A 56,299-nucleotide genomic window follows, 5' to 3' on the forward strand; every position below is an offset into this window, starting at 1 on the left:
CCTCCGGGTGCAGCGAGCCCGCGATCTCGTCACGGAACAGCGTCCGCCCGAGGGCGTGGAGCTCGTCCTCGCTGCGGCCCTTCCAGGTCGCGAGCGTGATGGAGAGGAACTCCTTGAAGTCGTCGTCGGTGCGGATCCCGCGCATGCCCGACAGCACGGTGCGCACCATCTCGACCGGCCCGACGTCGAACTCGCGCAGCCGTTTGCGGTAGAAGGCCCCCGCGGAGTAGCCGTCGATGACGGTGCCGTCGTAGTCGAAGTACGCGACCGTCCCCGGTCCCGGCTCCGCCTCCCGGATGGCCCGGAGCCGGTCCCGGGTGTCCCCGGCCGGCGTCCCGTCAGCTGGCGACACCCGTATCCCCTTCCGCACGCTGTTTCGCCCCGGAGGGCGGGACCACCGGCGACGCCGGGGCCGCCTCGGGCTCCGTCGTCCCGCCGGAGCCGAGGACCACCTCGAGGCGGGCGCGCTGCAACTCGCCCAGCCGTCCCAGATCCTGGATCACCGCGGTGACCTCCGTCAGCCAGGCGGCGCGCCGCTCCCCCAGTGACGCGCCGGCCGCGCCGGACTCCGGCTCGCCGAGCAGGTCGCGGTTGCCGGCCTGGCGCACGGCGGTGGCGTACAGCTCGCGCGACACCGAGTCGGCGCGGTCGAGCCGCTGCTGCAGCAGCATCTGACGGCCGACGCCGAGGCAGTCCTCCAGGAACTCCTTCTCCTCGGCCATCGGCTCCTCGCCCAGCGCGACCAGCCGGTCGGCGACGACGAGCTGGGCGTCGAGGAACGACCGCAGCACGCCCGGCGCGACCAGCAGCGGAGCCTGGCGGAGCACACCGCGCACGTCGGCCGGGTCGGCCGCCCGGGTCCGCCATTCCGGGTCGACCAGGTCCAGCTCGCCGATGATCTCGGCGCGGAACTCACGGCGGGTGGAGAAGAAGAACTCGAACTTCAGCAGGTCCCGCAGCCGGGCCAGCTCGCGCCACGCGACCTCGACGATGTCCTCGTCGGGGGCGGCGTCGCCGACACGCAGCAGCGCGATCTCCAGCATGGCCCGGTTGAGCAGGTGGTGCAGCGCGCCGTTGCGGTAGAACGCGGCGACGTGGTGACGGCCGGTGCTGACGGCGAAGACCGGCTCGGTGCCGCCGTCGTAGACGGTGACGACCCCGGCCTCGGCGAGCCGGTCGAGGGTCATCCGCAGGCCGTGCCGGGTCCGCAGCTCGGCGATCGGCACCGGGATGCCGCGGGCCTCCAGGTAGTCCGCCAGCGGCGCGACGACCTCCCGAACCTGCTGCAGGGTCAGCGCCCGGTCCTGCGCCCAGAGCAGCGCGAACGTCGCGAGCGAGGTCGCCGTCGCCGGGGTGACGCGGTTGATGCCCGCACACACCCGGAAGGCGACCTTCTCCAGCTGGGCCCGGCCGGGGCCGGCGTCGTCGAGCGCACGGCGCAGCGCGAACGGCTCGGCGAAGCGCACCCGGGCGGTGCCGATGTGGCGGCGCTGGTCGCGGAAGTAGCCGTAGAGCCAGCCCAGTCCCTCGGCCTTCTTCTGCCCACCGCGCTGCTCGGCGGCCATCGCGCCGACCTCGTGCAGCTGGTCGTAGACGATGGACACGGGGACGAGCACCGCGTCGAGCTCGGGGCGTTCCTCCAGCGCGGACACCAGGTAGCGCAGCAGCCCGATGCGGGGCTTGCGCAGCTTGCCGGTGCGGCTGCGGCCGCCCTCGATGTACCACTCCAGGTTGAAACGCTTGGCGAGCAGATGCCCCAGGTATTCCTGGATCGCGGCCTTGTAGACGGTGTCCCCGCCGAAGGTGCGGCGGATGAACACGATCCCGGCGCGGCGTCCGAGCGACCCCATCGGCCAGAACGACAGGTTGTTGCCGCCCAGGACGTGGTTGCGCGGGAAGTTGCGGTCGTGCAGCACCTCGGCGAACAGCAGGGGGTCGGCGTAGGAGCGGTGGCTGGGCAGGAACACCAGCGCGTGCTCCTTGTTCAGCTCGCGCAGCCGTTCCAGCCCGGACTCGTCGACCTGCACGTCCCAGGCCTTGGCGTGCATCGGCCCCATCATCGCCCGGAAGAGGTCGATGGCGGGCGGGCTCTGCACGGCGGCCATCTCGTGCAGACAGGACTCCAGGCGCTGCTCGACCTCGGTGGCGGGGCTGCCGGTCTGGTGCGCGAGCCGCTCGACCAGGGCCGGGAACCGGGCCGAGGAGGTGATCTGCTCGACCATCCGGCGCGGCACCTTGTAGCGGTCGCCGAGGATGCGCCGCTCCGCGCGGTCGCAGGCCAGCACGGCCTGGCGGGCGACGAACCGGGTGAAGCCGTTACTGCCCGGCCGCCCGCTCTCCTGGGCGACGAACCGCGACACCAGGTCGGCGACGGTCGCCGGCTCCCCCACCACGACGCGCGCCGCATCCGGGCGGTGCCGGGCCATCGACGGGTGCAGCGGCGACCATGCCATCCGCATCACCGCCGACGTCGCGAGCCCGGTGAGCTTGCGGACCGGGCCGCCGTCCTCGGGCTCGGGGGTCACCCAGGCCACGCGGGCCGGGACGATCACCGTGTCGTCGCCGTGCAGGGCCTCCCCCAGTGCGGACGGGACCTCGCCGTTCGGCCCGATCCCGACGACCGCCGAGCCCGGGTGCTGCTCCTCGGCCCAGCGCCGCAGGATGCCGCGTTCGGTGTGCGACCGGGCCTGGGTCACCACGACCTGGCGTCCGCCGCCGGTGAGGTCGTCGGTCGTCATGGAGCCCCCCGTCGGCATGCCCCGCCGCGGTGCGGCGCCTGCGGGGGTCAACCTAGTTACCCGCCGGTTGGGCAACAACCCGACGCGGCGGTCGCCCGCCAACTCACACGATCTTGTCCGCCTCGGCGAGCACCCCCCGCAGGATCTGCTCCATCTCGTCGAACTCGCGCTGTCCCGCGATCAGCGGCGGCGCCAGCTGGATCACGACGTCGCCGCGGTCGTCGGGGCGGCAGTACAGGCCCGCCTCGAACAGCGCCCCGGGGAGGAACCCGCGCACCAGCCGCTCCCGCTCCTGCGGACCGAAGGTCTCCCTGGTGTCGCGGTCCCGCACGAGCTCGATCGCCCAGAAGTAGCCGTCGCCGCGGACGTCGCCGACGATCGGCAGGTCACGGAGCCGGTCGAGGGTCGCGCCGAACGCGTCGGCGTGGGACAGGACGTTGCCGTAGAGGTCCTCGCGCTCCATGAGGTCGAGGTTCGCGAGCGCGACGGCGGCCGAGACCGGATGCCCGCCCCAGGTGTAGCCGTGCGGGAACGTGACGCCGGGGGCGAGGAACGGCTCGATCACCTTCTCCGAGGCGATCATCGCGCCCAGCGGCCCGTAGCCCGAGGTCATGCCCTTCGCGCAGGTGATGATGTCCGGGGTGAACCCGAACTTCGCGCTGGCGAACGGGACGCCGTGGCGGCCGAAGCCGGTGATCACCTCGTCGGCGACGAGCAGCACGTCGTGCCGGTCGCAGATCTCGCGGACCCGGGCGAAGTACGACGGCGGCGCGGTCAGGCAGCCGCCGGAGTTCTGCACCGGCTCGAGCACGACCGCGGCGACGGTGTCCGCGCCCTCGAACGCGATGGCCTCCTCGATCCGGTCGGCGGCCCAGCGGCCCAGGGCCTCGGCGTCGCCGTCGAACTCGGGGTGGCGGTAGAGGTTGGTGTTGGGTACGCGGAACCCGCCGGGCGCCAGCGGCTCGAAGTCCTTCTTCATCGCGGGCAGCCCGGTCACGGCCATCGCCCCGTGGGTGGTGCCGTGGTACGCCGTCGCCCGGGAGATCACCTTGTGCTTGAGCGGGCGGCCGCGGAGCTTGAAGTACTGCTTGGCCACCTTCCAGGCGCTCTCGACGGCCTCGCCGCCGCCGGAGGTGAAGAAGACCCGGTTCAGGTCGCCGGGGGCGAGATGGGCCAGGCGCTCGGCGAGCTCGGCCGCGGGCGGGGTCGTGTAGCCCCAGACCGGGAAGAACGCCAGCTCCGACGCCTGCTTCGCGGCGACCTCGGCCAGCTCACGCCGCCCGTGCCCGGCCTGCACGACGAACAGGCCGGCGAGGCCGTCGAGGATGCGGCGGCCGCGGTCGTCCCACAGGTGCACGCCGTCGCCGCGGGTGATGACGGGGATCGGGGCGGCGCCGTCCCGGCCGTGCATCCGGGCGAAGTGCATCCAGAGATGCCGCCCGGCGGCGTCGGCGTGCGGCGAGAGGGCGGGCGCGTCCGGGGTGGCTCCGGCCTCGGTCCGGGTCGTGTTCTCGACGGCGGTCACGTGGGGCTCCCTCGGTAGCGGCGCGGTACGTCTCCGATCGTCGGCGCCGCGGCGGCCCCGGTCAGGGATACGATCCGTATCGTCCTCGACCGCTGGGCGGACGGAGTGGATCCCGGTGCACCCGACCATCGCCGACGTGCTGGCCCGTCCGGAGGTCCGGGCGGGGGCACCCGCCGTCCGGGCCGGGCGGGCGGCGCTGGGCACCCCGGTGCGCTGGGTGCACGTCAGCGAGGTCGCCGACCCGGCCGGGACGCTGCCGCCGGGGGTGCTGGTGCTCTCGGTCGGGGTGCCGGTGGCCGACCCCACCACCGTCCCCGCCCGCTACGTCGACGCGCTGCGGGCCGCCGGGGCGGTCGGGCTGGTCGTGGAGATCGGCCGGCAGCTGCCGTCGCTGCCCGCCGGGCTGGTGCAGGCCGCCCGGGCGGCCGGGTTCCCGCTGGTGGAGCTGCGGCGCACGGTGCGCTTCGCCGAGATCGTCGCGGGTGTGCTGGGGCAGGTCGTCGCCCGCCGCGACGACGACCCGGGGCCGCCGGGCGTCGAGGCCGCGTTCCGCTCGCTCGCCCTGCACCGGGTGCCGCCGGGGCGCGTGGTCGGCGAGCTGGCCCGCCGGATCGACGCGCCCGTGGTGTGCGAGGACCTCGCGCACCGGGTGCTGCTCACCGCGGGCGGGCCGGACCTGCGGGACTGGGCGGCGCGCTCGCGGCTGGCCGGGCCCGCCGGGCCGGAGGGCTGGGCGACCGCTCCGGTCGGGCGGCCCGGCGCGCGGTGGGGGCGGCTGACGGTGCCGTCGCGGCCGACGCCGGGCACCGCCGAGCGGGTGCGCGCACTGCTCGACGCCGCCGCGGACGCGGTGTCGCTGCTCGACCCGTCGCCCGAGGGCCTGCTGCGGTCCGCCCGCGACGCGCTGGTGGCCGACCTGGCCGTCGCGGTGCCGTCCGACGCCGGACGGCTGGCGGTGCGGGCCCGCGCCGCCGGGCTGGACACCGCGGGTCCGCTGTCGGTGGTGGCGCTGCGCCCGGCCGGAGACGACGACCCCGGGCGGGCCGTCGACCCGGAGCAGGCCGTGGACGCGGCGCTCGCCGTCGTCGCACCGGGGGCGACGGTGGCCTCGCCCGCACCCGGGGAGCTGGTCGTGCTCGTGCCCGGCGACGGCCGCCCGCTGCTCGCCGCGCTACCCGCCACGGTGGCCGCGGCGACGGCCGGGCCCGGCCCGTTCGCCGCCGTGGCGGACCTGCTGCGCCGGGCCCGCGAGGACGCGGCCGCGCACGCCGCGACCGGCGGCCGCGGCCCCGTCCGGGTGCCCGCGCTGCGCGGGCTGGTGCACCGCCTCGGCGACGACCCGGCCCTGCTCGGCTTCGCGGCGGACGTGCTCGGCCCGGTGACGGCGCTGCCCGTCGCCGCACGCGCCGACGCCCGGGACACGCTGTGGGCCCTGGTCGGGGCGGGCGGGGTCGTCGCCGACGTCGCCCGCAGGCTCGGGGTGGGCCGCCCCGCCGCCTACGCCCGGCTGCGCCGCCTCTCCGGCCTGCTGGGCCTCGACCTCACCGATCCCGAGGTGCGGACCGCGCTGCACATGGCCCTGTTGGTCGACGCCCGTGCCGCCCGCTGAGCCCGCCGCTCAGGGCCGGTCGGCCCACAGCAGCGTCGCCGAGCCGAGGGTGTCGGTGACCGTGTCGTGCAGCGGCCGCCCGTAGCCCGCGGCGACCTCGCGGACCGGGCGGGCGGTGACCGTCCAGCCGTGGCGGCGCAGCCAGTCGTCGCAGGACTCGGCCCGGGGCTCGGCGAAGAACAGCTCGCGGACTTCGGTGGTGTGCAGCATCTCCTGGGCCGCCTCGCGGAACGACGGATCGTCCGCGATCCGCTCCACCTGGTCGCCGAAGTGCTCGACGGCGATCCGGCTGCCCGGCACCGACAGCGCGTGCACCCGCTCGAAGAGGAGTTGCTCGGCGTCGGCGGGCAGGTAGGGCAGCAGGCCTTCGGCCAGCCAGGCGGTCGGCCGGTCCGGGGCGAAGCCGGCCGCGGTGAGCGCGGCGGGCCAGTCGTGGCGCAGGTCGACCGGCACGGTGACCCGGCGCGCGGTCGGCGTGATCCCCGCTTCGGCGACGACCCCGTCCTTGAAGTCCAGCACCTTCTGCTGGTCGACCTCGAACACCGTGGTCCCGCCGGGCCACGGCAGGCGCAGGGCCCGCGCGTCGAGGCCCGCGGCGAGCAGCACGACCTGGGTCGTCCCTGCGCCGGTCAGGGCCTCGTCGAAGAACCGGGAGCGCACGCCCTGGTAGCCGGCCTGCACGACCCACGGGTCGGCGGCGTCGCCCGGGTCCCGCGGCACCGCCGACAGCGTCCCGGCCGCGTCGACGAACCGCTGGGCGTACGGGTCGTCGACCAGCCGGTCGGCGCGGCGGGTCTCCAGCGCCCGCCCCGCGGCGACGGCCAGGGCGGTGGCGCCCACGCTGCTGGTGATGTCCCACTGATCGTCGGCTGTGCGCATGACGATCACGCTAGGAGCAGACGGTTAGCGTTGCTCACCAGTCACGCGGATGATCACTCGCACGGCGCAGGCGGTACCGGACACCGGGTCCCATACCGACCCTGCGTGTGTGAGCCGTAACACCGCGTGGATCGGGGGCGAGGGGGGCCACATGGACCTCCGCCGGGTCACCGGCTACCTCGCGCTCACCCTGCTCGCGCTGTACTGGCTGTGGGTGCTCACGCGCACCGCCCCGGTGCTGCGACGCGGCTGCCGCGACCGGCCACTGCGCCTGCGGCTGACGCTGCTCCGGACGGCCGCGCTCGGCTGGACCGCACTGTTCGTCGCGACCGTGCACTTCTGGGCGACGTCGTGGTGGCACGTGGTCGTGGCGCTGCCGGCTGCGCTCGCGGGCGGGGCCGGGCTGCAGGGGGTGTACCGCCGCCTGGTCGCCCCGCCCCGGCACCGCGTCGCGCTGTCCCGGCGGGTCCGCCGCACCGGGCACTTCCCGGTCATCCGCCGGCCCGGGGTACCCGGGCCGCACCGGCATGCGGCCGTCGAGGCCGCACCGCGCGCGGTCCGGGACCTCCGCGACCTGGCGTGGCCACCGGGTCAGCCCGCGGCGCCGACCGGCGTGCGGTCCTCGGGGTCGTCCTCCTCGGCGGACTCGGCGGCCGGCGCACCGACCAGCTCGCCGTAGACGACGGTCAGGGCCTCGGCGATCCGCGCCCGGTCGAACCGCGACACCGCACGGTCCCGGCCCGCGATCCCGAACCCGGCGCGCAGGGCGTCGTCGCCGAGCACGCCGCGCAGCGCGACCGCCAGCTCGGCGGGCCGGGCCGGGCGGACCAGCACCCCGGTCACCCCCTCGACGACTACGTCGCGCAGCCCGCCCACGCTCGTCGCCACGACCGCCCGCGCGCAGGCCATCGCCTGCAGGACCGGCCCGACCCCGACGTCGCGCTCCGGTGCGGCGACCACGACGTCGGCCGAGCGCAGCAGCCGCGGCATCAGGCCGCCCTCGACCGGCCCGAGGAACCGGACGCGCCCGGCGACGCCGGCCTCGCGGGCGATGCCGAACAGGCGCGCGCGGTCGGGGTCCGGGTCCGCCGCGCCGCCGGCGACGAGCAGCTCGGCGGTGCGGATCCGGGACAGCGCACGGATCACCGTGTCCATCCCGGCGCCGTCGGCCAGCGAGCCGACCGCGAGCAACCGCGGCCGGTCATCCCGGCGCAGCGCCGGCCCGTCGGGGGCGAACACGTCGGTGTCGACGGCGGCGGGCACCGTCCGCAGCACCGCCCGCGGCACCCCGCGGCGCAGCAGGGCGGTGTGCTGCTCCTCGCTGGAGGCCAGCACGCGGGCGGCCCCCTGCGACGACCCGGTACGGGCCGCGGGGATCGCGGCCGGGCCCTGGCAGTCGGCCGGATAGACCTGCACGACCGGCACCCCGGTCGCGACGGCGGCGGCCCCGGCGCGCGGTCCGATGGCGTGCACCACCTGGGGCGGGTCGTCGGACCACGCCGCGGCCAGTGCGGTGTCCTGCCCGGGTTCCCACGGCTGCACGCGCAGCGTGCCGCCGTCGGCCGGGGCGGTCAGGTCGGGGTCGTCGGGGACGTCGGTGAACACCCGGACCGTGTGACCGGCGGCGGCCAGCGAGGCGGCGGTGATCCCCGCGCCGCACGTTCGCGGGACCTCGGGGGTACGGATGACGGCGATGCGCAAGCGGAGCCTCCACGTCGTGCTCGCGGCTGCGGGCACGCGCAGTTGGCTCTACGCGTCGGACCCGTGACCGTACCCGCTCCGGTCCGCCCCCGGGTGGGCGACCGCCGGAGTGTGCGGGGCGGGCACATCGGGTAATCGGGTCGCGTCGGGCGGGCCGGCCCGGCAGGACGTGGAGGGGGCGGGTCCGTGACCGCACAGTCCTGGATCCTCAGGGTGGAGCCCGACGCGGCCGCGTGCCGCACGGCCCGGCACGAGCTGACGCGGTTCCTGACCCCGTTGGTGGACGACGTGACCGTCGGCGACGCGACGCTGGTGCTGCACGAACTGGTGGCGAACGGTGTCGACCACGCGCACACCCCGATGCTGGTGACCGCACGGGTGCGCGACGGCGCGGTACGGCTGCGCGTGCGCGACGGTTCGGTCGTGCGCGGACGCGAGCAGCCCTACGACCCCACCGCGACCCGCGGACGCGGGCTGCAGATCGTCGGCCGGCTCTCGCAGCGCTGGGGGGTGCGCCGGCACCACGGCGGCAAGACGACCTGGGCCGACGTCGGGCCGGTCGGCGCCCGCCCGGCCCCGGACCTGCACCTGGTGCGCCCGGCCTCCTGACCACCCGCCCGTCCGGCGGGCCGGAGCCACCGGGCCGGGCCGGTGCGGGCGGTCCCGGCCGGGGACCGGGTGGCCGGACCCGGTTCACCGGGGTGGGCTCACCGCGACGGGCCGGTGCGGGCCCCGCCGCGGACGGTCAGGCCGGCGTGGAGAGCCGGGTGCCCTCGTGGCGCGGCGCCAGCCCGAGACGCTCGACCAGCTCGGTCGTCGCCGTCGACCGGTTGAGACAGTAGAAGTGGATCCCGGGGACCCCCTCGGCGAGCAGCCGCTCGCACAGCTCGCCGGTGACCTCCATGCCCGCGGCGCGGAACGCCGCCGTATCACCGGAGTAGGGCGCGAGCCGCTCGACGAGCGCCGCCGGCAGCGGCGAGCCCGACAGCTCGGGCCCCTTGTGGAAGGTCTTCTCCGAGGTCAGCGGCATGATGCCGGGGATGATCGGCTGGTCGAACCCGGCGGCGGCGACCCGGTCGCGCAGCCTCAGGAAACCGTCGGGCTCCAGGAACAGCTGGGTCACGGCGAACTCCGCGCCCGCCCGGAACTTCCCGACGAGCCGCTCGGTGTCGGTCTCGAGCTCGGCCGAGCGCGGGTGGCCGTAGGGGAACGCGGCGACGCCCACGCAGAACGGGCCGGACCGCTTGATCAGCGCGACGAGCTGGTCGGCGTACTCGAGCCCGTCGGGGTGGGCGACCCACTCGCCGAGCGGGTCGCCGGGCGGGTCCCCGCGCAGCGCCATGATGTTGCGGACGCCCGCGGCGGCCAGCGACCCGATCACGTGGCGCAGCTCGTCGGTCGAGTGCGAGACGGCGGTCAGGTGCGCCATCGAGCAGAGCGTGGTGTCGGTGGCGATCCGCTCGACCGTGCGCACGGTGCGGTCGCGGCTGGAGCCGCCCGCGCCGTAGGTCACCGACACGTAGGCGGGGTCGAGCACCTCGAGGCGGCGGATGGCGCGCCACAGCTCCGCCTCGCCCCGGTCGTCCTTGGGCGGGAAGAACTCCACCGCGAAGAAGGGGCGGTCGACGTTGATCCGTTCGGTCACCGTGGATGCGGAGCTCGTCGTCACCCCGACGACCTTACGGTGCGCACCGCCGGTCGGTCGTCCACCGACCGGCGCGCACCGCCCGCGCCCCGCCATGACGTGCACCACGGCGGCGTCGACGGGCCGGGTCCCGGGTGCACCGATAGCCTGGTCGTCGTGGCCGACCCCGTCTCCCCCGTGTCCGCACCGTCCGGTCCGTCCGGATCCCCGGGCCTGTCCACGGCAGGTCCGGCGCCGCTCGACGACGCGCTGCCCCAGCACGTGGAACGGGTGCTGGCCGGGTACCTGGACCGCCGCCGCACCGAGGTGCTGGGCATCGACCCGGTCGTCGCGGCGGCCGCCGACGCGCTGGCCGGGTTCGTCCTGGGCGGTGGGAAGCGGCTGCGGCCCACCTTCGCCTGGTGGGGCTGGCGCGGCGCGGGCGGTGACCCGGCCGACCCGCACGCGCAGGGCGTGCTGAGCGCGATCGCCTCGCTGGAGCTGATCCAGGCGTGCGCGCTGGTCCACGACGACCTGATGGACGCCTCCTCGACCCGGCGCGGCCGGCCCACGGTGCACGTCGAGTTCGCCCGGATGCACGCGGCGAACGGCTGGTCGGGCCCGCCGGCCCGGTTCGGCGCCGCCGTCGCGATCCTCGTCGGGGACCTGGCCCAGGTGTGGGCCGACGACATGTTCCACGCCGCCGCGCTCCCCGAGGGCGCCCACACCCGCGCCGCCGAGCCGTGGCGGGCGATGCGCACCGAGGTGCTGTCCGGCCAGTACCTCGACGTGCTGGCCCAGGCCTCCGGGGACACCGCCGAGTCGACCGCACTGACCATCGACCGGTTCAAGACCGCCGCCTACACCGTGGAGCGGCCGCTGCACCTGGGCGCGGCGATCGCCGGGGCCGACCCGCGGGTCGTCGCGGCCTACCGGCGCTACGGAGCCGACATCGGCGTCGCCTTCCAGCTGCGCGACGACCTGCTGGGCGTGTTCGGCGACCCGCGGGTCACCGGCAAGCCCGCCGGGGACGACCTGCGTGAGGGCAAGCGGACCCTGCTGGTCGCCGCGGCCCTGCAGCGCGCCGAGCAGCGCGGGGACCGGGCCGCCGCCGACGTCGTCCTCTCCGCGCTCGGTGACCCCGACCTGGACGCCGCGAGCCTGGACCGGGCCCGCTCCGCGCTGTCGGAGCTGGGCGCGGTGCAGTCGGTGGAGCAGCGGATCGCCGCGCTCACCGGCGCCGCGCTCGACGCGCTCGACTCCGCACCGGTCGCCGAACCGGGCCGCTCCAACCTGTTCGAGCTGGCCGAGCGCGCGACCCGGCGGGCCTGGTGAGCGGGGTGCGGCGGATCGAGGGGCACACCGACCACGTCGTCGTCGTGGGGGCGGGGCTGGCCGGGCTGTCGACGGCGTTGCACCTGCTGGGCGCGGGCCGCCGCGTCACGCTCGTCGAGCGGGAGGGCTTCCCCGGCGGCCGCGCCGGGCGGCTCGACGTGACCGACGACCACGGCACCTACGCCCTGGACACCGGGCCGACCGTGCTGACCATGCCGGAGCTGCTGGACTCCGCCTTCGCCGCCGTCGGCGAGACGACCGCGGACCGGCTCGACCTCGTACGGCTCGACCCGGCGTACCGGGCCGAGTTCGCCGACGGCTCGGCCATCGCGGTGCACACCGACGCCGCCGCCATGGAGCACGAGATCCGCGAGCAGTGCGGCCCGGACTCCGCGGCCGGGTACCGGCGGCTGCGCCGCTGGCTCACCGACCTCTACCGCGCCGAGATGGACAACTTCATCGGCGCGAACATGGACTCGCCGCTGTCGCTGCTCGGCCCCGACCTTGCCCGGCTCGCCGTACTCGGCGGCTTCGGGCGGCTCGGGAAGCGGATCGACCGCTTCCTGCCCGACGAGCGGCTGCGCCGGGTGTTCTCCTTCCAGGCGCTCTACGCCGGTGTCTCCCCGCGCGACGCGCTCGGCGCCTACGGCGTGATCGCCTACATGGACACCGTCGCGGGCGTCTACTTCCCGCGCGGCGGCATGCGGATGATGGGCACCGCGCTGGCCGGCGCCGCCGCCGACGCGGGAGCGGAGATCCACTACGGCCGCACCGTGACCGGCCTGGACCGTTCCGGGGACCGGGTCACCGCGGTGCGGCACACCGGTCCCGACGGCGCCGACGAGTCGCTGACCCCGTGCGACGCGGTCGTGCTCACCCCGGAGCTCCCCGCGGCCTACGCCCTGCTCGGCGGGGCCCCGCGGCGCCCGGTCGGGCTGCGCTGGTCGCCCAGCGCCGTCGTCGTGCACGCCGGGATGCCCGCGCCCGCCCCCGGCACCGCGCAGCACCACCACACGATCTCCTTCGGCGGCTCCTGGGCGGGCACCTTCCGCGAGATCATCGACGAGGGACGGCTGATGTCCGACCCGTCGCTGCTGGTCACCCGGCCCGGGCTGACCGACCCGTCGCTGCAGCCCGGCGGACGCGAGGTCATGAGCGTGCTCGCCCCGTGCCCGAACACCGCGGTCGCGCCCGGCATCGACTGGGACCGGGTCGGCCCGGCGTACGCCGAGGAGCTGTTCGGCGTGCTCGCCGACCGCGGGCTGGTGGACCCCTCCGCGCAGCCGAGCTGGACCCGGATGTGGACCCCGCAGGACTGGGCGGCCGCCGGGATGGCCGCGGGCACGCCGTTCTCGGCGTCGCACACGCTGGCCCAGACCGGCCCGTTCCGGCCGCGCAACCTGGTCCGCGGGACGGCGAACGCGGTGCTCGCCGGGTGCGGCACGACCCCGGGCGTCGGGATCCCCCCGGTCCTGATCTCCGGGCGGCTGGCGGCCGAGCGGATCACCGGTCCGCGCCCGGCCGAGCACGCCGGGCGCGGGGCCGCCGCGCGCACGGGGCACTGACACGGGGCACTGAGGGCGGGTGCCGGGGGGCGTGGAATCATGCTTCCCGACGACGCCCGACCAGCACACACGGACACGATGACGGCTCAGCCCTCGCCCCCGCTCCCCCGCCCGGCGGCACCCGAACCGGTGACGCCGGACCCCGGCACGGGCGCGGTCGTGCCCCCGCCACCCGCACCGCGGCCCGCGGGCCCCGGCCTGGTCGAGCGGCTCGGCTCGCCGCCGCGGGGCGTCCTGCTGCTGGGGCTGGCCGGGACCGTGCTGATGTTCCTCGGCTCGTTCGGCGGCGGCGGGATCCCGATGCGGGACCCGGTGATCGGCAACTCGGCGCTGTCGTTCTGGCGCTACGGCCACGGCGCGATGCTCGCGACGATCGTGATCTACGTCGGCCTGGTGCTGATGGTGTGGGCGTGGGTGCGGCTGGGCCGCGCCGTGCTCGCCCGTCGCGCCGGTGGCCGCGCGGTGCTGACGACGGCGGCGGTGTGGATGCTGCCGATGCTCGTCACGGCGCCGCTGTTCACCCGCGACCCCTACAGCTACCTCGCCCAGGGCGCGCTGCCGCTGGCCGGGTACGACCCGTACGTCGTCGGGCCGGACACCATGGGCGGGATCTTCACCGACAACGTCCACTTCTTCTGGCAGGACACCCCCGCCCCCTACGGGCCCCTGTTCATCCTGCTCGCGCAGGGCGTGGTCCTGCTGGCCGGCCAGAACGTGCTGCTCGGCGTCGTGCTGATGCGGCTGACCCTGGTCACCGGGCTGCTGCTGCTCGTGGCGGTGCTGCCCGCGCTGACCCGGCGCCTCGGCGGGCGCCCGGCGGTCGCGCTGTGGCTGGCCGTGGCGAACCCGGTGATGGTCGTGCACATGGTCGGCGGGGTGCACAACGACCTGCTGGTCGTCGGCCTGCTGCCGCTGGCGGCGCTGCTGGCGCTGCGGCAGCGGTTCGTGTGGGCGATCGTCGTCGCGTCGCTGGCGATGGCGGTGAAGGCCTCGGCCGGGATCGTGCTGCCGTTCCTGGTGCTGGTGTGGGCCGCGACGCTGTCCGGCGGGTTCTGGTCGCGGCTGGTCCGGGCCGGGGTGCCGTCGGTGGCCGTGTTCGGCGTCGTGTTCGGCGGCGCCACCTGGCTCACCGGTCTCGGGCTGGGCTGGCTGCCCGCACTCAGCGCCCCGTCGATGATCGTGAACTGGCTGTCGGTACCGACCGCGTTCGGTCAGGCGACCGCGAGCGTGGCCGGGATGTTCGCCGGTGAGGTGAACACCCAGGCGTTCGTCGACACGTTCCGGTTCCTCGGCGCGCTGGTGATGGGCCTGCTGATCGCCCTGCTGTGGTGGCGCGGCCGCGACGACCCGCGGGCCGCGGTGCGCAACGCCGCGATCGCCCTCGCGCTGGCCGCCGTGCTCTCCCCCACCACGCTGCCGTGGTACCTGAGCTGGGGGTTCTGCCTGCTCGCGATGACCCCGTGGAGCGCGCGCGGGCTGCAGTGGGTGGTCGTCGGCTCGATCTGGCTGATGATCGTGTACTTCCCCGACGGCGAGACCGCGCTCTACGTGCCCCACTACCTGCTGGCGTGTGCCCTGGCCGGTGCCCTGGCCGCGGTGTCGCTGCTCCGCCCGGACCCGCTGGGGTTGCGCCGGGGCGCCCCGCAGGCACCGTCGACCGCGCCCACCACCGATGCGGGCGTCCGCGGCTGAGCGGGCCGGGCGCGTCGAGCTCGACGCCGCCGGCCTGACCGACCCGCAGCTGCGCGCCGCCTACGCGGCCTGCCGCGCGCTGCACGCCGAGCACGGGCGCACCTACTTCCTGGCGACCCGGCTGCTGCCCCCGGCACGACGGGTCGACATCCACGCCCTCTACGGCTTCGCCCGCTTCGCCGACGAGATCGTCGACGACCCCGACGGCGCGGGCGGCGGGGACCCGCACACCCGGCTCGACGCGCTCGACGCCGAGCTGGCGGCCGCACTGGCGGGCGCCCCGCCGCCCGGCAGCAGGCCCGAGGTGCTCGCCGTCGCCGAGACCGCGCGCCGCCACGACCTCGACGCGTCGCTGTTCCGGGACTTCATGGTCTCGATGCGGATGGACCTCACCGTCTCCGACTACGCCACCGACGACGAGCTGGCCGTCTACGTGCACGGCTCGGCCGCCGTGATCGGGCTGCAGACGCTGCCGGTGCTCGGGACGGTCGTCCCGCGGGCGGAGGCCGAGCCGCACGCCGCGCTGCTGGGCGTGGCGTTCCAGATCACGAACTTCCTGCGCGACGTCGGCGAGGACCTCGACCGCGGCCGGGTGTACCTGCCCGCCGACGAGCTCGCCGCGTTCGGCGTCGACCGGGAGCTGCTGACCTGGAGCCGGCGCACCGGGCGCCCTGACCCGCGGATCCGCCGCGCCCTGGCCCACCTGGTCGCCCGGACCCGGGCCACCTACCGGCGGGCCGACCCGGGGATCCCGATGCTGGAGCCGGTGTCGCGGGCCTGCGTCGGCGCCGCCCGGGTGCTGTACGCGGAGATCCTCGACGAGATCGCCGACGCCGGCTACGACGTGCTGACCCACCGGGTCGCGGTGCCGAACCGGCGCCGGGCCGCCGTCGCGCTGCCCCGGCTCGGCCGGGCGCTGGCCGCCCGCGGTACCCAGCTGGCGCGCGAACGCGCCGGGCGCCCGTCCCGCGGGTGAGCCGGGCCGGGGAGAACCTCAGAAGGCCATGGCCTGGGCGCGGCGCTTGATCTCCTTGTGCCGGCCCGCGCGCAGCGCGGTGATCGGGGCACCGGAGAGCGACTCCTCCTCGGTGAACAGCCAGCTCAGGATGGCGTCGTCGTCGTAGCCGCCGTCGCGGAGGACGACGATCGTGCCCGGCAGCCCGCGCACGACACCGTCGTCGTCGAGCAGCGCGGTCGGGACGACGACGTCGTGCCCGTTCTTGAACGACAGGAGCTGCCCGTCGCGGACGAGCTGGTGCACCCGGGAGACGGGGATCGACAGGCGGTCGGCCACCTCGGCGACGCTCAGCGTCTCCTCGGTGACAGCGGCGGGGAGGGACTCGTTCACAGCCGGACACTGTCCCACACCGCCCCGGGCGGCGCCGACTCCCACCGGACCGGCCGACGCGGTGTGGTCCTACGCCGACCACCTGCACGGCCGACCCGATCCCCACCGGTAACCTGACCCGCGATGAGCTCACCGTCCGGTCCGGTCGATCCCGGCGCCCCGGGTGGGGCCGGGCGGCTCGCCGCCGACGGCCCCGGCGAGGTGCTGCTCGACGGTCGCTACCGGGTCGGCCCGGTACTGGCCCGGGGCGGCATGTCGACGGTGCACCACGGCACCGACACCCGTCTCGAACGCGCCGTCGCGATCAAGGTGATGGACCCGCGGATGGCCGGGGACCACGCCTTCCGCACCCGGTTCGACCGGGAGGCGCGGCTGGCGGCCCGGATCGACCACCCGTGCGTCGTCGCCGTCTACGACCGGGGCACCGTCCCCGCGGGGCCCCTGGGCGAGGCCAGCCTGTTCGTCGTCATGGAGCTGGTCGACGGCGGCACCCTGCGCGACGTGCTGCGCGCCCGCGGTGCGCTGGGGCTCCCGGCCGCGGTCCGGGTGCTCGAACCGGTCCTCGCCGGGCTGGCCCGCGCGCACCGGCTCGGCATGGTGCACCGCGACGTGAAGCCGGAGAACGTGCTGATCTCCTCCGGCGGCGAGGTGAAGGTGGCCGACTTCGGCCTGCTCACCGCGGCCGCCGAGGCCGGGGTCAGCCACGCCGGGATGATCCTCGGGACCATGGCCTACCTCTCCCCCGAGCAGGTCGTGTCCGGTCGCGCCGACGGCCGCAGCGACGTCTACGCGGCCGGTGTCGTGCTCTACGAGATGCTGACCGGGCAGCCGCCCTACACCGCCGACAACCCGCTGTCGGTGGCCTACCGCCACGTGAACGAGGACGTGCCGCCGCCGTCGGCGCTGGTCCCGGGGCTGCCGCCGGCCGTGGACGCGCTCGTCGCCCGGGCCACCTCGCGGGACCCCGAGCAGCGCCCGGTCGACGCGGAGCACTTCCGGCGCGAGCTGTTGGACATGGCCGACCGGCTGGGCCTGCCCCGGACCGCGACGCCGCGTCCGCCCGGCCCGCCCCCGCCCGACGACGGCCCCACCCTCCCTGCAGGCCCCCTGCGCCACCGGCCGCTCGATGCCGCAGCGCCGGGCCCCGGCGGCACCCGGGTGCAGACCCGGGCCCGCGGCGCGCACGGCACCGCCGTCACCCCCGCCGGGCAGCCGGAGCCGATGACCCGCGAGGAGCTGGCCGGGCGCCGCCGTCGCGGCCGCCGGGTGTTCGCGCTGTGGATGGTGCTGCTCCTGCTGCTGGCCGCGCTCGCCGGGACGGGAGCCTGGTGGCTCGGGTCGGGCCGCTGGACCACGATGCCCGCGGTCACCGGTCTGGACCGCGAGCGGGCGACCGCGCTCGTCGCCGAGTCCGACCTGACGCCCACGGTCACCGAACGGGCCGACGACGACGTGGCGCCCGACCTCGTCGCGCAGGTGGACCCGGCCCCGGAGACCCGGGTGCTGCGCGGGACCACGGTCACCCTGGTGGTGTCGACCGGCCGTCCCGCGGTGCCCGACGTGCCCGCGGGCAGCGCCGTGGACACCGCGGAGGACGCCGTGCGCCGCGCCGGGCTGACCCCGGTGCGCTCGACGAGCGCCGAGGAGTTCAGCACCGAGGTCCCCGCCGGTGCGGTGATCCGCACCGACCCGCCCGCCGGGACCCGGCTCGCCGGTGGTGCCGCGGTCACCCTGGTGACCAGCCGGGGCGCCGAGCCGGCACCGCCGCCCCCGGCGCCGACCGCCGAGCCCGCGGCGCCCACCTCCGTGCCGTTCGTGATCGGCATGCGGGCCGACGAGGCGGAGGCGCTGCTGCGTCAGGACGGCTTCGAGGTCGACATCGAGCGCAGCTTCCCCTTCGGTCGCCGCGACGGCCGCGTCGTCGGTCAGGACCCGGGGTCGGGCGGCGACGCCGAGCCCGGCGACACGATCACCCTGACCGTGCTCTGAGCCCGCGTCGCGGGTGGGAGCCGGCGCCCCGGCCGGATGGCGGCCCGGCCGGGACACCGGCGTTCGAGGGGCCCTACAGCCCGAAGCGGGTGCGCTCGGCGTCGCCGATCGCGGGCAGCTGCGCCCCGGCGACGGTGACCGCGAGGGCACCGGCGCGCACGGCGTAGCGCGCGGCGTCCGGCAGGTCGTCCCCCGCGGCGAGCCGCACGGCGACGGCCGCCAGGAAGGCGTCGCCCGACCCGGTGGTGTCCACCACGTCCGCCCGCATCGCATCCACTGTGGACACCGTAGCCGCTCCCGCGTCGTGCACCTCGCAGCCCGCGGCCCCGCGTGTCACGACCGACCGGGGCACCGGGTGCTCCCCCAGCAGCGCAGCCTCGTGCTCGTTGACCACGAGCACGTCGGTGGCGGCGAGCAGCTCGGCGGGCACCGGGGCGTAGGGCGAGAGGTTCAGCACCACCGTGGTCCCGGCGGCCCGGGCGGCCCGGGCGGCGGCCAGCACCGTCGGGACACCGATCTCCAGGCACAGGGTCAGCACCGCGACGTCGTCGAAGGAGGGCAGGTCCCCCGGCTCCAGGGTGGCGTTGGCGCCGGGCGAGACGACGATCGTGTTGTCGCCCGCGGCGTCGACGGTGATGACCGCGGTGCCGGTGGCCGTGCCGGTCCGCACCGTGACCCCGTCGACGTCGGCACCGGCGGCGGCGACGGCGTCGCGGACGGTCCGGCCGTGGTCGTCGTCGCCGACCGCGCCGACCATCCCCACGCCGACGCCCGCGGCGGCCCCGAGCCGGGCGGCGGCGACGGCCTGGTTGGCGCCCTTGCCGCCGGGGCCCACGGTCAGGTCCGACCCGGCCACGGTCTCCCCCGGCCCCGGGAAGCGCTCGGTGCGCACCACCAGGTCGGCGTTGAGCGAGCCGACGACCAGCACCCGGCTCATCGGGCGTCCACCACGTCGTGCGCGGCGCCGGTCTCGGCGGCGGCCGGGCGCGGGATGAGCAGCGACAGCGCGAACGCGCCCGCGGTGCACGCGGCCCCGACCAGCATGCCCGCGGTGTAGCCGCCGACCCCGGTCTGCCCGGCCCCGCCGACGGCGACCTGCACCGCGGGCAGCACCACGAAGCTGATCCCGGCGCCGAGGTTGAACGCGCCGGCGTTGAGCCCGGGCAGCATGCCGGGCCGGTCGGCGGGCGAGAGCAGCACGCCCAGGCCGTTGAGCATGATGTTGGCGATGCCGGCGTAGGTGACGCCGAGCAGCAGCGTCGCGACGACCAGCACCGCGAACGAGTGCACGCCCACGACCGCCAGCAGCACGGTGGCGACGACGCTCCCGGCCAGCCCGACCCGCAGGACGGTGCGGTAGCCGAGCACCGGGGCCAGGCGACCGGCGAACGGCCCGACCAGCCAGCCGATCAGCGCGTAGGGGGCGAGCAGGGCGAGCGCGGTGAGGTCCGCTCCGAGCCCGAACCCGGCCGCCGGGTTCTGCGCGATCGACGCGACCAGGCCGTTTACCACGGCGAACACGCCGGTCATGGTCAGCAGCGTGGTGCCGAGGGTGGCCCAGGTGGCGCGCCGGCGCAGGTCCTCGGGCGCGACGAGCGGCTGGGCGGTGCGGCCCTGCAGCCGCCAGAACACCACCGCGGCGACGACGGCGAGCAGCGCGTACCCGGCGACCCGGCCCCAGCGCGCGTCGGACAGCGCGGCGGCCTCGTCGAAGGCCAGCAGCAGCGCGCCGACCGCGACGACCAGCGGGACGACCCCGCGCCAGTCCATCCGGGTGCCCTGCGAGGGGCGGGACTCCACGCCCCACACGGCGACGAGCACCAGCGCGACGACGGTGACCGCGGCGATGACCCAGAAGATCGAGCGGAAGCCGTGGTGGGTGGCCAGCCAGCCGCCGAGCAGCGCGTCGAGACCGGCCACGCCGCCGTTCACGGCGGTGATCAGGCCGAGCACGATGCCGTAGCGGCGCGGGTCGGCGATCTCGCTGCGCAGCATGAGCAGGCAGATCGGAACGACCGGCCCGGTGATGCCCTGCAGGGCCCGGCCGGCGAACAGCATCGGCACGCTGACGGCGAGGGCGGCGACGACGCTGCCGACCAGCATGACCGCGAGCATCACCAGCAGCACCCGCCGGCGCCCCGCGATGTCGGACAGCCGCGGCAGGAACAGCGAGAACATCGCCGCGAGGGTGAAGAACATGGTCTGGGACAGGCCGACGGTGGCGTCGTCGGTGCCCAGCTCGCGAGCCATGGTGACCAGCGCGGGGCTGAGCATCGAGGCGTTGAGCTGGAACGCCACGCAGGCGGCCAGCACCGCCACGACGAGCGTGACGACCGGGCGGCGGTCGGGGGTGGTCATGCGATCTGCTCCGTTGCAGCGACGGTGGTGGCCGGGAGGGCGGGGTCGCCGATGGCGCGCAGGGCGTCCACGACGAGCCCCCAGAAGCGGGCGTGGTCGAACTCGAGCGCGGCGTGCGTGCGGCATCCCTGCGGGGCCGGGCCGCGCCGGTCGGCGACCGTCATCCCGGTGGTGTGCCGGCCCGCGGTCTCGACGACGATCGGCATCGGGAACGCCCGCACGATCGTCGGGTCGATGACGTGGGCGACGGCGCACGGGTCGTGCACCGGCGGGGCCTCGAAGCCCTGGACGTCGCGGTAGGTGGCGGCGAAGAAGTCCAGCAGCTCGTCGACGAAGCGCGCCGGGCCGGTGCCGACGGCGCGGATCGCGCGGCGCACCTCGGGACCGGCCAGCGCCTGGTGGGTCAGGTCGAGCCCGACCATGACCACCTCCCAGCCCGCCTCGAACACGATCGCGGCGGCCTCGGGGTCGATGGCGATGTTGAACTCGGCCACCGGGGTCCGGTTGCCGACGGCGACGCCGCCGCCCATCAGCACCACCCGCTTGACCCGGTCGACGATCTCGGGGGCGCGCCGGGCGGCGAGTGCGATGTTGGTCAGCCCGCCGGTGGGGACGAGGGTGACGGTGCCCGGCTCGTGGGCCAGCACGGTCTCCACGATGAGGTCCACGGCGTGGGTGTCCACCGCGGCGAACGCCGGCGCGGGCAGCTCCGGGCCGTCCAGGCCGGTCTCGCCGTGGATGTCGGCGGCGACGGCGATCTCCCGCAGCAGCGGGCGGTCGGCACCGGCCGCGAACGGCACGCCGGTGATCCCGGCCAGGGTCGCGACCGAGAGCGCGTTGCGGGTCACCTTGTCCAGCGTCTGGTTCCCGACGACCGTGGTGACGGCGAGCAGCTCGATCCGCGGGTCGCCGTGGGCGAGCAGCAGCGCGATCGCGTCGTCGTGGCCCGGATCGCAGTCCAGGACGATCTTCTCGGTCATCTCCGGTGTCCCACCTCGTCGTCGTGGTCGCCCGGGGCGGTCCGGACGTGTCGACTGTGACTTGTCAAGCGCATGACGTCAAGCGCTTGATGTGTGGCGCGTCCGGGTAGGCTCGCCGGATGGCAGGACCGGTGGGCCGGCGGGTGACCGCGGCGATGGTGGCCCGGCGGGCGGGGACGAGCGTGTCCACCGTGTCGCTGGTGGTGAACGGCAAGTCGCGCGGACGGGTGTCCGCGGTGATCACCGAACGGGTCCGCGCCGCGGTCGACGAGCTGGGCTACGTGGTCGACCACGCGGCGAGCTCGCTCGCCCGCGGGACCACCGACCTCGTCGTGCTGCTCGCCCCCGACCTCCCCAACCCCTACTTCGGGCGGGTCACCACCGGGATCCGGGAGGCGTTGGGCAGCAGGCACCAGCTGATGCTGTCGGTGATCGAGGGCGGCGAACAGCCCGGCGCCGACGACGTCCGCCGGGTCGCGGCGTTCCGCCCGGCCGGACTGCTGGTGCACGCGCCGTCGCCGACGTTCCTCGACGACCTCGAACCGGGCGGCCCGCCACTGGTGCTGATGGACGCCCCCGGCTTCGAGGGCCGCGCGGCCACCGTGACCTTCGACCTGGAGCCGGGCGTGCGCGCGCTGGTCGCGCACCTCGCCGAGGCCGGGCACACGGTGCTCGCCTACCTGGAGGGCTCGACGCCCTCGGCCACCTTCACCGTGCGCCGTGAGCAGCTCGCCCGGGTCGCCGCCGAGCACGGCCTGCGGGTCCTCGACGACGGCACCCGGGCCGGGCTGACCCTCGACGCCGCCGCCGACGTCAGCACCGAGGCGCTGCCGCGCTGGCGGGCGGCCGGGGCCACCGCGGTCGTCGCGGCGGCGGACACGATGGCCTACGGCGTGCTGGCCGCCGCGCACCGGCTCGGACTGGCCGTGCCGGGGGACATCGCCGTCGCCGGGTTCGACGACCTGCCGTACTCCCAGGTGACGGCGCCGTCGCTGACGAGTGTGGCGCTGCCGGCGGAGGAGCTCGGCCGGGCCGCAGCCCAGCGGCTGGCCGCCGTCCTCGCCGGGGACGGCGACGGCGCCGCCGCCCCCCTGCTGCCCTCACGGCTCGCGGCCCGGGCCAGCACCGGGGCCTGAGACACACCACCGGGGCGGCTCCGGGTGGAGCCGCCCCGGGGACGGACGGGTCAGCCGCGCAGCATCTCCGCGACGAGGAACGCCAGCTCCAGGCTCTGCTGGGTGTTCAGCCGCGGGTCGCAGGCGGTCTCGTACCGGCCGGCGAGGTCGGTGTCGGAGATCCGCTGCGCACCGCCGAGGCACTCGGTGACGTCCTCGCCGGTGACCTCGACGTGGATGCCGCCGGGGTGCGTGCCGAGCGAGCGGTGCACCTCGAAGAAGCCCTGCACCTCGTCGACGATCCGGTCGAAGTGCCGGGTCTTGTAGCCGGTCGAGGCCTCGTGGGTGTTGCCGTGCATCGGGTCGCACTGCCAGATGACCTTGTGCCCGGAGGCGGTCACCTTCTCGACGATCGCCGGGAGCACGTCGCGGACCTTGTCGTTGCCCATTCGGGAGATCAGCGACAGCCGGCCCGGGCGGTTGTGCGGGTCGAGCCGCTCGACGTACTCGACGGCCTGGTCGGGCGTCGTCGTCGGGCCGATCTTCATGCCGATCGGGTTGGCCAGCAGCTCCGCGAAGGCGACGTGCGCGCCGTCGAGCTGACGGGTCCGCTCCCCGATCCAGAGGAAGTGCGTGGACAGGTCGTAGAGCTTCGGCGACTCCCCGCCGGTGGGGTCGCGCTCCAGGTCCAGGCGCAGCATCGCGCGCTCGTAGTCGAGCAGCAGCGCCTCGTGGCTGGCGTAGAACTCGACCTGGTGCAGGTTGTGGTCGCGCACCCCGCAGGCGTCCATGAAGCGGACCGCGCGGTCGATCTCGGCGGCGACGGCCTCGTAGCGCACGCCCGCGGCGGAGGTGCGGACGAAGTCCTTGTTCCAGTCGTGCACCTTGGACAGGTCGGCCAGCCCGGTCGCGGTCAGCCCGCGGACCAGGTTCATCGCCGCCGAGGCGTTCGCGTAGGCGCGCACCATCCGCGACGGGTCCGGGATGCGGCCCTGCGCGTCCGGGGCGAGCCCGTTGACGATGTCCCCGCGGTAGGACGGCAGCCCGCTCGCGTCGACCGGCGAGCTGCGCGGCTTGGCGTACTGACCGGCGATGCGGCCGACCTTGACCACCGGCATCGAGGCGCCGTAGGTCAGGACGACGGCCATCTGCAGCAGCGTGCGGATCGTCGCCCGGATGTGCGGCTCGGTGTTGTCGACGAAGGTCTCGGCGCAGTCGCCGCCCTGCAGCAGGAACGCCTCACCGTTCGCGACGTCGGCGAGCCGCGACTGCAGCCGGTCGACCTCCGGCGGCAGCACCACCGGCGGGACGGACTCGAGGACCTTCCGCACGTCGCCCACCTGCGACGGGTCGGGCCACTCGGGCTGCTGGGCGGCAGGGCGGGAGAGCGCATCGTCCAGGGCGGAGCGCAGGTCCGCGGGCAGCGGCGGCAGCTCCGGGAGGACGTCGATGGGCGCGTCGACGGACCAGTTCACACGGCCCAGCCTAGGCCGCGGCCGATCCCTACTGGGGCGCGGCCCCCGTCGCGAGGGTCTCGGCGATCACTTCCCAGCGCCGCAGGTTGTGCCGGGCGTCGGCGAGCGCGTCGTGCGCCTCGGCGGGCGGCGGGGGCAGCGCCGGGCGACCCGCGTCCTCCCACCGCTGGCGCAGCTCGCGGGTGAAGCGCGGGATCGGCCGCGGCAGCGCGGGCATCGCACCCCACAGCTGGCACAGCGCCACGTGGTCGTAGGCGGCGATCCAGGCCCACAGCTCGACGTCGCCGGGGGCGCCGGTGCAGAAGTCGAGGATCTCGGAGCGCATCCGGGACCGCGACATCCAGGCCCGGTCGCTGGGCGAGGGCAGCTTGGGCAGCACGTTGGCCCGCACCCACTTGCCGGCCCGGTCCGGGTCGAACTCGGTGGACACGGCGTAGAACTCGCGGCCGTCCTCGCCGACGATCCCGATCGACACCAGGTCGATCGTCGTGCCGTCCTCGATGAACTCGGTGTCGTAGAAGAAGCGCATTGCCGTCCTGGGCTCGGGTTCGGTCGTGGAGCTGTGCCGCCCGACGAGCGTACGTGCCTCTGCTGCCGTGATCGGGACCGCTCCGGGTCAGGCGTCCTCCGTTGTCTGAACCGCACGCAGCTGGACCGCCAGCGCCGGGACTTCCTGAGACGCAGCAGCCCAGAGGATTTCGAGATCGATCTCGAAGTACTCGTGCACGACACGATTGCGCATTCCCGCCAGTGCCCGCCACGGCAGGTGCGGATGAGCAGCAGCCAGCTCGGGGCTCACGCGTGCAGCAGCCTCACCGAGCACCTGGATCAGATGCGTCAAGACGATCTGCAGGTCCTCGTCGGCATCAAACCGCGCGCGGCCGCGCGCAACCCGGACCCGGATCTTCTCAGCGGCTTCCAACATGTCCGCGATCCGCTCCCGGTCACGTCGGACCAACAGGGATCCCTCCATCACGAGCGATCTCCGAGAAGACAGTCACACTGCCACGGCCTCGGCGAGAACCTGATCACGGACACGGCGTTTGAGACCGTTCACCGTGGCGACCTGTGTGAGAACCCCAAGTGAGTCCTCGACCGCGAGGGCGAAGGAAACCATGTCGACATAACCATGGCCGGGTTCCAGGTCGACCAGCAGGTCGAGATCACTGGTGGGGGTCGATTCGCCACGCGCGACGGAACCGAAGACACGGATGTTGTAAACACCATGACGGCGCCCGACGTCCACGATGAAGTCCCGACGTGCACTCACGTCGGCCAGCGTGACGGCCTGGTGGGTTCCGGCGGTCATCGCGCCTCCCATACGAAACAGTGCGGCGATCGTACTGCGCTCGCGCGATATCGGGACCGGCCGAGCCCGGGCATCGAGCTCATCCGTCGGACGACACCGGCAGCCGCCCCGCCGCCGAGTTGAAGAACCGGCACTGAGCTTCGCCACGGCTCGACGACCTTCGATCGTAGAGGAGGTCGTCCACCTACCGGATCGAAACGAGCATGCTCGACGCCCTTGTCGCAAGCCGGAAGCTCCACTGACCGGACAGGTGAGCGGGCCGCCGTCCGGCTCCGGCCGACTCGGTCGCCTGCTTCGCCTCCCGAGAGGTCACCGACCGCCGGATTCTGCCGGGCGACAGGTCGGTCCACCACGGGCTCTCACCGACAGAGGAGCCTTCGCCCAGCTCCACATCGGTGGGTCAGATCGCCGGGACGCACTTCCGGAGTCGATCAGGAGGCGCGGGAGTCGGGCACGTTCGCGTCCGGCCGCTGCGGGGCGGGACGCGACGGCGCGGGCGGCGGCGCACCGGCCGCGGCCTTTTCCTTGACCGACGCCGCGTAGAGGTCGACGTAGGTCTGTCCGGACAGCTCCATCAGCGAGTACATGATCTCGTCGGTCATGGAGCGCTCGATGAACCGGTCCCCGGCCATGCCCTCGTACCGGGAGAAGTCCAGCGGCTCGCCGATCACGATCTTCACCTTGCGCGGGCGCCACATCTTGGAGCCGATGGGGTTGACCTTGTCGGTGCCCACCATCGCGACCGGGATGACCGGCACCCCGGCCTCCAGGGCCATCCGGGCGACGCCGGTCTTGCCCTTGTAGAGCCGCCCGTCGGGCGAGCGGGTGCCCTCCGGGTAGATCCCGAGCAGCTTGCCCTCGTTCAGCAGCCGGACCGCGGTGTCCATCGCGGCGCGCGCCGCGGACCCACCGGAACGGTCCACCGGGACCTGCCCGACGCCGGTGAAGAACTGCTTCTTGAACCAGCCGCGGATCCCGGGCTCGGTGAAGTACTCGCGCTTGGCGAGGAAGGTCACCCGGCGCGGCAGCATCAACGGCAGGAAGAAGGAGTCGGCCACCGCGAGGTGGTTGCTGGCGAGGATCGCGCCGGCACCACCGGGCACGTTCTCGGCACCGCGCACCTCCGGCCGGCAGAACAGCCTCATCAACGGGCCGAGCAGCACGAACTTGGACCACCAGTACAGCACCCTGCGCTGCCTCCCTACCGACTTCGGCGACAGCCTACGGAGCGTCGACACCTCCTCACAACGGGGCGGTGGTCACCGGGGTCGGGCGGGCCCCGCGCGGCGCCCGCGCGGGCCCGTGGGCGGTGTCGGGCGGGACACGGGCCGTGACAGGATGGGAGCCGCCGCGAGCGGGGAGGGACGGACCGGTATGAGCTCCGCAGACCCCTCGCGTGACCGCGAGGACCGGCCCGACGACGACTTCGACGCGATCGTCGCCGCCTGGCGCGACGAGGGCTCGGTCCCGGACTGGCCCGCCGAGCCCGTGGAGCGCGCCGACCGCACGGACCGCGGCGACGCCGGTGACGCCGCGGGCGCGGCGGGCGGCGCCGACCGGCCCGCGCACCGGCCCGGCCCGGCCGCCCCGCACCCGGGCACCGGCACGGGTGCCGACCCGGACGACCACTACCACCCGCCGGAGCCGCCGCCGCTGCCGCGGCCGGGACCACCGGCCGTCGTGGGTGGCGGGCTGATCGCGGTGGGGCTGCTGCTGTGCATCGCGCCGGGGCTGATCGGCGTCGGCGGGACCTGGCCGCTGCCGCTGGGGCTGGTGCTCATCGCGGCCGGCCTGGGCTGGCTGCTGCTGCGGCTGTGGAGCCCCGACCCCGACGAGGGCCCCGACCCCTGGGACGACGGCTCGCGGCTGTAGCGCGCTCAGCGCCGGGCGCCGGACCGCAGGCTCTCGCGGGCCAGCGTCGCCGCGCCCACGACGGCGGCGGCCGCGCCGAGCTGCGCGGTCCGGATCCGGGCCAGCGGCCGGTTGCCCGCCCCGGTGAGGATGCGGGCGTAGTGCTCGCGGGCGGCGTCGAGGAACAGCGGCGCCGACGCCGACACCCCGCCCGCGATCACCACGAGGTCCGGGTCGAAGACGTCCGCGACGAGCGAGAGCCCCTCCCCCAGCCAGCGCCCCATGTCGTCGACGGCGGCGCGGGCGACCGGGTCCCCCTCGCGGGCGGCCGCGGCGACCCGCTTGCCGGTGACCCGCCCCGGGTCGACGGCGGCCTCGCGGGCCAGCCCGGACGGGCCCGGCACGTCGCCGCCCGAGAGCATCTCCAGCGCGGTGGCGCCGAGGGCGGTCCCGCTGCAGTAGCGCTCCCAGCAGCCGCGCTTGCCGCACGGGCAGGCCCGTCCGTCCGGGACGACCCGCAGGTGCCCCAGCTCGGGTGCGACGCCGTGCGCGCCGCGGAACAGCTCGCCGTCGAGCAGCAGGGCGCCACCGATCCCGGTGCCCAGCGCGATCACCAGCGCCACCGAGGCACCGGCCGCCGCGGCGCCGTGGCACCGCTCGGCGAGCGCGGCGGAGTTCGCGTCGTGCTCCACGACGACCGGGATCCCGCCGAGCCGGTCGCCGATCCGCTCGGCGACCGGGGCGTCGCGCCAGGACAGGTGCGGCGCGTAGCGGACCAGGCCCCGCGGGGCGTCGACGAACCCGGCGAGCGCGAGCCCGACGGCGGCGACGGTGTGCCTGCGCCGCAGCTCGTCGACGGCGCCGGCGATGGCCGCCTCCAGCGCGTCGTCGGTACGCGGGGTCGGCGCGGAGGCGGAGTCGAGGATCTCCCCCTCGGCGTCGACGACGCCCGCGCGCACGCTGGTGCCCCCGACGTCCACCCCGATGGTGCGGACGTCGGACATCCGGGGGCTCACGTCCGGTGCACCGCGATCCGCTGCACGGAGCGTCCGCCGCCGTGCGGGCGGCGGGGCTCCTGGCGTGCGGGCGGGGCGGCCTCCTCCAGCACCGCGACGAGCACGGCGAGCAGCCCGCCGGCGTGGGCGGCGAGCCGGGTGACCAGCTCCGACCGCTCCCCCCGCACGACGGCGATCAGCGCGCACACCGGGCAGGCGGTGCAGGAGCCGGCGTCGCCGGGGCCGGGGTCGCTCCCGGCGGCCCGCAGCGAGTCCGACATCGTCTCGGTGGCCGCACGCAGCCGGTCGAGCAGCGCCACCGCGGTGACCCGCAGGTCCTCCGGGATGCCGCCGTGATCGCCGCAGTGGGTGCCGCCCCGCGTGTCACGGCCGCTCACGAGGTCATCCAGGTGCCCGGGTCGGGCACGAAGGAGATCACCAGGCGGGCGTCGGAGCCGCGGCCCTCCAGCCGGGCGCCGGTGGCCTCGCAGCGGCGCAGGACCGACGGCAGCGAGACCACGCGCCGGGAGAACCCGATGCCGACGACCATGTCGTCGCCGACCCGGGCGAGGTCCAGCGGGGCGTCCTGCGCGCCGGGCAGCGCCACGTCGAGCTCGAACTCGGTGTCGGCGGAGACGCCGTGACCTGCGGTGCGGCGCAGCTCCATCAACGGCCGCGGCGGGGCGCCGTCGGCGGCGCCCGCGGGGTCGTCGTCGCCGTAGACCGACAGGGCCAGCTCGCGCAGCGCACCGACGCCGGTCGGCTCGGCGGCGGTGTAGCGGACCGCGGTCACCGGCACGTCCGCACCGAGCTCGCCCAGCTCGGCGAGCACGGACTGCTGCTCGGTGGCGCGTTCGCGCAGCCAGCGCGCCGCGGGCCCGCGCAGCGACGGCGGCGGGCCGGGCATCACCCGGTTCGCCAGCAGCCCGTCGACCCGCAGCTCGTGCAGGGCGAGCGCGGTCAGGGTGCGGCGGGTCTCGGCCGCGACCACCCGCTCCGGGGTCAGCACCAGCCGGATCGAGGTGCGGGAGCGGTCGGCGAGCAGGCCGCGCAGCCCGCGCAGCTGCTCGGCCAGCACCCCGAGCGCGTCGATCGTGCGGTCCCAGCCCGCGCCGTCGGCCTTGGCCCCGGCCAGCCCGGCGACCAGGCCGCGCACCGCGCGGCGGTGCGCGGGGAACAGCCGCTCCAGGTAGCCCGACAGCGCCTCGGGCAGGGTGAGCAGCCGCAGCGTCTCCGCGGTCGGCCCGCAGTCGACGACGACGACGTCGAAGCGGCCCGATTCGGCGTAGCGCTGCACCTCGACCAGCGCGAGGAGGTCCTCGACGCCGGGCAGCACGGTCAGCTCGTCGGCGACGAGCTCGTCCACCCCGGCCCCGGCGAGCATCGTGCGCAGGTGCCCCTGCAGGTCGCCCCAGGCGCCCTCGAGCAGGTGGCGGGCCTCGATGTGGGCGCCCCACAGGTTCTCGGTGACCTCGGTGGGCTCGGCACCCAGCTCGGCGTCCAGTGCGTCGCCGAGGGAGTGCGCCGGGTCGGTGGACACGACCAGCGCGGACCGGCCGGTCCCGGCCACGTGCGCGGCCGTCGCGGCGGCCAGGGTCGTCTTGCCGACCCCGCCCTTGCCGGTGAAGAGCACGACGCGCACAGCGCGGAGCCTAACGATCGCGTCCGGGTCGCCGCCGACCGGCTCAGCCCTTCTCGACGCGGCGCTTGAGGCCCTTCAGTGCGGCGTCGATGATCACTTTCTCCGCCTTGCGACGGAGCATCCCGATCATCGGGAAGTTGACCTCGACGCTGAGCTCGTAGGTGACGGTGGTGCCGCCGGCGTCGCCGACCAGCCGGTACGCGCCGTCCTGGGCGCGCTGGATGCCGCCCTTGACCAGCGTCCAGGACACCGAGCGGTCGTCGGCGGCCCAGTCGTAGTCGAGGGTGTAGGTGTCCTTGATGGCCCCGGCGTCCATCGCGAAGCGGACCTGGCGGGCGCGGCCGTCGGCACCGGCGTCGAGGATCTCGACGCTGGTGATCTGGTCGGTCCACTCGGGGTAGGACGCGAAGTCCGCGATCACCGCCATGACCCGCTCCGGCGGGGCGTCGATGTGGATCGAGGACGAGGTCGCGTCGGCCATGGCGGGAGGCTATCCGGTGGTCAGAACCGGAGCACGTAGGGCGTGCCGTGCGCGCGGAAGTGTCCGGCGTTGACGCACTCGGTGCGGCCGATCCGCGCGCGGCGGTGCAGCGGCTGGTGCACGTGCCCGAACAGGGCGTGCGACGGCTGCTCGGCCCGGATCCGCGCGGCCAGCGGCGCGCTGGCGATCTCGGCGCGGCGGGTGACGACGTCGTAGGTCAGGCCCGGGTGCGCCGGCGGGACGTGGGTGCACAGCACGTCGGCCGGGCCGAGCGCGTCCAGGCGCGCGGTCCAGTCCTCGTGGGTCACGAAGTGCGGCCGCCAGGGGCCGGTGCGGCGCGGGTCGACCCCGGGCGGGAGCGGCACCCCGCCGAGGAAGCCGAACCGGCGACCGCCGATCTCGACCACCCGTCCGTCGGCGCGGGTGACGCCGTCGGTGTCGGGCCAGGCGTCGGGGACGTCGACGTTGCCCGGGATCGCCCAGACCGGCACCCCGAGCCCGCCCAGGACCCCGAAGACCTCGGCGTACTGCGCGGCGACGGCCTCGGCGACGGCGGCGGCCGGGTCGGTGAACCGGGCCCAGGAGCGCTCCAGCAGGCCCAGCACCTGCGCGCGCGGCGCCCCGATCCGGCGCATCCGGCCGAACTCCGCGGCCACCCCGGGCCCGAGCAGCCGGGAGATGATCCCGTTGGTCGGGTCGCGGTAGTCGATGAACTCCAGCAGGTCGCCGAGCACCAGCACCCCGTCGGCGCCCTCGGCGGCGCGGGCGAGCGGGACGGTGGCGCCGTGGACGTCGGTGACGACGTGCAGCCGCACGCTCAGGCCGTCCGGTCCGGCCGGAACGCCGACGGCGCGACGCCCGCCGGGCGCCCGCCCTCCAGGCGCCGCTTGAGCGCGAAGGCGTGCGCCTTGAACGCGCGGTGCCGCCGGTCGGACTCCGCGCGCAGCCACCGGCGGCGCCGCAGCCGGCCACCGGGCGGCGGGCCGTCCGGGTCCGCGCGCAGGAAGAAGTGCAGGACGGTGCCGTCGCCCTCCGGCTCGCACCAGACCTCCATGGTCCCGACGAGCGCGCCGGTCACGGTCCAGCGCAGCCCGGCCGGTCCGCGGTCGTGCGCGACCTCGGGGCGCAGGTCGGGCCAGTACGACGGCCACCGGGCCGGGTCGGCGAACTCCGCCGCGACCCGCTCGCGGGGCACGGCCAGGAAGGTCTCGTCGATCACGTCGATCGCGGGCACCCGGTCAGCGTGCCACCCCGTGCGACGGCGCCGGTCACGGGTACCGTCGCGGCCCGGACCGGACCGGCGGCACCACCGACCGATCCGTTATGTCCGAATCGATGTACGTGGACCCTACTCTCCGGTAGGTTCTGCTCCGAGGTGTCGCCGCAGCCGTCGCGGCGACCGCGTTCAGCCTGTCGAGGCCGCCAGGAGGTCGATCCCCGTGCGTGAGTACAGCGTTCCCGCCGCGGTGTCCGTGGGAGACGAGGAATCGCTCTCGGACGCCGTGTTCGACAACGCCGCGCAGCACCCGTCGGACGTGCTCTACCGCCGCAAGGGTGCGGACGGGAGCTGGTCGGAGGTGACCGCGGCCGAGTTCGGCGAGCAGGTCACCCGGATCGCCGCCGGGCTGGTCGCCGCGGGTGTGCAGGCCGGGGACCGGGTCGCGCTGCTGTCGCGGACCCGGTACGAGTGGACCCTGTTCGACTACGCGATCCTCGCCGCGGGCGGGGTCACCGTGCCGATCTACGAGACGTCGTCGCCGGACCAGATCTCCTGGATCGTGTCCGACTCCGGCGCCGTCGGGATCGTCGTGGAGACCGCCGAGCACGCCGCGTCGGTGGAGAAGGTCCGCGGAGACCTGCCCGAGCTGCGCACCGTCTGGCAGATCGAGCCGGCCGCGTCGGCCCCGGACGCCCCCTCGGCGGTCGAGCAGCTGCGCGGCCTCGGCGCGGACACCCCCGACGACGTGGTGCACGCCCGGCGCGGCGGGGTGCGCGCCGACGACCTGTGCACCCTGATCTACACCTCGGGCACCACCGGCCGCCCCAAGGGCTGCGAGCTGACCCACCGCAACCTGATCGCCGAGATCCGCACGATCGCCGCGACGATCCCGCACCTGTTCGAGCCCGGGGACTCGGTGCTGCTGTTCCTGCCGCTCGCGCACGTGTTCGGCAAGGCCATCCAGTGCGGCTGCCTGTCCACCCGCACGATCGTCGGCCACTCCCCCGACGTGAAGACCCTGCTGCCCGACCTGGCGGACTTCCGGCCGACCTTCCTGCTCGCGGTGCCGCGGGTGTTCGAGAAGGTCTACAACGGCGCGCGGCTCAAGGCCCACAACGACGGCAAGGGCAAGATCTTCGACGCGGCCGCCGACACCGCGATCGCCTACTCCGAGGCGCTCGACGCGGGCGGGCCCGGCCTGCTGCTCAAGGCCCGGCACGCGCTGTTCGACAAGCTCGTCTACGGCAAGCTGCGCGCCGCCGTCGGCGGCCGGGTCAAGGCCGCGGTGTCCGGCTCGGCCCCGCTCGGGGGCCGGCTCGGGCACTTCTTCCGCGGCATCGGGCTGCCCGTGCTGGAGGGCTACGGCCTGACCGAGACCTCCGCGGGCATCACGCTGAACACCCTCGACGCCCAGCGCGTCGGCTCGGTGGGCCGCCCGGTCCCCGGCTGCGCGGTCCGGATCGCCTCCGACGGCGAGATCATGCTGCGCGGCGACATCGTCTTCCGCGGCTACTGGAAGAACGAGGAGGCCTCGAAGGAGGCCCTGGAGTCCGACGGCTGGTTCCACTCCGGCGACATCGGCGAGCTCGACGACGCCGGCTTCCTCACCATCACCGGCCGCAAGAAGGAGATCATCGTCACCGCCGGCGGCAAGAACGTCGCGCCGGCCGTGCTCGAGGACCGGCTGCGGGCGCACCCGCTGGTCGGGCAGTGCATCGTGATCGGCGACCAGAAGCCGTTCATCTCCGCGCTGGTCACCATCGACCCGGACGCCCTGCCGGGCTGGCGCGAGCGCAACGGCAAGCCCGCGGGCGACGGCAGCTCGGCCGCCGACCTCGTCGACGACCCGGAGCTGCGCGGCGAGATCGCGGCCGCGGTCGAGGACGCCAACCAGGCCGTCTCGCGGGCCGAGCAGATCCGCAAGTTCACGATCCTGCCGCACGACTTCAGCGAGGCCGGCGGCGAGCTGACGCCGACGATGAAGGTCAAGCGCAAGGTCGTCGTGGAGTCCTACTCCGGCGAGATCGAGGCGCTCTACGCGGGGACCACCGCCGACAAGGGCTGACCCCCCGCCGTCGACGACGGGTCGTGCACTCAGCGCGGCCCGTCGTGGCCGGTCAGGAAGCCGTGCAGGCGCGCCGCCGACGACGGCCCGCCCCAGACCCGCCGGACGCGGGCCCGTCCGGCGTGGCCCATCGCCGTCGCCCGGACGGGGTCGGCGAGCAGGTCGGCGACCCGGTCGGCGACGGCAGCGACGTCACGTCCCGGCACGACGTGGCCGGTCACACCCTCCTCGACGGTCTCCGGCGCGCCGCCGGAGTCCCCCGCGACGACGGGCAGCCCCGACGCCGCGGCCTCCAGCAGCGCGATCCCCAGTCCCTCGACGTCGAGCCCGCCGAGGTGGGTGCGGCACGGCAGGGCGAACACGTCCCCGGCGGCGTGGTGCGCGGCGAGCTCGGCGGCCGGGACCCCGCCGGTGAGCACGACCGCGTCGGCCACCCCGGCGCGTGCCGCCAGTGTGCGCAACCGGTCCCGGTAGGGCCCGCCGCCGACGAGCAGCAGCCGGGCGCCCGGCACCCGGCGGCGGATCCGCGGCAGCGCCGCGACCAGCACGTCCTGGCCCTTGCGCGGCACCAGCCGGGACACGCACGTCACGACGGGTGCGTCGCCGAGCCGGTACCGGGCCCGGACCGCGGCGCGGGCGTCCGGGTCGGGTGCGAAGCGGACGGTGTCCACCGGGGGCGGCAGGACCTCCAGCGCCGCGTCCGGGCCGAGCGCGCCGGCGAGCCGGCCGCGGGTCCATCGCGACACCGTGGTGACGACGTCGGCGTCGCGGCCGATCCGGTGCAGCGCCCGGCGCGCGCCGGGCAGCATCGACCAGCCGACCTCGTGGCCGTGCGTGGTGGCGACGACCCGCTCCACCCCGGCCCGGCGGCGCAGGTACGGGCCGAGCAGCCCCAGCGGCGCGGCCGCGCCGAACCAGACGGTCCCGGCGTCGTGCTCGCGGGCCAGCTCCGCGGCGCGCCGGGCGACCTCGGGGACCGGCAGCATGAGCGACGACCGGTGCCGGTGCACGGGGAACGGCAGCGCGGCGTCGTGGTCGGCGGCGCCGCGCCAGGCGGGCGCGTGGACCGCGAGCGAGTCCGGCGGGAGCGCGCGGGCGAGGTCGGACAGGTAGGACTGGATGCCGCCGGGCCGGGGCGGGAAGTCGTTGGTCACCAGCAGCGTGCGCGCCACGGTCGGCGACGCTAGTCCTCGGCGGGGCGCCCTCCGCCGGTGGTCACCGGCGGAGGGGACGGCGGGGGTCGGGACGGCGGCTCCGCACGCGCGCTGCGCGTCGGGGATGCGGGCCGCCGTCCGACACTCCGGGGAGCGGACGAGTTCCGCGTCCTCACCGTTGCGTGACCGGATCGGTCGCCCGCCGGGGTGGCACTGCTCCGTACGAGTGGTGGTGCTCGCTCGACGGCACAGTTGGTGAGGATGTCGTGCTGTTCAGGTGAACGAGCGCGGCGGCCCGCGGTGACGGCCCCGCCCCGGTTTTTCTCCGGCGCGGCCATTCTGTCGGACCCCTCCCCTAGCGTCCGCGGTGCTCGACCACCTCGGGTCCGACGAAGGAGGAGCCATGATCGTCGACTGCGATCGCTGCGAGGTCCGCGGTGCCGCGTGCGGTGTCTGCGTCATCGGGGTGCTGCTGGAGGTCCCGGAGGACGACCGGCCGATCCCCTACCTTCCCGTCGACCTGCCGGCCGGCACGGTGGCCACGACCGTCGCCCCGCTGGAGTTCGCCGAGCCGGAGCGCCGGGCACTGCAGGTGCTGGCCGAGGGCGGCCTCATCCCGCACCTGCGCCTGGTCGAGCCGGGCGCACCGGCGCCCGGTCGGGCCGGACGCACGGCGCTGCCGATGCCGGTGGTCCCGCCGGCCGGGCACGGGCCCCGGCACCGTGACGTGGGGTGAGCGCTCACCCGCCGAGGCGGCGCAGCAGCACCGCGGACGCCACGGTGTGCGCGCCCCGGCGGCGCACCGAGCGCACGATCTCCTGGTCCGACGTCGCGACCAGCAGCGGCCGGCCCGCCGGCTCGGCGGCGACGAGGTCGCGGACGACGTCGTCGGCGATCACCCCGGCGTCGCTGAACAGCACCCGCACCCCGCGGCTGCCGCGCACCGGCGCGGCGATCACGGCGGCCCCGTCGAACACCACGGTGATCTCGGCCCCCGTGCGGGCACCCAGTGCGCCGAGCTGGGCCACCAGCCGGGAGCGCTGGTCGGCCAGCGGCAGGTCCGGGTAGCCGGTCTTGCTGACGTTGTAGCCGTCGACGATGAGGTGCACCGACGGCACGGTCAGCAGCGCGTCCAGCGCGGCCAGCCCGTCGACGGGGGCCGCGACGCGCGCGCCGGTCCCGCGGTCGCCCGTTTTCGCGACGAGGTCCGCCGGCCGCGGTCCGCCCGCGCCGACGTCGAGCTCGCGGCGCAGACCCGAGATCGCGCCGCTGACGGTGTCCAGCAGCAGCTCCAGGCGCACCTCGTCGCCGCGCCGGGCCTCGCGGGCGGCCTGGCGGGCGGCGGCGACCTGACCGGCCGCGGCGTCGGCCCGGCGGCGTTCCCGGTCGGCCCGCTCGCGCTCGGCGGCGGTCTCGGCGCGGGAGCGGGCGAGCTCGTCGTCGACGCCGCCGCGCAGCCGCGCGACCTCCTCCTCCAGCTCGGTGCGGGCGTCGAGTGCGGCACGCAGCCGCGCGCCCTGGTCGCTGACCCGGCGGCGCATCTGCTGGTACTCGGTCTCCCGCTCCCCGACGAGCGCCCGTGCGCGTTCCCGTTCCTCGACCAGCTCGGCCCGGGCCCGTTCGAGCTCAGCGGTGAGCTTGTCGACCTTGGCCAGGGCCTCGTCGCGCTCGGCGCGCAGGTTCGCCAGGTCCGCGGTCTGCCCCACCTCGGCGACCCGCCGGTGCGCGAGCGGATCGGCGGTGAGCAGCGCGACCGCGGCCGCGTCGAGCTTGTCGACGGGTGCGGGCAGCGGATCCGCGACGGACGCGGCCTCCGCGGCGGGGGCCGACCCGTCCACCGGTGATGCGGCTGCGTGCTGCGCCGCGGGACGGCCGGACGGGACGGCTGCCTCCGCGGCTCCGGTGTCCCCGGCGGATGCCCCGGGTCCGCCCGGGGGCACGGGCGGGTCGCCGGCGGGTCGTGTCGTGGCGGGTTCGGGCAGCTCCAGCTCACCGGGCCGGTTCTCGGCCCACCACGCCACCACGGCCGCCCGGAACGCCGTGTCCTGCTGCAGCCGGGCGACCAGTACCTGCCCGCCGAGACGGGCCCGCTTGGCGGGGGTGAACCGGGCGAAGCGGCGTAGCGGGGTGGGGACGTCCCCGGGCGGCAGCCCGCCCAGCGCGGTACCCGCGATCTCGGCGAGCCGGGCCCGCAGCGGGGCGGGCAGCTCCGGCCAGTCGCTCGCGGCCGGGTCCGCGGCGCACGACGGGACCCCGGAGCACGGGGGCTCCGGTCGCTCCGTGTCGTCGTACGCCATCGGTCCAGGTTATCCCCGCCCGGCCCGGATCGCCGTCGGCGTGCCCGTCCGCAGCCGGGACGTCCCCGGATCGGTGTCCGCGCCCCGGCTCCCCCGGACCGGGGCCGGGTGTTCGAACATACTGTCGGACCCCACGGCTACGGTGCAGGGCGTGACCTCCTGCTCCCCGCAGCTCACCTTCGACGAGCTGGGCACGCCACTGCGTGACGTCACCTTCTGCGTGGTCGACCTGGAGACCACCGGCGGCAGCCACCGGACCGACGCCATCACCGAGGTCGGCGCCGTCGCGGTGCGCGGCGGCAGCCGGATCTCCGAGCTCGGCACCCTCGTCGACCCGGGTGTACGGGTCCCGGCCGACATCACCCGGCTGACCGGTATCACGAACGCGATGCTGCACGACGCGCCACCGCTGGGTGCGGTCCTGCCCTCGGTGCTCGACATGCTCCGCGGCGCGGTGCTGGTGGCCCACAACGCCCCGTTCGACACGGGGTTCCTCAAGGCCGCCTGCGAGCGCCTCGAACGACCCTGGCCCGGCCCGCCGGTCCTGTGCACCGCCCGGCTCGCCCGGGCCGTGCTCCCGCACGCCGAGTGCCCCAGTGTGAAGCTGGGCGCGCTGGCCCGGCACTTCGGCTGCGCCACCACCCCGGACCACCGGGCGCTGACCGACGCCCGGGCGACCGTCGAGGTGCTGCACCACCTGCTGGAGCGGATCGGGAACCTGGGTGTGCAGAGCCTGGAGGAGCTGCTGCAGCTCGTCCGTGACCGGGCCCCGCACCGGCCCACCACCACCCAGCGGCGCCGCAGGCACCTGGCGAACGACGTGCCCTCGGAGCCCGGTGTGTACCTGTTCCGCGGCGGCGACGGCCAGGTGCTCTACGTCGGCACCAGCGGCGACCTCCACCGGCGGGTGCGGTCGTACTTCACGGCCGGGGAGAAGCGCCGCCGGGTCCGCGACATGCTCGCCCGCGCCGAGAAGGTCGACACGGTGGTCTGCGCGCACGCCCTGGAGGCCTCGGTGCGCGAGCTGGCGCTCATCGCCGCGCACCGCCCGCCGTACAACCGGCGCTCGCGCAACCCCGGCCGGACCTACTGGGTGGCGCCGACGGCGGAGGCGTTCCCGCGGCTGTCGGTCGTCGCCACCCCGCGGGCGGGTGCCCTGGGCCCGTTCGGGTCGCAGCGGGCCGCGACCGACGTGCTCGACGCGGCACTCGACGCACTGCCGCTGCGCCGGTGCACGATCCGGATCCCGGCCCGGAACCCCTCGGCGACGCCGTGCGCGCTGCACGAGCTGGGCCGCTGCGCGGCCCCGTGCGCCGGTCTGCAGCCCGTCGAGGACTACGCGCCCGCCGTGCACGCCTGGGGCGACCTCGTCGCGGGGCGGGACGACGGCCCGCTGCGGGTGCTGGCCACCGAGGTCGACGACCGGTCGGCCGGCGGGCGTTACGAGGCGGCCGCACGGGCCCGGGACCGGCTGGCCACGCTGGCCGCCGGGGTCGACCGGGGCGGCACCCTGGCCGCGCTCGCGGGCATCGACGAGCTGGTCGGTGCCCGGCCCGACGGCCGGGGCGGCTGGGAGCTCGCCGTCCTGCGCCACGGACGGCTCGCCGCGGCGGGCAACGCCCCGCGCGGGGTGCGGCCGATGCCGGTCGTCGAGGCACTGCGGACCGGCGCGCAGACGGTCCTGCCCGGCGACGGGCCGCTGCGCGGGGCCCCGTCGGAGGAGGTCCGGATCCTGCACCGCTGGCTCACCACCGGCGGGACCCGGCTGGTGTACTGCGACCCGCCCTGGGCGGAGCCGGCACGGGGCGGGGGTGCCTGGCGGGAGTGGGCCGACCGGGCCCGGGAGGCGTCGCACCGCACCGGTGACCGCTCCCCGGACGAGCCCGCCGGGGTCTGAGGACGTACGACGGCGGCCCCGCCGGAGACCGTGTCTCCGGCGGGGCCGCCGTGGAGTGCTTCCGGGCCGGGGCCCGGACCGTGCTCAGTCGCGCGGCTGCTGCGGACGACCACCGTCGTCCGGGCGGCCCGCGAGCTCACCGCTGCGGGACTCGAGCTCCGCCCGCGCCTCGTGGCGCCGGCGGGACTCCTCGAGCTCCCGCTCGTGGGCCTCGTGGCGGGCCACGGCCAGCGCGCGGGACTCCTCGACCGGGTCCGGCGTGAGCAGCGAACCGGAGACCGGCTCACCCGCCGACCCGAGCTGGTTCATCCGCTTGGGCACCGAGGCGCCCTGGTACTCCAGCGGGATGGCGTGGCCGTGCGAGTCGACGCCGCCCAGCGGCTGGTGCACCTCGATGAACTCACCGTGCGGCAGCCGCTTGATGATGCCCGTCTCGATGCCGTGCTCCAGCACCGCGCGGTCCGACCGCTGCAGACCGATGCACCAGCGGTAGGCCACCCAGTACACGATCGGCGGCACGACGAGCAGACCGATGCGGCCGGCCCACGTGGTCGCGTTCAGCGAGATGTGGAAGAAGTACGAGATCCAGTCGTTGAACCCGCACATCACGAGCCACAGGTAGAACGAGATCGCCATGGCGCCGAGCGCGGTCCGGACCGGCACGTCGCGCGGACGCTGCAACAGGTTGTGCAGCGCGTCGTCCCCGGTGAAGCGCCGCTCGATGGCCGGGTAGGCCCCGGCGAGCACGAACAGCACCGGCAGGAAGCCCGCGGTGGGGATGAACGCCGCCGGGATCGTGTATGTCCCGAACAGGTAGAACTCCCACGGCGGGAAGATCCGGCCCATGCCCTCGGACCACAGCATGTAGAAGTCCGGCTGCGACCCGGCGGAGATGTGCGAGGCGTCGTACGGGCCGAGGTGCCAGATCGGGTTCATCTGGAACAGCCCGGAGATCAGGGCCAGCACACCGGCGACGACGAAGAAGAACGCGCCGCCCTTCGCCGCGAACTGCGGCATGATCCGCACGCCGACGACGTTGTTCTCGGTCCGGCCGGGGCCGGGGAACTGGGTGTGCTTCTGGTACCACACCAGGCCGAGGTGCACGGCGATCAGCGCGAGGATGATCCCCGGCAGGATCAGCACGTGGATGATGTAGAGCCGCGGGATGATCTCGGTCCCGGGGAACTCGCCGCCGAACAGCGCCCAGTGCACCCAGGTGCCCATGATCGGCACGGTCAGCGTGATGCCCGAGGCGATCCGCAGCCCGACGCCCGAGAGCAGGTCGTCCGGCAGGGAGTAGCCGGTGAAGCCGGCGAAGGTGCCCAGCAGGATCAGCACGACGCCGATGGTCCAGTTGGCCTCACGCGGCTTGCGGAACGCGCCGGTGAAGAACACCCGGAACATGTGGATGATCATCGCCGCGACGAAGAGCAGCGCCGCCCAGTGGTGCAGCTGACGCATGAACAGGCCGCCGCGGACCTCGAGCGAGATCTCCAGCGCGGACTCGTAGGCCCGCGACATGTGGACGCCGCGCAGCGGGTCGTACGGCCCGTTGTAGACGACCTCCTGCATGGAGGGGTCGAAGAACAGCGCCAGGTAGGTGCCCGACAGCAGCACGATGATGAAGCTGTACAGGGCGATCTCGCCCAGCATGAACGACCAGTGGGTCGGGAAGACCTTGTTGAACTGCTTCCGCAGTCCGGCGGCCGCGTGGTAGCGCTGGTCCGCCTGGTCGAGTGCCGCGCCGCCCTTGGCCGCGAGGCCCCCTGAGGAGGTGGTGGGTGTCGTGATCGAACTCATGTCGTCTTCGGCCTCTCCCAGAACGCGGGTCCGACGGGCTCCACGAAGTCGCTGCGGGCGACGAAGTAGCCCTCCTCGTTCACCGTGATCGGCAGCTGCGGCAACGGCCGGGCGGCCGGCCCGAAGACGGGCTCGGCGTCCTGCGTGGCCAGGAACTGCGACTGGTGGCACGGGCAGAGAATGCGGTTGTCCTGCGCCTGGAACAGCGAGGTCGGGCACCCGAGGTGGGTGCAGACCTTCGACCAGGCGTAGAAGTCACCGTAGTTGAAGTTCTCCTGACCGGGGCGCTTCGTGACCTCGGTCCCGGGGCGGAGACGGATGAGCATGACCGGCGCGTCCGAGGCGCGCTGCGCGTGCAGCAGCTCCTCCTCGTTGCCCCGCTCGCTCTCGCGGTACGGGAAGACGGTCATCATGGCACCCGGCTCCATGTCCTCGGGTCGCACTCGGGCGATCTCGGAGAGGATACCCGTGTCGGTGCGCAGGTACACCGTCTCGCCGTTCTCCGGACGCCAGCCCGTGTGCCACAGCGGGGCGTCGTCACCCTCGGCCCACGGGTTCCGGATGATGCCGCCGAGAGCGACGACACCGGTGCCGATACCGGCCACGGCCGCGGCCAGACCGGCGCTGCGGATGATCAGCTTGCGACGCCCGATCGTGGTGCCCTTGCCCGCGTCGGCGACCTGGGCCAGGAAGGTGGCGCGGTCGACGTCGGTGGACGGGCCGTCGTGGCGCTGCTGGACCGAGGTCTCCTCCGGGAACAGCTTCTTCACCATCTGGATGACCGCGATGCCGATGGAGAGCACCGAGAACCCGAAGGTGAAGCCGATGACCGGGGTGTAGAGGTTGTAGAGCGCGTGGCCGGGCTCGCCGACGTTGACGTACTCCCACGGCCACGCGATGAACGCGACCACGAAGGCGATCATGGAGATCGCCGAGATGACGAACCACAGCGCGACCGAACGCTCGGCGCGCTTCTCCGCACGGGTCCCCGGGATCGGGAACGCCGGCGTGTTGTGCACGACCTCGACCTCGTCGAGCTCACCGGCCAGACGGGCCAGCTGCTCGGGCGACATCGCGTCGAGCTCCTCCTTGGTCGGACGACGGTCCGACCCGGTGCTGACTTCGCTGCTCAACTCTTCGCCCCCAACCAGATCGCGAACCCGACCAGACCGGACATCACGACGGCGAAGATGAAGACACCCTCGGCCGTCGGACCGAGACCCAGCAGCGAGTAGCCGCCCGGGTCGTTGGCGTGGTTCACCGACTTGATGTACGCGATGATGTCCTGCTTCTCCTGCGGCGTGAGCTGCTGGTCGGAGAAGCGCGGCATGTTCTGCGGACCGGTCTGCATCGCGGTGTAGATCTGCTCCTCGCTGGCCGGCTCGAGCGCGGGAGCGTACTTGCCGGACGACAGCGCGCCGCCGACACCGGTGAAGTTGTGGCACGAGGCGCAGTTCAGGCGGTACAGCACGCCGCCGCGGCCCGGGTCGTCGCCGCGCAGGGCCTCGCCGGTCGCGGCCGGGGTGACCGGCCCGCCGCCGTTGGCCTGCACGAACGCGCCCAGCGCCTCGAGGTTCGCCCGGCCCTCCTGGGTCTCCGGGTCGAAGATCGGCAGCGGGTGCTTGCGGGCCGCCTGGGCCTCCTGGCGCGCCATCGGCATACGACCCGAGGACACCTGGAAGTAGACCGCCGCGTCACCGACGCCGATGAGGCTCGGGCCGCGGTCCTGGACACCCTGCAGGTTCGCACCGTGGCAGGTGATGCAGGTGTTGTTGTAGAGCTGCTCGCCCTTGGCGATCAGCGCGGTGTCCTGCTGCGCCTGGGCGACCTGCGGCTGCGGCGCGAAGGCGGCGTAGAGGAAACCGACGGACAGCAGGCCCAGCCCGATGGCGAGGGCGCCGGCGATGCGGCGCTTCATCTTGCCGTGCGGACGGGTGCGGCCCCCGGCCTTCTCGTCCGGCCGGTCGGCCGGTGGTGGGTTCTGGTTCTCGGTCATCGCTGGGGGTCTTCCAACCTCGACGTCGTGGCGGGTGCTGTCAGGGAACGGGCGGCGCGATCGGTCAGCGGATGAAGTAGATCGTGGCGAACAGCCCGATCCACACCACGTCGACGAAGTGCCAGTAGTACGACACCACGATCGCCGCGGTGGCCTGGGCGGGCGTGAACTTGCTGAGCTTCGTGCGGATGATCAGGTACACGAACGCGACCAGGCCGCCGACCACGTGCAGCCCGTGGAAGCCGGTCGCCAGGTAGAAGACCGACCCGTAGGCGCTCGACGCGATCGTCGTCTCGTGCGAGGTGACCAGGGTGTAGTACTCGAAGGCCTGGCCCAGCACGAAGAACGTCCCCATCGCCAGCGTCAGGGCGTACCAGCGACGCAGGCCGAACACGTCACCACGCTCGGCGGCGAACACGCCGAACTGGCAGGTGAACGAGGACGCCACGAGCACGATCGTGATCGCGAGCGCGTAGGGGACGTCGAGCTCGGTGGGCGGCGGCGGCCAGGGGCCGTCGTTCTGCGCCCGCGCGGTGAAGTACATCGCGAACAGCCCGGCGAAGAACATCAGCTCGCTGGAGAGCCAGACGATGGTGCCGATGCTGACCAGGTTGGGGCGGTTCAGCGAATGGATCCGCGCGCTGATGTTGGGTGCCGCTGTCGTCACGTCGGGCATTATGACCCGAGCCGAACTTCTACGGCTTGTCGGGATACCCCTCGCCACATCACGATCGGCGAACGGACCCCATGATCACCGAACTCTTCGCCTGGTCGGGGCGACCGGGGGCCGCCGGACGGCCCCGTCCCGGACCGCCGGCACGACAACGTTCGGGGGCGACGGAGGGTTCCCCTAGTATCCCCGGCGTGAGCGGACGAGCGGCAGAGATCGGCAGCGCGGCCGGATCGGTGACGGGGACCAGCACGGTGCTGGTCTACAGCCACCGTCCCGAGGTCCGCGAGAGCATCATCGAGGCGGTCGGGCGGCGGCCCGCCCCGGACGTGGGCCGGGTGCGCTGGGTGGAGGCGGCCGGCATCGCCGAGGTCCTCGCGGCCTGCGACGCCGGTGAGGCCGACCTGCTGGTCCTCGACGGCGAGGCGCAGCCGACCGGTGGGATGGGCGTGGCCAAGCAGCTGCGTCACGAGATCGTCGACTGCCCCCCGATCGTGCTGACCGTCCGCCGCCGGGACGACCGCTGGCTCGCCACCTGGTCGGAGGCGGACGCCGTGCTCGTGCACCCGCTCGACCCGATCGAGGCGGCCGAGGTCGTCGCGCAGGTCCTGCGCGACCACCGGCCCGGCACCCTGACCCCGCAGCAGTAGCGAGACAGAGGACACCTCACGTCGTGAGCGCACCCACCTGGCCCTCCGTGATCGGCCGCCTGATGCGCGGCGAGGACGTCACCGCCGACGAGGCGACCTGGGCGATGGGTCAGGTCTTCGCCGGCGACGCGACCCCGGCGCAGCTCGCCGGGTTCCTCGTGGCGCTGCGTGCGAAGGGCGAGACGCCCGCGGAGATCTCGGGCATGGCCGACGCGATGCTGGCCCACGCGCTGCGGGTGCACGTGCCCGGGCGCTCGGTCGACGTCGTCGGCACCGGCGGGGACCAGGCGCACACGGTGAACATCTCCACGATGGCGGCGATCGTCGTCGCGGCGGCGGGTGCGCCGGTGGTCAAGCACGGCGGGCGCGCGGCGTCGTCGCAGTGCGGGACGGCCGACGTGCTGGAGGAGCTGGGCGTCGCGATCGAGCTGACCCCGTCCGCGGTCGAGCGGTGCGCCGCGGAGCTGGGGATCGCGTTCTGCTTCGCGCAGTCCTTCCACCCCGCCATGCGCTACGCCGGCGGGGTCCGTCGCGAGCTCGGCGTCCCGACCGCGATGAACCTGCTCGGGCCGCTGTCCAACCCGGCCCAGCCGGAGACCGGCCTGATCGGCTGCGCCGACCCCCGGCACGCCGCGACGATGGCCGAGGTCTTCGCCCGGCGCGGCAAGTCGGTACTGGTGGTGCGCGGCGACGACGGGCTCGACGAGCTGACCACCACCGGGCGCAGCACGGTCTGGATCAGCGACGGCGGCACCGTCCGCGAGGAGCGGCTCGACCCGGCCGACCTCGGGGTCGGCGTGGCCACCGCCGAGGACCTGCGCGGCGGCACCCGGCAGGTCAACGCCGCCGTCGTCCGCGACCTGGTGGCAGGCAAGACCGGACCGGTGCGCGACGCCGTGCTGCTCAACGCCGCCGGGGCGCTCGCCGCGCACCGCGGGGTCGGTGCGGACCTCACCGCGTCGGTCGGGGCGGCGCTCGACGCCGTCGCCGAGGCGGTGGACTCCGGCGCGGCCGCGGACCTGCTGGCCCGCTGGGCCGCGCTCTCGACCGAGCTCGCGTCGGCCTGACCCGCGGGGGCCGGGCTCAGTCGAGCCCGATGGCGAACGCGGCGTCGGTGTCGGCCTTGGAGTAGGACCGGAACGCGATGTGGGTGTCGGTCCCGACGACGCCGTCGATCCGGCTGAGCCGGCTGGCGATCACGTCGGCGAGCTGCTCGTGCTCGCGCACCTTGACGATCGCGATCAGGTCCACGTCACCGGCGCAGGAGTAGACCTCCGAGACGCCGTCGAGGTCCGCGATGGCCTGCGCGGTCTCGGGGATCCGGTCGGCGGCGGTGTGCACCAGGACGATCGCGGTGATCACGGTGGGGCTCCCCCTCGGGTCAGGGCGTGGCGGACACCGATGAGGCTAGTGGGGGCATCCCCTGTGGCGCAGGCCGCATCCGGTTGCTACTGTGATCGTCATGCGCACCGTCGAGCACACCCTTGCTCCGGCCGCAGCGCTGCCCGCACGACTTCTCGCGGTAGTAGCACTGCGCGTCGGCTGATCCAGGCCGCCGACGCGCCCGCGCCGCAATCCCGGCGCTTCCCTCCCGCACACCGCGGTGAGGATCCACGAGACCTGGCTCGCGTTCCCGCTTCTCTCTCGCGCAACGCATGGAGCCACACGATCATGAGCATCACCGCCGACCGTCCCACGACCACCACCACCTTCTCCTTCCCCACCGGTTCCGGTGGCGCCGCGGACATCGCGTCCCGGATGCCCCGCCGGCACACCGTCGTCACCGGCGACGGGATGGCCGGGGTCATGCAGATCGCCTCGGCGCTGCAGAGCTGCGGCCGCACGCTGCGCGAGTTCTGCGTCGACGTCCGTGAGGGCGTCGCCTACAGTTCGGTCACCTGCACCATGTCGATGACCCCCGACGAGGCCGACGACTTCTCCCGCGGCATGGGCGCGATGTCCTGCGTCATGGCGGTCGACCCGTACTGAGCCGTACGGCGGCCGTGCGGGAACCGGCCGCTACGACCGCGAGCTGTGGCGGCGGGCGGCGTCCAGCATCTCCGCCCGGTCCGCGATCTTGACCCGGTCGGTGCCGCCGCGCCGCTCCCCCAGGGCGAGTTCGGCGGCGTCGAGACGCAGCCAGTCCTCCCACAGCACGGGGTCGACGCCGTAGGAGCGCATCCGCTCGACGACGGCGTCGCCGCCCGGCCGCGGCGGCGTCGACAGGGTCGGCAGGTCGGCCAGCACCGACTCCGCGGTCTGCGCGCCGTCGCCCTTGTTGGTGCCGATCACGCCGGTCGGGCCCCGCTTGATCCACCCGGCCACGTAGCTGCCGCGCACCGGCTCCCCGCCGAGCAGCACCCGTCCCGCGTCGTGCGGGACGGTGCCGGTGGCCGCGTCGAACGGCAGCCCCTCGATGGGCTCGCCCGCGTAGCCGATGGCCCGCACGACCAGGCCCGCGTCCAGGGTCTCCCGCTCCCCCGTGCCACGCACCCGGCCGTCGTCGCCAAGGGCGTTGCGTTCGATCTCGACGGCGCCGACCCGGCCGGTGCCGTCGTCGACGAGCCGGACCGGGGACCGCAGGAACCGCAGGTGGATCCGCCGGGGCGCGCCGGTGGAGGACCGGCGGGCCCATGCGGTGAGCATCTCGATGTTCTGGCGCATCCGGCGTTCCTCCGGCTCGGCCACGCCCGCGGCGAGCAGGCCGTCGTCGTGCACCACGACGTCGACGTCGTCGAGGCCGCCGAGACCGCGCAGCTCGGCGGGGGTGAACTTCACGTGCAGCGGGTCGCGCCGGACCAGTACGTGCACGTCGGTGACCGCGCTCGCCCGCAGCGCGTCGAGCACCGCGTCGTGCGCGTCGGTGGCGGCGAGGTCGTCGGCGGGGCGGGCCAGGACCCGCGCGACGTCGACGGCGACGTTCCCCGCGCCGACCACGACCACGCCGGGGCGGTCGAGCAGCGGGCCGGGACCGACCGCGTCGGGGTGCCCGCAGTACCAGGACACGAACGCGCCGGACCCGACCGAGCCCGCGAGGTCCTCCCCCGGGACGCCGAGGTCGCGGTCGACCGCGCTGCCCGTCGCGTGCACGACGGCGTGGTAGTGCTCCCGCAGCGCCTCCCCCGGGATGCCGCCGGGGCCGACGTGGACGTTGCCGAGGAACCGGACACGGTCGCTGTCGTCGAAGGTCCGCACCAGCGCGCGGATGACCGACTTCATCTTCACGTGGTCGGGGGCGACGCCGTAGCGGACCAGACCGTAGGGCGCGGGCAGCCGGTCGATCACGTCGACGTGCACCGACGGGTCACCCGCCAGCAGCGCCTCGGCCGTGTACAGACCGGACGGTCCGGACCCGATGACGGCGATCCGGTGGGGTCGTGGGGCGGGGACCTGCGGGGTCGACACGTGCGCACCTCCGAGCCGGGGACGGTGACGACGCTAACAGCGACGACCCGTCCGGGCGATCATCGGCGCAGCGCGGTGCCGACGGCGCGCACCGCGGTCCGCCCGTCGGGCAGCAGCAGCTCCGTGCCCAGGGTGCGGAACCGGCGGCCGTCGCGGATCGCGACGGTGCGGGCCCGCAGCCGGTCGGTGACCTGCACCGGACGCAGGAACTCCACCGTCGTGGACAACGGCCGGGCGTCCGCGGCGCCGGGGTGCGCGGACTGGACCGCGGCGGCGAGCCCGGACAGGACCGCGCCGTGGGTGGTGCCGTTGAGGTTCGTCGTCGACGGGCCGGGGGTGAACACGACGTCGCCGTCGGCGTCGCGCTCGAGGTGCTCGGTCCGCAGCCGGGTGGCGTCGAACGGCGGCAGCGCGGCCCGGGCGTCGGTGCCGGCGGCGGTGGTCCCCGTCGCGGGCGCGGTCGCGAGCCCGCCGGGGCCCGCGGGGGCACCGGTCAGCGCGAAGGTGGCGACGACGTGCGCGACGGCGACCCCGGTGTCGTCGCGCATCTCGGCCCGGCCGACGCCGACCTCGTCGTCGAGGTGCAGCAGCGTCAGCTCGGCGCGCAGCCACCGCGCGTCCGGTGCGGGGACCCCGGCCGCGTCCAGGCGCAGGTCGACGGTGGGCGCGCCTCCGGTGAGCCGCGCCGTGGAGAAGACGAGGTAGCCGAGGCCCGCGTCGGCCAGCAGCGCCGGGAGCACCGGGAGGACCCGGCCGTCGGCGGTGCGGACGCCGTCGTGCAGCGGGGCGCGCACCACCACGCGCTCCGGGGTCGACGACGGGTCGGGAGCCATCCCGAGACCCGACTCGACCGGCGCGCGCCGCAGCCGCTCCCGGGTGCCCGGTGCGGGCCTGGTCGGCTTCGGCTGCGTCGTGCCGGTCATGATCCCATCGTGCGTCACCCCGGGGACGCTCCCGGCCCCGGGTCCCGGTACCAGGCGGTGAGCAGCTCGGCCTCGTCGTCGACGGCGCGCCGGTCGGCGGCGTCGAGCGGGGTGAACGGGGTGGTGGCGACGCGGCCGTCGCGGTGCTCCCAGGTGCCGGCGACCCGGCCGTGCAGCAGGAACACCGGCGCCGAGCGGGGCCGGGTCGTGGCGAACACGTGGTGGCGGTGCTCGGCGGGCACGATCCCGGTGGCCGCGGCGTGCCCGAGCAGCAGCACCGCGTCGTAGGGGCCGAGGAAACGCACCGGCAGCGGGGCGCCGGGCCCGGGCAGCGGGGCGCGCGGCACGTCGAGCAGCGTGGTGCCGTCCTCGGCGGCGAACGGGCGCAGGTCCTCCCCCGCCAGGGCTGCGCGGGCGACGCGGACCGGCCAGCCCGCGAACCGCGCGACGTCCGGCGCGGACGCGGGCCCGAAGGCCCGCAGGTAGCGGCGGGCCAGCGCGGCCCGTGCCGCGGCGGGGCCGGGCTCCGGGCCGGGCGCGGCGAGGCCGTAGACGTGGGCGCGCGGGGTCGCCCAGGTGCCGGCGGGCGGGATCCGCACGAGCCCGACCCAGTGCTGCACGCCGGGGAAGACGCCCGCGGGCAGGCCCGCGTCGGCGAGTGCGGCGGTGATCTCGGCGTGCCGGCGCGGCCCGTCGGCCAGCAGCCCGCCGACGACGCGTGCGGCGGCGGTCATGTCGGCGTCGGTGACGTCGCGGGACAGCCGCAGCCAGTCCGCGCGCTGCTCGGCGCGGACGGCGGCGGTGAACACCCGGTGGTCGCGGCGGCTGAGCATGTGGATGGTCGAGCGCATCGCCCAGGCCTGTACGACGCGTCCGTCGTGCAGCATCGCGGTCAGTGCGGACCGCTCGAAGCCGATGAGCCGCGACCAGAGCCCGAGGTAGCCCGACGGGGCGTGCTGGGTCTGCAGCCCACCGATGCGCTCCAGGGCGCGCGGCACCGTCAGGGCGGCTCGCCCGGTGAGGAGCTGGCGGGCGAGCAGGGCCCGCAGCCGGTCGTCGGCGGTGAGGACGCGCACCCGGCGAGTGTGCCGGTCAGCCCGCCGTCGGGGTGTACCGGTCCGCGGGGCGGGCGAGCCCGAAGCGGTCGCGCAGGGTGCCGTCGTAGGGGGCGGGCGTCCAGGCGTCGCCGAGTGCGGGCAGCAGGCCGTCGACGATCTCGTCCACCCCGGACGGCAGCGCCAGCGGGACAAGGACGAACCCGTCGGCGGCGCGCTCCTCGGCGGCGTCGCGCAGCAGGGCGGCGAGCGCGGCCGGGTCGCCGACGTGGCGCAGCGTCGCCGGGACGGTGTCGGCGTCGGCGGGGGCGAGTGCGTCGAGCTCGCGCAGCCGCGCGGCGGCGTCGTCGCCCAGCAGGGTCTCGACGTCGAGCAGCACGGTGACCTGGTCGGGGTGGCGCCCGGCGTCGGCGACGGCGGCACGCACCCGGTCCCGGGCCTCGGCGGCACCGGCGACCGTGTCGGCCGCGACCCGGACGACGTCGGCGTAGCGGCCCACGGTCGCCAGCGCCTCGGTCTCGTCGCCGCGCAGCACGGTCAGGGGCTGCCCCTGCGGCGGGCGCGGGGTGATCGACGGTCCGGTCACGGAGAAGAACTCGCCGGTGAAGTCGATGTGGTGGAGCCGGTCGCGGTCGACGAAGCGGCCGGTGGCGGCGTCGCGGATCTCGGCGTCGTCCTCCCAGGAGTCCCACAGCCGGGCGGCGACCTCGATCGCCTCGCCGGCCTCCCGCCAGAGCGAGGCCGCATCGCGGTCGGCGCGCGCACGGCCGAACAGGTCGGCCTCGGCCTGCGTGCGCGACACGTCGGGCTGCCAGCCGGCCCGCCCGGTGGACACGAAGTCCAGGGTGGCGACGGCCTTGGACAGGTGGAACGGCTCAGTGTGGGTGACCGTCACCGTCGGCACGATCCCGATACCGGGGACGGCGGGCGCGACCCGCGCGGCGACGGCGACGGCGTCGAGGGTGCCGGGCAGTGCGGCCGGGTCGGCCCCGGGCGGCTGCAGCGAGTCGGGCAGCGCGACGAGGTCGAGGCCGCCGCGCGCCGCGGTGCGGGCCAGGTCCAGGTGGTACGGGGCGGTGAACAGCCGGGCCGGGTCGGCGCCGCCGAGCCGCCACGCGCCGGGGTGACGCCCCGCCGCTCCGAGTTCGACCGCCAGGTGCAGACGTCCGCTCACCGTGCCTCCGTCGCTCGTGATCAGCTCCTGGGAGGGCCAACCCACCGCGGGCGCGGTCTGTTCCCGGTCACCCGGCGGCGCGCAGGTCCGCCTCGATCGCGGCGGCGCAGGCGCGCAGCTCGGGCAGGATGTCGGCGCGCAGGCCGTCGGCGTCGTTGCGGGAGGCGTGGGTGGAGACGTTCGCGGCCGCGACGACCCTCCCGGCGCGGTCGTGGACGGGCACCGCGACCGAGCGCAGCCCGGCCTCCAGCTCCTGGTCGACGACGCAGTGCCCGTCGGCGCGGACCCGGTCCAGCTCGGTGCGCAGCTGCCCGGGCGTCGAGACGGTGTGCGCGGTCAGTGCCGCGGGCTCCAGCGCGCCGAGGTAGGAGTCGAGGGTCGCGGGCGGGAGCGCGGCGAGCAGGACGCGGCCCATCGACGTCGCCCAGGCCGGGAAGCGGGTCCCGATGGTGATGGTGACGGTCATGATCCGCGAGGTGGGGACGCGGGCGACGTAGACGACGTCGTAGCCGGTGTGCGGGTCGCCGTCGAGGACCGACACCGACGCGGACTCGCGCACCGTGGCGACCAGGCGCTCCAGGTGCGGGGCCGCGATCTCGGGCAGGCCCATCGCGGACAGGTAGGACCAGCCGAGCTCGAGCACCCGCGGGGTGAGGGTGAACAGCCTGCCGTCGGTGCGGACGTAGCCCTCCTCGGCCAGGGTGAGCAGGAACCGGCGCGCCGCGGCGCGGGTGAGCCCGGTGGCACGGGCGACGTCGGCGAGGGTCTGCTGCGGGCGCTGCGCGTCGAAGGACCGGATGACGGCCAGCCCCCGGGCCAGCGAGCGGACCTGCTCGGTGCGCGGGGCGCCCACGTCCTCCGGGGTGCTCACGCCGCCCGCCCGGCGAGGACGGTGTCGACCAGGTCGGCGGCGTGCCCGGTGCCGTGGCCCTGGGCGCCCGCGGCGAGGTCGAGGTTGCGGGCCATCGCCTCGGGGTGCACCTGCAGCCCCTCCAGGCTCACCCGCAACCGGGCCGCGGCGCCCGCGGTGACCCGCAGCAGCGCGACGAGAGTCTCCCATTCCGCGTGCCAGGCGCCGGCGGCACGCTGGAACTCCTGCTCGGCGCCGGCGAGCAGCGTCGCGACCAGGCCGGGGGCGCGCTTCGCGGCGCCACGGGCGGTGACGGCCGCGGCCGGGTTGCGCTTGTGCGGCATCGACGACGAGTCCCCCGGCGCGGACTCCGACACCTCGCCGAGCTCGGTGGCGGACAGCAGCACGACGTCGCCCGCGGGCTTGGCGCAGGCCCCGGCGGCGACGCCGAGCGCCCCGGCGAGCTCGCCGATACGGCTGCGTTCGGTGTGCCACGGCACGCCCTGCGGGGCGAGGCCGAGCCGCGCGGCCAGCGCGTCGGCGACGGCCGGGCCGAACGGGTGGACGGCCGCGAGGGTGCCCGCGGCGCCGCCGTAGGAGACCGGCAGCGCGGTGAGCACCCGGTCGAGGCCGGTGCGGGCCCGGTCCAGCCCGGTGCACCAGGTGGCGGCGACGAGGCCGAAGGTGGTGGGCAGCGCCTGCTGGCCGAGGGTGCGGGCGGCGCATGGGGTGTCGCGGTGGGTGGCGGCGAGCGCGGCCGCGGCGTCGGCGCAGGCGGTGAGGTCGGCGACGACGCGGTGCCCGGCCCGTCGGGTGAGCAGCATCAGCGCGGTGTCCATGACGTCCTGGCTGGTGGCGCCCGGGTGCACCGCGCGCTCGGCGCCGGGCTGGATCCGCGCCGCGGCCGCCTTGAGCCGCTTGACCAGCGGGATCACCGGGTTGCCGCCCTCGACCGACTCGGCGGCCAGCGCGTGCGGGTCGACGCCCGCGACGGCGGCGACGGCGCGTTCCACCGCGTCGGCGTCGTGCTCGGTGACCGCGCCCTGCTCGGCGGCGACCGCCGACAGCGCCAGTTCGACCTCCAGCAGGGCGGCGATCCACGCGCCGTCGTCGAGCAGACCGTCGACCCGGTCGGTGCCGGACAGCGGCCCGAGCAGTGTGTTCGCCATGCGTACAAGTGTACGACCTGCGACCGTTCAGGGAGAAGGGACGGCCGGGTCTCCCGGGAGGCAGAATGACCCGACGTGCTGACCCACATCCTGCTCGACCTCGACGGCACCCTCGTCGACTCCGCCCCCGGCATCCTCGGCTCGATGCGCCGCGCGATCGACGAGGTGGGCCTGGACGTCCCCGAGTCCGCGCTCGGCACGCACCTGCTCGGCCCGCCGCTCTACCGCAGCCTGCCCCCGATCCTCGGCGACGAGGGCACCGCCGCCGTGCTGCCGGTGTACCGGCGCCTCTACGGCGACGAGGACGGCTGCCTGGACTGCACGCCCTACCCCGGCGTCGCGGAGCTGCTGCGTGCCCTGTCCGCGGCCGGCGTGACGATGGCCCTGGCCACCAGCAAGGGCGAGACCTCGGCCCGCAAGATCCTCGCCCACCACGGCTGGACCGACCTGTTCACCGAGATCGTCGGTGACACCCGCGCCGCGGACCGGCCGACCAAGGGCGCCGTCGTCGCCGAGGCGCTGCGCCGGCTCGGGTCCCCCGCGGGCGCGGACGAGCCGCTGATGGTCGGCGACCGGCTGCACGACGTCGAGGGCGCCGCCGAGCACGGCCTCCGTTGTGCCGGAGCGGGCTGGGGCTACGCCGAGCCGGGCGAGCTGGAGGCCGCGGGCGCCACGACGGTGTACGCCACCGCCGACGAGCTGCGGGCGGCACTGCTCGGCCGCTGAGCTGCGACGTCCGGGTGAACCGGGCGCCGGAGGCCGCGCATCTGCGGCCGCCGACCGGAGCCGCGTCCTCAGCTGAGGACCGCTCCCGCGGGCCCGTCCGTTCGGGCCGTGCACGTCGAACGGACGGGCCGATATACACCGGACATGACGGTCGCCGCGCTCTACCGCTATCCGGTCAAGTCGATGCTCGGGGAGTCCCTGACCCGGGCCACCATCACCGAACGGGGGCTGCTCGGCGACCGCGCCTACGCGGTGCTCGACAACGGGACCGGCATCATCGCCAGCGCCAAGGTGCCCAAGCGCTGGCTGGGCCTGCTGAGCTTCTCCGCGCGGTTCGTGGCCGAGCCGGTCGTCGGGGAGCCCACCCCGCCGGTGGAGATCACCTTCCCGGACGGCTCGGTGCTGCGCAGCGACGACGAGGGCCTCGACACCGCGCTCTCCGCGGCGCTGGGCCGCGACGTCTCGCTGATCTCGGTCCCGCCGGAGGGGAGCTACTTCGAGGAGCTGTGGCCCGACATCGAGGGCCTCACCCCGCAGCAGCTCGCGCCGCGGAAGCTCATCGAGGACACGACGACCCGGCACGAAGACTCCGGCGAGGTCATCAGCCGGTTCGACATCTCCGCGTTCGGGGCGCCGGGCACGTTCTTCGACCTGTCGTCGCTGCACGTGCTCACCGAGTCGACGCTGGACCGGCTCCGGGAGCTGAACCCGGACGCGACCTTCGACCCGCTCCGCTACCGCCCCAACATCGTGCTGCGCGACGAGGGGACGGGCTTCGTCGAGAACGACTGGCCCGGCAGCACCAGCGCCCTGGGCGACGACGCCCGGATCACGTTCTCCTTCGCCACCATGCGCTGTGTCATGACCACGCTCCCCCAGGGCGACCTGTCCGACGACCCGGACACCCTGCGGACGATCGCGAAGAACAACCGCATCGAGATCCCGCAGGTCGGCGGGGTCTGGGCGTGCGCCGGGGTCTACGCCGAGGTCGCCGCAGGCGGGGAGATCGCCGTCGGGGACCCGCACACCGCCCCCGCCTGACCCACGCCGCGCCCGCCCCGCCGACGGTGCGCCGCGACGGCGGCGGTCGCCGAGATGCAGCTCAGCGGGGTGCGGGGCACCCTCGGGCCCGCTGAGCTGCATCTCGACACCGTGAGAGGGCACCCCCGCCCCTGGAACGTCACCGGGATGCAGTTCAGAGCTCCCGGTCGGCCTCTCGGACACCCCCGAGCTGCACCTCGGCGCGCGGAGGGTGGGTCCCGACCCGTCGGACGGTGTTCGCAGGGCGAACGCTTGTGCGTCTGTCGTACACCGCGTACCCTCGCCGGCGACGGAGGTGCGTGATGGACAAGGTGGTGGCATCCGCCGCGGACGCGGTCGCCGACATCGGCGACGGGGCGTCGCTCGCGGTCGGCGGGTTCGGCATGTCCGGGGTTCCGACGGTGCTGATCGCGGCACTGCTGGAGCAGGGCGCGACGGACCTGGAGACGATCTCGAACAACCTGGGCGTCGACGGCTTCGGCCTCGGCACCCTGCTCGCCGCCGGGCGCATCCGGCGGACGATCGGCTCCTACGTCGGCAACAACAAGGAGTTCGCCCGCCAGTACCTGGCCGGTGAGCTGGAGCTGGAGCTGACCCCGCAGGGCACGCTCGCCGAGCGGCTGCGGGCCGGCGGCGCGGGCATCCCGGCGTTCTACACCCCGGCCGGGGTCGGGACGCTGGTCGCCGAGGGCGGGCTGCCCTGGCGCTACGCGTCCGACGGCTCGGTCGCCGTCGAGTCCCCGGCGAAGGAGACCCGCGAGTTCGACGGCGTGACCTACGTCCTCGAGCGCGCCCTCACCCCGGACTTCGCGCTGGTCCACGCCTGGAAGGGCGACCGGCACGGAAACCTGGTGTTCCGGCGCGCGGCGCGCAACTTCAACCCGGACTGCGCCGCGGCCGGGCGGACCACGATCGCCCAGGTCGAGCACCTGGTCGAGCCCGGGGAGATCGACCCCGACGCGGTGCACACCCCCGGCATCCACGTGCACCGCGTGCTGCACGTCCCCGGCGTCGAGAAGCCGGTCGAGTTCAGGACGGTGCGTTGACCATGGCCCTCAACCGTGACGAGATGGCCGCCCGGGTCGCGGCCGAGCTGCCCGACGGCGCGTACGTCAACCTCGGCATCGGCATGCCGACCCTGGTGCCCGGACACATCCCCGAGGGCCGGACGGTCGTCCTGCACTCGGAGAACGGGATCCTCGGCGTCGGCCCCTACCCCACCGACGAGGAGGTCGACGCCGACCTCATCAACGCCGGCAAGGAGACCGTCACCGTCGCCGACGGCGCCGCCTTCTTCGGCTCCGCGGAGAGCTTCGGCCAGATCCGGGCCGGGAAGCTCGACGTCGCCGTCCTAGGCGGGATGGAGGTCGCCGCGAACGGCGACCTCGCGAACTGGGCGATCCCCGGCAAGATGATCAAGGGGATGGGCGGGGCGATGGACCTCGTCCACGGCGCGCGCTCGGTGATCGTGATGATGGACCACGTCTCCAAGGACGGGTCCCCCAAGATCGTCGAGCGGTGCTCGCTGCCGATCACCGGCCTGGGCTGCGTCACGAAGATCGTCACCGACCTGGCGGTCATCGACGTGACGCCGGACGGGCTCGAGCTGGTCGAGACCGCGCCCGGAGTCGGCGCCGACGAGGTGCGGGAGAAGACCGGCGCCCCGCTGCGCTGACACCGCCCGCTGCGCCGACGGCCGCCCCGCCGGTCCGACACCGCCCGCCGGGCGCACCCCCCTCGGTCGCGCCCGACGACGGCACCCTCAGGCGGGCTCGCCCGGCGTGACCGGCAGCCGGGACAGGCCCCGGACCAGCGTCGACTCGCGGTACACGAGCTCGGACGGGCCGACGGCCAGCGCCAGGTCCGGCCGCTGGGCGATGAGCTTGCCGATGGCCACCCGCCCCTCGGTGCGGGCGAGCTGGGCGCCCAGACAGAAGTGGATGCCGTGGCCGAAGAACACCCCCGACGACGAGTCCCGGGTGATGTCGAGCCGCTCC

General features: G+C 75.2%; 55 protein-coding genes (2 of these 55 cut by a window edge). 20 read left to right on the plus strand and 35 right to left on the minus strand.

Annotation, left to right across the window (positions count from 1 at the left end):
- The 3 genes from ZF1_RS18320 to ZF1_RS18330 form a co-directional block, all read right to left on the minus strand.
- On the minus strand, positions 1 to 352 hold the 5' end (the start) of the coding sequence (locus ZF1_RS18320) for an HAD-IB family hydrolase (protein ID WP_100878128.1). 1,166 nt of this gene lie to the left of the window's left edge; only the first 352 of its 1,518 coding nucleotides appear in the window; it begins with the start codon at positions 350 to 352; its stop codon lies beyond the left edge, outside the window.
- The gene (locus tag ZF1_RS18325) at positions 339 to 2,738 is read right to left on the minus strand and encodes a glycerol-3-phosphate 1-O-acyltransferase (protein WP_482637886.1); all 2,400 of its coding nucleotides are present in this window, start codon (positions 2,736 to 2,738) and stop codon (positions 339 to 341) included. The genes ZF1_RS18320 and ZF1_RS18325 overlap by 14 nt, the downstream gene beginning before the upstream one ends.
- Before the next feature lie 103 nt (positions 2,739 to 2,841).
- Positions 2,842 to 4,263 carry an aspartate aminotransferase family protein gene (locus ZF1_RS18330; RefSeq protein ID WP_073574250.1) on the minus strand — a complete coding sequence of 474 codons (1,422 nt, stop codon included), beginning with the start codon at positions 4,261 to 4,263 and terminating at the stop codon, positions 2,842 to 2,844.
- A 115-nt stretch (positions 4,264 to 4,378) separates the two neighbouring features.
- On the opposite strand from ZF1_RS18330, the gene ZF1_RS18335 reads away from it, so the two are divergent.
- Positions 4,379 to 5,872 (plus strand): PucR family transcriptional regulator, encoded by a 1,494-nt coding sequence (locus ZF1_RS18335; protein WP_482637887.1) that lies wholly within the window; start codon positions 4,379 to 4,381, stop codon positions 5,870 to 5,872.
- 9 nt (positions 5,873 to 5,881) lie between these two features.
- Here the strand turns inward: ZF1_RS18335 and ZF1_RS18340 are convergent, their stop codons facing one another.
- The gene (locus ZF1_RS18340) at positions 5,882 to 6,751 is read right to left on the minus strand and encodes an SAM-dependent methyltransferase (protein ID WP_482637888.1); all 870 of its coding nucleotides are present in this window, start codon (positions 6,749 to 6,751) and stop codon (positions 5,882 to 5,884) included.
- 109 nt (positions 6,752 to 6,860) lie between these two features.
- Between ZF1_RS18340 and ZF1_RS18345 the strand changes: the two genes are divergently transcribed.
- Positions 6,861 to 7,430, plus strand: a complete 570-nt coding sequence (locus ZF1_RS18345; protein ID WP_482637889.1) for a hypothetical protein — start codon at positions 6,861 to 6,863, stop codon at positions 7,428 to 7,430.
- Here ZF1_RS18345 and ZF1_RS18350 read toward each other — a convergent pair.
- Complete coding sequence (locus ZF1_RS18350; RefSeq protein WP_482637890.1) at positions 7,343 to 8,452, minus strand: glycosyltransferase family 4 protein; 1,110 nt, start codon at positions 8,450 to 8,452, stop codon at positions 7,343 to 7,345. The genes ZF1_RS18345 and ZF1_RS18350 overlap by 88 nt on opposite strands.
- Before the next feature lie 186 nt (positions 8,453 to 8,638).
- Here ZF1_RS18350 and ZF1_RS18355 point away from each other — a divergent pair, with 186 nt between their 5' ends.
- Entirely contained in the window at positions 8,639 to 9,061 is a 423-nt protein-coding gene (locus ZF1_RS18355; protein WP_073574254.1) for an ATP-binding protein, read from the plus strand.
- Between the two features lie 136 nt (positions 9,062 to 9,197).
- On the opposite strand, the gene ZF1_RS18360 is transcribed toward ZF1_RS18355, so the two are convergent.
- Entirely contained in the window at positions 9,198 to 10,121 is a 924-nt protein-coding gene (locus ZF1_RS18360) for a methylenetetrahydrofolate reductase (protein WP_482637891.1), read from the minus strand.
- A 189-nt stretch (positions 10,122 to 10,310) separates the two neighbouring features.
- Between ZF1_RS18360 and ZF1_RS18365 the strand changes: the two genes are divergently transcribed.
- The 4 genes from ZF1_RS18365 to ZF1_RS18380 all read left to right on the plus strand — a co-directional run bounded on the left by ZF1_RS18365 (position 10,311) and on the right by ZF1_RS18380 (position 15,644).
- Positions 10,311 to 11,411, plus strand: coding sequence for a polyprenyl synthetase family protein (locus ZF1_RS18365; RefSeq protein ID WP_482638722.1), 1,101 nt, complete (start codon positions 10,311 to 10,313; stop codon positions 11,409 to 11,411).
- Positions 11,412 to 11,416: 5 nt separating this feature from the next.
- Positions 11,417 to 12,976, plus strand: a complete 1,560-nt coding sequence (crtI, locus tag ZF1_RS18370; protein WP_482637892.1) for a phytoene desaturase family protein — start codon at positions 11,417 to 11,419, stop codon at positions 12,974 to 12,976.
- 78 nt (positions 12,977 to 13,054) lie between these two features.
- Positions 13,055 to 14,668 carry a polyprenol phosphomannose-dependent alpha 1,6 mannosyltransferase MptB gene (gene mptB / locus ZF1_RS18375; RefSeq protein ID WP_482637893.1) on the plus strand — a complete coding sequence of 538 codons (1,614 nt, stop codon included), beginning with the start codon at positions 13,055 to 13,057 and terminating at the stop codon, positions 14,666 to 14,668.
- Complete coding sequence (locus ZF1_RS18380) at positions 14,649 to 15,644, plus strand: phytoene/squalene synthase family protein (RefSeq protein ID WP_482637894.1); 996 nt, start codon at positions 14,649 to 14,651, stop codon at positions 15,642 to 15,644. The genes mptB and ZF1_RS18380 overlap by 20 nt, the downstream gene beginning before the upstream one ends.
- A gap of 18 nt (positions 15,645 to 15,662) precedes the next feature.
- On the opposite strand, the gene ZF1_RS18385 is transcribed toward ZF1_RS18380, so the two are convergent.
- Positions 15,663 to 16,016: an Rv2175c family DNA-binding protein gene (locus tag ZF1_RS18385; protein ID WP_062396076.1), complete on the minus strand. Its 354-nt coding sequence runs from the start codon at positions 16,014 to 16,016 to the stop codon at positions 15,663 to 15,665.
- A 123-nt stretch (positions 16,017 to 16,139) separates the two neighbouring features.
- Between ZF1_RS18385 and pknB the strand changes: the two genes are divergently transcribed.
- Positions 16,140 to 18,005 (plus strand): Stk1 family PASTA domain-containing Ser/Thr kinase, encoded by a 1,866-nt coding sequence (gene pknB, locus ZF1_RS18390; RefSeq protein WP_482637895.1) that lies wholly within the window; start codon positions 16,140 to 16,142, stop codon positions 18,003 to 18,005.
- 73 nt (positions 18,006 to 18,078) lie between these two features.
- Here pknB and ZF1_RS18395 read toward each other — a convergent pair whose 3' ends face one another.
- The 3 genes from ZF1_RS18395 to uriH are packed head-to-tail and all read right to left on the minus strand — an operon-like array spanning position 18,079 to position 21,343.
- Positions 18,079 to 18,942 (minus strand): PfkB family carbohydrate kinase, encoded by an 864-nt coding sequence (locus ZF1_RS18395; protein ID WP_405416346.1) that lies wholly within the window; start codon positions 18,940 to 18,942, stop codon positions 18,079 to 18,081.
- Positions 18,939 to 20,363 carry a uridine transporter UriT gene (gene uriT, locus ZF1_RS18400; RefSeq protein WP_251785129.1) on the minus strand — a complete coding sequence of 475 codons (1,425 nt, stop codon included), beginning with the start codon at positions 20,361 to 20,363 and terminating at the stop codon, positions 18,939 to 18,941. Before uriT ends, ZF1_RS18395 begins: the two co-directional genes overlap by 4 nt.
- Entirely contained in the window at positions 20,360 to 21,343 is a 984-nt protein-coding gene (uriH, locus tag ZF1_RS18405; protein WP_482637896.1) for a uridine-preferring nucleoside hydrolase UriH, read from the minus strand. Before uriH ends, uriT begins: the two co-directional genes overlap by 4 nt.
- 119 nt (positions 21,344 to 21,462) lie before the next feature.
- On the opposite strand from uriH, the gene ZF1_RS18410 reads away from it, so the two are divergent.
- Positions 21,463 to 22,479 carry a LacI family DNA-binding transcriptional regulator gene (locus tag ZF1_RS18410; RefSeq protein ID WP_482637897.1) on the plus strand — a complete coding sequence of 339 codons (1,017 nt, stop codon included), beginning with the start codon at positions 21,463 to 21,465 and terminating at the stop codon, positions 22,477 to 22,479.
- Positions 22,480 to 22,529: 50 nt separating this feature from the next.
- Here ZF1_RS18410 and ZF1_RS18415 read toward each other — a convergent pair whose 3' ends face one another.
- From ZF1_RS18415 to ZF1_RS18435, 5 genes are all read right to left on the minus strand, one after another.
- Positions 22,530 to 23,933, minus strand: a complete 1,404-nt coding sequence (locus tag ZF1_RS18415; RefSeq protein WP_405416341.1) for a class II 3-deoxy-7-phosphoheptulonate synthase — start codon at positions 23,931 to 23,933, stop codon at positions 22,530 to 22,532.
- 28 nt (positions 23,934 to 23,961) lie between these two features.
- Entirely contained in the window at positions 23,962 to 24,462 is a 501-nt protein-coding gene (locus ZF1_RS18420) for a polyadenylate-specific 3'-exoribonuclease AS (RefSeq protein ID WP_482637898.1), read from the minus strand.
- Between the two features lie 87 nt (positions 24,463 to 24,549).
- Entirely contained in the window at positions 24,550 to 24,906 is a 357-nt protein-coding gene (locus tag ZF1_RS18425) for a HepT-like ribonuclease domain-containing protein (RefSeq protein WP_345652295.1), read from the minus strand.
- Between the two features lie 24 nt (positions 24,907 to 24,930).
- Positions 24,931 to 25,242, minus strand: coding sequence for a nucleotidyltransferase family protein (locus ZF1_RS18430; RefSeq protein ID WP_482637899.1), 312 nt, complete (start codon positions 25,240 to 25,242; stop codon positions 24,931 to 24,933).
- A 431-nt stretch (positions 25,243 to 25,673) separates the two neighbouring features.
- On the minus strand, positions 25,674 to 26,429 hold the full coding sequence (locus ZF1_RS18435; RefSeq protein ID WP_062396084.1) for a lysophospholipid acyltransferase family protein: 756 nt from the start codon (positions 26,427 to 26,429) through the stop codon (positions 25,674 to 25,676).
- Between the two features lie 187 nt (positions 26,430 to 26,616).
- Between ZF1_RS18435 and ZF1_RS18440 the strand changes: the two genes are divergently transcribed.
- Positions 26,617 to 27,114: a DUF308 domain-containing protein gene (locus ZF1_RS18440; RefSeq protein WP_405416338.1), complete on the plus strand. Its 498-nt coding sequence runs from the start codon at positions 26,617 to 26,619 to the stop codon at positions 27,112 to 27,114.
- Between the two features lie 5 nt (positions 27,115 to 27,119).
- On the opposite strand, the gene ZF1_RS18445 is transcribed toward ZF1_RS18440, so the two are convergent.
- The 6 genes from ZF1_RS18445 to ZF1_RS18470 are packed head-to-tail and all read right to left on the minus strand — an operon-like array spanning position 27,120 to position 31,445.
- Positions 27,120 to 28,097: an ROK family protein gene (locus ZF1_RS18445; protein ID WP_482638723.1), complete on the minus strand. Its 978-nt coding sequence runs from the start codon at positions 28,095 to 28,097 to the stop codon at positions 27,120 to 27,122.
- 8 nt (positions 28,098 to 28,105) lie between these two features.
- Positions 28,106 to 28,486, minus strand: coding sequence for a hypothetical protein (locus tag ZF1_RS18450; protein ID WP_482637900.1), 381 nt, complete (start codon positions 28,484 to 28,486; stop codon positions 28,106 to 28,108).
- On the minus strand, positions 28,483 to 29,730 hold the full coding sequence (locus ZF1_RS18455) for an ArsA family ATPase (RefSeq protein ID WP_482637901.1): 1,248 nt from the start codon (positions 29,728 to 29,730) through the stop codon (positions 28,483 to 28,485). Before ZF1_RS18455 ends, ZF1_RS18450 begins: the two co-directional genes overlap by 4 nt.
- 43 nt (positions 29,731 to 29,773) lie before the next feature.
- Positions 29,774 to 30,211 carry an SRPBCC family protein gene (locus tag ZF1_RS18460; protein ID WP_020623841.1) on the minus strand — a complete coding sequence of 146 codons (438 nt, stop codon included), beginning with the start codon at positions 30,209 to 30,211 and terminating at the stop codon, positions 29,774 to 29,776.
- A gap of 20 nt (positions 30,212 to 30,231) precedes the next feature.
- The gene (locus tag ZF1_RS18465) at positions 30,232 to 31,026 is read right to left on the minus strand and encodes a metallophosphoesterase family protein (RefSeq protein WP_346108585.1); all 795 of its coding nucleotides are present in this window, start codon (positions 31,024 to 31,026) and stop codon (positions 30,232 to 30,234) included.
- Positions 31,027 to 31,028: 2 nt separating this feature from the next.
- Positions 31,029 to 31,445 (minus strand): hypothetical protein, encoded by a 417-nt coding sequence (locus ZF1_RS18470; protein ID WP_062396088.1) that lies wholly within the window; start codon positions 31,443 to 31,445, stop codon positions 31,029 to 31,031.
- Between the two features lie 205 nt (positions 31,446 to 31,650).
- On the opposite strand from ZF1_RS18470, the gene ZF1_RS18475 reads away from it, so the two are divergent.
- Positions 31,651 to 33,495 (plus strand): AMP-dependent synthetase/ligase, encoded by a 1,845-nt coding sequence (locus ZF1_RS18475; RefSeq protein WP_482637902.1) that lies wholly within the window; start codon positions 31,651 to 31,653, stop codon positions 33,493 to 33,495.
- A gap of 29 nt (positions 33,496 to 33,524) precedes the next feature.
- On the opposite strand, the gene ZF1_RS18480 is transcribed toward ZF1_RS18475, so the two are convergent.
- Positions 33,525 to 34,667 (minus strand): glycosyltransferase family 4 protein, encoded by a 1,143-nt coding sequence (locus ZF1_RS18480; protein ID WP_251785138.1) that lies wholly within the window; start codon positions 34,665 to 34,667, stop codon positions 33,525 to 33,527.
- 385 nt (positions 34,668 to 35,052) lie between these two features.
- On the opposite strand from ZF1_RS18480, the gene ZF1_RS18485 reads away from it, so the two are divergent.
- Complete coding sequence (locus tag ZF1_RS18485; RefSeq protein ID WP_251785139.1) at positions 35,053 to 35,385, plus strand: hypothetical protein; 333 nt, start codon at positions 35,053 to 35,055, stop codon at positions 35,383 to 35,385.
- Between the two features lie 4 nt (positions 35,386 to 35,389).
- Here the strand turns inward: ZF1_RS18485 and ZF1_RS18490 are convergent, their stop codons facing one another.
- Complete coding sequence (locus ZF1_RS18490; protein WP_482637903.1) at positions 35,390 to 36,946, minus strand: NYN domain-containing protein; 1,557 nt, start codon at positions 36,944 to 36,946, stop codon at positions 35,390 to 35,392.
- A 151-nt stretch (positions 36,947 to 37,097) separates the two neighbouring features.
- On the opposite strand from ZF1_RS18490, the gene ZF1_RS18495 reads away from it, so the two are divergent.
- Positions 37,098 to 38,843 (plus strand): DEDD exonuclease domain-containing protein, encoded by a 1,746-nt coding sequence (locus tag ZF1_RS18495; RefSeq protein ID WP_482637904.1) that lies wholly within the window; start codon positions 37,098 to 37,100, stop codon positions 38,841 to 38,843.
- An 84-nt stretch (positions 38,844 to 38,927) separates the two neighbouring features.
- Here the strand turns inward: ZF1_RS18495 and qcrB are convergent, their stop codons facing one another.
- The 4 genes from qcrB to ctaE all read right to left on the minus strand — a co-directional run bounded on the left by qcrB (position 38,928) and on the right by ctaE (position 43,315).
- The gene (gene qcrB / locus ZF1_RS18500; protein ID WP_208824681.1) at positions 38,928 to 40,643 is read right to left on the minus strand and encodes a cytochrome bc1 complex cytochrome b subunit; all 1,716 of its coding nucleotides are present in this window, start codon (positions 40,641 to 40,643) and stop codon (positions 38,928 to 38,930) included.
- Positions 40,640 to 41,776 carry a cytochrome bc1 complex Rieske iron-sulfur subunit gene (gene qcrA / locus ZF1_RS18505; protein ID WP_251785142.1) on the minus strand — a complete coding sequence of 379 codons (1,137 nt, stop codon included), beginning with the start codon at positions 41,774 to 41,776 and terminating at the stop codon, positions 40,640 to 40,642. The genes qcrB and qcrA overlap by 4 nt, the downstream gene beginning before the upstream one ends.
- On the minus strand, positions 41,773 to 42,639 hold the full coding sequence (gene qcrC, locus ZF1_RS18510) for a cytochrome bc1 complex diheme cytochrome c subunit (RefSeq protein ID WP_208824679.1): 867 nt from the start codon (positions 42,637 to 42,639) through the stop codon (positions 41,773 to 41,775). Before qcrC ends, qcrA begins: the two co-directional genes overlap by 4 nt.
- 64 nt (positions 42,640 to 42,703) lie before the next feature.
- A complete protein-coding gene (gene ctaE, locus ZF1_RS18515) occupies positions 42,704 to 43,315 on the minus strand; it encodes an aa3-type cytochrome oxidase subunit III (protein ID WP_062396094.1) in 612 nt (203 codons plus the stop codon).
- A 248-nt stretch (positions 43,316 to 43,563) separates the two neighbouring features.
- Here ctaE and ZF1_RS18520 point away from each other — a divergent pair, with 248 nt between their 5' ends.
- Positions 43,564 to 43,959, plus strand: a complete 396-nt coding sequence (locus ZF1_RS18520) for a response regulator transcription factor (RefSeq protein ID WP_373324244.1) — start codon at positions 43,564 to 43,566, stop codon at positions 43,957 to 43,959.
- A gap of 23 nt (positions 43,960 to 43,982) precedes the next feature.
- Positions 43,983 to 45,026, plus strand: coding sequence for an anthranilate phosphoribosyltransferase (gene trpD, locus ZF1_RS18525; protein WP_251785143.1), 1,044 nt, complete (start codon positions 43,983 to 43,985; stop codon positions 45,024 to 45,026).
- 16 nt (positions 45,027 to 45,042) lie between these two features.
- On the opposite strand, the gene ZF1_RS18530 is transcribed toward trpD, so the two are convergent.
- On the minus strand, positions 45,043 to 45,321 hold the full coding sequence (locus ZF1_RS18530; RefSeq protein WP_060711495.1) for an Lrp/AsnC family transcriptional regulator: 279 nt from the start codon (positions 45,319 to 45,321) through the stop codon (positions 45,043 to 45,045).
- A 309-nt stretch (positions 45,322 to 45,630) separates the two neighbouring features.
- Here ZF1_RS18530 and ZF1_RS18535 point away from each other — a divergent pair, with 309 nt between their 5' ends.
- Positions 45,631 to 45,948 carry a hypothetical protein gene (locus ZF1_RS18535; protein ID WP_482637905.1) on the plus strand — a complete coding sequence of 106 codons (318 nt, stop codon included), beginning with the start codon at positions 45,631 to 45,633 and terminating at the stop codon, positions 45,946 to 45,948.
- Positions 45,949 to 45,978: 30 nt separating this feature from the next.
- On the opposite strand, the gene ZF1_RS18540 is transcribed toward ZF1_RS18535, so the two are convergent.
- The 6 genes from ZF1_RS18540 to ZF1_RS18565 form a co-directional block, all read right to left on the minus strand.
- Positions 45,979 to 47,364: an FAD-dependent oxidoreductase gene (locus ZF1_RS18540; RefSeq protein WP_482637906.1), complete on the minus strand. Its 1,386-nt coding sequence runs from the start codon at positions 47,362 to 47,364 to the stop codon at positions 45,979 to 45,981.
- Positions 47,365 to 47,423: 59 nt separating this feature from the next.
- A complete protein-coding gene (locus ZF1_RS18545; protein WP_482637907.1) occupies positions 47,424 to 48,287 on the minus strand; it encodes a PaaI family thioesterase in 864 nt (287 codons plus the stop codon).
- 14 nt (positions 48,288 to 48,301) lie between these two features.
- Positions 48,302 to 49,363, minus strand: a complete 1,062-nt coding sequence (locus tag ZF1_RS18550) for a winged helix DNA-binding domain-containing protein (protein ID WP_482637908.1) — start codon at positions 49,361 to 49,363, stop codon at positions 48,302 to 48,304.
- Between the two features lie 16 nt (positions 49,364 to 49,379).
- Positions 49,380 to 50,516, minus strand: a complete 1,137-nt coding sequence (locus tag ZF1_RS18555) for an LLM class flavin-dependent oxidoreductase (protein WP_357461166.1) — start codon at positions 50,514 to 50,516, stop codon at positions 49,380 to 49,382.
- A gap of 67 nt (positions 50,517 to 50,583) precedes the next feature.
- Positions 50,584 to 51,387, minus strand: coding sequence for an IclR family transcriptional regulator domain-containing protein (locus ZF1_RS18560; RefSeq protein WP_251785148.1), 804 nt, complete (start codon positions 51,385 to 51,387; stop codon positions 50,584 to 50,586).
- A complete protein-coding gene (locus ZF1_RS18565; protein ID WP_482637909.1) occupies positions 51,384 to 52,535 on the minus strand; it encodes a lyase family protein in 1,152 nt (383 codons plus the stop codon). Before ZF1_RS18565 ends, ZF1_RS18560 begins: the two co-directional genes overlap by 4 nt.
- Positions 52,536 to 52,610: 75 nt before the next feature.
- Between ZF1_RS18565 and ZF1_RS18570 the strand changes: the two genes are divergently transcribed.
- The 4 genes from ZF1_RS18570 to ZF1_RS18585 all read left to right on the plus strand — a co-directional run bounded on the left by ZF1_RS18570 (position 52,611) and on the right by ZF1_RS18585 (position 55,977).
- Positions 52,611 to 53,261 (plus strand): HAD hydrolase-like protein, encoded by a 651-nt coding sequence (locus ZF1_RS18570; protein ID WP_405416314.1) that lies wholly within the window; start codon positions 52,611 to 52,613, stop codon positions 53,259 to 53,261.
- A 144-nt stretch (positions 53,262 to 53,405) separates the two neighbouring features.
- Positions 53,406 to 54,302, plus strand: a complete 897-nt coding sequence (locus ZF1_RS18575) for an MOSC domain-containing protein (protein WP_482637910.1) — start codon at positions 53,406 to 53,408, stop codon at positions 54,300 to 54,302.
- A 302-nt stretch (positions 54,303 to 54,604) separates the two neighbouring features.
- Positions 54,605 to 55,348 carry a CoA transferase subunit A gene (locus tag ZF1_RS18580; protein WP_062396104.1) on the plus strand — a complete coding sequence of 248 codons (744 nt, stop codon included), beginning with the start codon at positions 54,605 to 54,607 and terminating at the stop codon, positions 55,346 to 55,348.
- A gap of 2 nt (positions 55,349 to 55,350) precedes the next feature.
- Complete coding sequence (locus tag ZF1_RS18585; protein ID WP_178372860.1) at positions 55,351 to 55,977, plus strand: 3-oxoacid CoA-transferase subunit B; 627 nt, start codon at positions 55,351 to 55,353, stop codon at positions 55,975 to 55,977.
- 87 nt (positions 55,978 to 56,064) lie between these two features.
- On the opposite strand, the gene ZF1_RS18590 is transcribed toward ZF1_RS18585, so the two are convergent.
- A protein-coding gene (locus tag ZF1_RS18590) for a cytochrome P450 family protein (RefSeq protein ID WP_482637911.1) crosses the window boundary here: on the minus strand, positions 56,065 to 56,299 show its final stretch. The gene runs 974 nt beyond the window's last position; the window shows 235 of its 1,209 coding nt (coding positions 975-1,209); its start codon lies off the right edge, out of view; it ends in the stop codon at positions 56,065 to 56,067.

It is taken from the genome of Pseudonocardia sp. ZF1, from assembly GCF_056835605.1.

Coding starts and splice junctions, on each gene's coding strand:
- ZF1_RS18545 (WP_482637907.1), bottom strand. CDS start 48,287: ATGACCGGCACGACGCAGCCGAAGCCGACCAGGCCCGCACCGGGCACC.
- ZF1_RS18575 (WP_482637910.1), top strand. CDS start 53,406: ATGACGGTCGCCGCGCTCTACCGCTATCCGGTCAAGTCGATGCTCGGG.
- mptB (WP_482637893.1), top strand. CDS start 13,055: ATGACGGCTCAGCCCTCGCCCCCGCTCCCCCGCCCGGCGGCACCCGAA.
- ZF1_RS18325 (WP_482637886.1), bottom strand. CDS start 2,738: ATGACGACCGACGACCTCACCGGCGGCGGACGCCAGGTCGTGGTGACC.
- ZF1_RS18580 (WP_062396104.1), top strand. CDS start 54,605: ATGGACAAGGTGGTGGCATCCGCCGCGGACGCGGTCGCCGACATCGGC.
- pknB (WP_482637895.1), top strand. CDS start 16,140: ATGAGCTCACCGTCCGGTCCGGTCGATCCCGGCGCCCCGGGTGGGGCC.
- ZF1_RS18485 (WP_251785139.1), top strand. CDS start 35,053: ATGATCGTCGACTGCGATCGCTGCGAGGTCCGCGGTGCCGCGTGCGGT.
- qcrB (WP_208824681.1), bottom strand. CDS start 40,643: ATGAGTTCGATCACGACACCCACCACCTCCTCAGGGGGCCTCGCGGCC.
- ZF1_RS18380 (WP_482637894.1), top strand. CDS start 14,649: ATGCGGGCGTCCGCGGCTGAGCGGGCCGGGCGCGTCGAGCTCGACGCC.
- ctaE (WP_062396094.1), bottom strand. CDS start 43,315: ATGCCCGACGTGACGACAGCGGCACCCAACATCAGCGCGCGGATCCAT.
- ZF1_RS18565 (WP_482637909.1), bottom strand. CDS start 52,535: ATGGCGAACACACTGCTCGGGCCGCTGTCCGGCACCGACCGGGTCGAC.
- ZF1_RS18340 (WP_482637888.1), bottom strand. CDS start 6,751: ATGCGCACAGCCGACGATCAGTGGGACATCACCAGCAGCGTGGGCGCC.
- ZF1_RS18445 (WP_482638723.1), bottom strand. CDS start 28,097: ATGTCCGACGTCCGCACCATCGGGGTGGACGTCGGGGGCACCAGCGTG.
- ZF1_RS18490 (WP_482637903.1), bottom strand. CDS start 36,946: ATGGCGTACGACGACACGGAGCGACCGGAGCCCCCGTGCTCCGGGGTC.
- ZF1_RS18420 (WP_482637898.1), bottom strand. CDS start 24,462: ATGCGCTTCTTCTACGACACCGAGTTCATCGAGGACGGCACGACGATC.
- ZF1_RS18425 (WP_345652295.1), bottom strand. CDS start 24,906: ATGGAGGGATCCCTGTTGGTCCGACGTGACCGGGAGCGGATCGCGGAC.
- ZF1_RS18535 (WP_482637905.1), top strand. CDS start 45,631: ATGAGCATCACCGCCGACCGTCCCACGACCACCACCACCTTCTCCTTC.
- uriH (WP_482637896.1), bottom strand. CDS start 21,343: ATGACCGAGAAGATCGTCCTGGACTGCGATCCGGGCCACGACGACGCG.
- ZF1_RS18430 (WP_482637899.1), bottom strand. CDS start 25,242: ATGACCGCCGGAACCCACCAGGCCGTCACGCTGGCCGACGTGAGTGCA.
- ZF1_RS18410 (WP_482637897.1), top strand. CDS start 21,463: ATGGCAGGACCGGTGGGCCGGCGGGTGACCGCGGCGATGGTGGCCCGG.
- ZF1_RS18395 (WP_405416346.1), bottom strand. CDS start 18,942: ATGAGCCGGGTGCTGGTCGTCGGCTCGCTCAACGCCGACCTGGTGGTG.
- qcrC (WP_208824679.1), bottom strand. CDS start 42,639: ATGACCGAGAACCAGAACCCACCACCGGCCGACCGGCCGGACGAGAAG.
- ZF1_RS18460 (WP_020623841.1), bottom strand. CDS start 30,211: ATGGCCGACGCGACCTCGTCCTCGATCCACATCGACGCCCCGCCGGAG.
- uriT (WP_251785129.1), bottom strand. CDS start 20,363: ATGACCACCCCCGACCGCCGCCCGGTCGTCACGCTCGTCGTGGCGGTG.
- ZF1_RS18440 (WP_405416338.1), top strand. CDS start 26,617: ATGAGCTCCGCAGACCCCTCGCGTGACCGCGAGGACCGGCCCGACGAC.
- ZF1_RS18585 (WP_178372860.1), top strand. CDS start 55,351: ATGGCCCTCAACCGTGACGAGATGGCCGCCCGGGTCGCGGCCGAGCTG.